The organism is Mesorhizobium sp. WSM4829, from assembly GCF_055811475.1.
The window spans coordinates 55900-112081 of sequence record NZ_JBVVQJ010000021.1 but is presented as its reverse complement, the minus strand read 5'-3'; the positions used below and the strand labels follow the sequence as shown (position 1 = coordinate 112081).

The window sequence follows — 56182 nt, the reverse complement described above, 5'->3', positions numbered from 1 at the left end:
GCCTGCCCGGGCCGGCGACATTTCCAGTGCCTACACCGATCTCGACTGGAAGAAGGACTGCGTGACCTACGCGCAGGCGGAGGAAGGCGACGGCGAGTGGGCCAGTCTCGCCTGTTCGGGCTATCGCGGCTACCCGGTGCTGATCGCCTACGACGACGCCCGCGATTCGCTGTTTTATGGTTTTCCGCCCAGCGACATGAGCCCAGTCTGGGAAAGTTTTGTCGCCTTCAACTCGGCGGCATCCAAACTCGAGTGGCGCATCGAGACGAACGGCGATCGCGCCGTCCCGTTTGCGGTCATTCATCGGCGCTCGATCAGCAATCCCGAGGTGGAGAACAAACCGACCGACGTGCTGATCGTCGCCAAGGTCGGCCAACCGGAGACCTATGAAGGCTGCACCGTCGGCCTGGTGCTGGCCACCGGCAACCCCGGCGCCAACGACCAGGCACGCAAGCTCGCCGACGAGAAGGCGCGGACCTTTGCCTGCGGCAAGGACAAGCGCGTGGTTATCGGCAACGCACCCGCTTTCGGCCGCGTCGATAATTAGGAGCGCGTCGCATTGAAAAGTAAACGTCGGTCAGCGCTGCCCCTCATTGCCCTGCCGGGCAGACGGGGAGAAAGACGCAGCCATCAATGGTTTCGCCAATTACCACCGTTGCTGAATGGGCGCCAAGGTCGAGGTCAGCGGGCTTCTCCCCGTTCACGGGGAGAAGGTGCCGGCAGGCGGATGAGGGGCGGCGCTACGCCAGCAGTTTGCTCGCAACTTCAGGCGTTCGGCTACTTGCTCGCCTTGGCCCGTTCGATCGCCTCGACGATCATCTTCTTGGCGTAGGCGGCATCGTGCCAGCCCTCGATCTTGACCCATTTGCCGGGTTCGAGATCCTTGTAGTGCTCGAAGAAGTGCTGCACCTGCTGGCGGGTGATGTCGGGCAGGTGCGTGTATTCGGTGACGTTCTCGTAGCGCAGCGTCAGCTTGGGCGACGGCACCGCGATGATCTTTTCGTCCAGGCCGGAATTGTCCTCCATCACCAGCACGCCGATCGGCCGCACATTGATGACGCAGCCCGGCACCAGCGCCCGCGTGTTGCAGACCAGCACGTCGATCGGGTCGCCGTCACCCGACAGCGTGTGCGGCACGAAGCCGTAATTGCCGGGGTAGCGCATCGAGGTGTGCAGGAAGCGGTCGACGAACAGCGTGCCGGCCTCCTTGTCCATCTCGTACTTGATCGGCTCGCCGCCGATCGGCACCTCGATGATGACGTTGATGTCCTCCGGCGGGTTCTTTCCGATGGCGATGGCTTCGATACGCATGGCTTTTGTCCCTCTTTCGATTGGAGACCGATAGCGGGCGGCGGCGCATGGTGCAATGCGGCGAATGGTACTGAAATCGGCTGAGGGTGCTGGCGAGAGGCGTGTCGAGCCGTCATTCCCAGACGAAGGCGACCTTCTTCAGAGCCTTCTGCTCAAAAACCTCGACGCCCTCGGCGACGTCGCGGCCGCCGGCGCCGGCATAGAAGGTGAGCGCGTTCTGGTTGTCCTCCAGCGCCCACACCACCATGCCTTTCAGCCCGTGGTCTGCCAGTCGCGCCCGTGCGGCCGAGAATAGCCGACTGCCGAGCCCGATGCCCTGATATTCCGGGCGCACGTAGAGTTCGTAGATCTCGCCCTGCTGCTTGAGCTCGCGGGCGCGGTTCTTGCCGATCGTGGCGTAGCCGGCGACCTTGCCGCCGATCTCGACAACCAGGACGGTGGCGGCGCGGCGGATGGCGTTCGCCCACCAGTCGGCGCCGCGGCGGTTGATCATCGATGTCAGCGTGCGATGCGGGATGATGCCGGAGTAGGCGCCGCGCCAGGCCAGCAGGTGCACGTCGGCGATCGCGCCTGCGTCGCGCGGCTCGGCTTTCCTGATGTCGATGCTCAGCGTCTTCATGATTGGTTAACCATAAACCCGCATCGCCCGATTGCAAGAGTCCGGTCAGCGGCTCCCAAGCTTTCGCACAGTCGATAGACGTGCCGTTGAGTGCTGAAAAAACCGTTCGTAGCGACTCAGATTTCGACCAGATGGTCGTCGAGTTCGTTGCTGTCGCCGGAAGAAACCGGGAAATGCTCGGCCAGCACCGCAGCCGTCGCTTCGATCGCCTTGATGAAGCCGTCAGCGAGACGATCGTCGCGGGCATGCGCGGTAAGGTCGCGGACGACGCCGTCCCAGACATGCTGGCCGACGCGGCTGTCGATGCCGCTGTCGGCGATCACTTCGGCGTAGTGCTCGGCAATCGAAACGAACACCAGCACGCCGGTGCGCGCCGTGGTGCGGTGGACGTTGCGGGCGAGGAACTGCTTTATCGCATTGGCGTGCGCGGCCTGGTAACGCAGCCGTCTCGGCACCAGGTGGATGCGCAAGCCGGGCGGCGCCCACAACAGCACAAGCATCGAGGCCATCGCCAGAAGCTGGGCGATGACGAAATGCGGCACGCGGATCGACAGCCACCACGCTTCCAGCCCGTAGCTGACGGCGAGGCTGATGACGAGCATCGCCAGCGTCGCCATGAAGGCCGCCGGAAAGAAATAGCCGTCGCTGGCATAGGCGACCACGCAGTAGATTTCGCCGTCGGTCTTCGATTCGGCGACGCGGATCGCTTTGGCGATGCGGTCATGATCCTCGGGGCTGATCGGTCGAGTTGCCATGTCGTGTCTCACCAGCTTCCTGAAGATCCGCCGCCACCGGACGAGCCGCCGCCGCCCGAAAAGCCGCCACCGCCTGAGCCTCCTCCGCCCGACGACCAGCCTCCCCCGCCGGACGACCAGCCGCCAGATGATTGCCGGCCCGGCTCGAACGTCATGCCCAGCCAGCGATAACGGCTAGGGCCGATCTTCCGGCCGAAGATCGGCGGCAGGATGGCGGCGGCGATGCTGCCGAAGAAGATGATCGCCCAGATGCTTATGAAGATCGCAAAGAACAGATCGTCGGTGTTGAACGGCGGCTGCTGGTTGCGGGTCCCGCGCGCTTCCAGCTCTTCCGGATTGCCTTCCAACACCATGACCATGTCGTCGACGGCCTTCATTATGCCGCCGGAGAAATCGCCGGCGCGGAAGGCCGGCACCATGTCGTTTTCGATGATCAGCCTGGTGTGCAGGTCGGTCAGCGTGCCTTCCAGCCCGTAGCCGACCTCGATGCGCATCTTGCGGTCGTCCCTGGCGACCAGCAAAAGCACGCCATTGTCCTCGCCGGCCTGGCCGAGCTTCCAGGCGCGGAACAGCCGGTTGGCGAAGGGCTCGATCTCCTCGCCATCGAGGCCAGGAAGCGTCGCGACGACGATCTGGTCAGAGCTCTTGGCCTCGAAATCCGCAAGCTTGCGGGTCAGCGCCGCCTCGGTTGCGGCGTCGATGATGCCGGCATTGTCGACGACCCGCCCGGTCAGGGCAGGCAATTCGGCGGCAAGGGTGGCGAGGGGGAGGAAGAGGGCTAAGTAGAGAAGGGCTAGAGCAACCGGCAGGAATGCAAGGCTTGCGTTCCGTCCCACCCCCCTTGAGGGGGAGATGTCCGGCAGGACAGAGGGGGGTGGGACGGAGTACAAGGTCAATGGAACTGCGCTCGCTAAGCGCTGATCACCCACCCTGCTGCGTGCCGAAATCGACCTTCGGCGTCTGCATCTTGTCTTCCTCGATGGTGAAATTGGCGAATGGCTGATTGTCGCGGAACCACAGGGTCGCCCAAATCACCGACGGGAAGGTCCTCAGCGTCAGATTATACTCCCGCACCGCCTCGATATAGTCGCGTCGGGCGACCGAGATGCGGTTCTCGGTGCCTTCGAGCTGCGCCTGCAGCGCCAGAAAATTCTGGTTGGCCTTGAGGTCGGGATAATTCTCCACCACTGCCAGCAACCGCGACAGCGCGCTGGTCAGGCCGGCTTGACTGTCCTGGAATCTCTTGACCGCTTCCGGATCGCTCAGCGTGTCGGGCGTCACCGTCACCTGCGTCGCCTTGGCGCGCGCCTCGACCACGGCATCGAGCGTATCCTTCTCATGCGCCGCATAGCCCTTGACCGTCTCGACCAGGTTGGGAATGAGATCGGCGCGGCGCTGGTACTGGTTCAGCACCTGGCTCCATGCGGCCTTGGCGTTTTCCTCTGCCGTCGGAATTGTGTTGTAGCCGCAGCCGGCCAGCAGCGGCAGCACGATCGCCATCATCAGCAAGGCTGGCAGGTTGCGGAAGACGAAAGGGGAGGAAAGGGCAGGCATGGAAAATCCCTCAACAAGACTGACGGGCGAAGCATTACCACAATCTGCGCGCAAGAACATGACCTCAACCTGGGGCGCTGCTGGTGCTTTGGCATTCACTGTCAGGCCCTGTAACTGGCCGGGCGAACAGGTTAAAGTCGCTGCGAAAACAGGGCATAGCCATGGCGGGACGCCAGGACAGCGACGACGAATCGCGCCGCATCATCGAGCGCGTGGCAAGTGAAACCGACCCGGCCTCGTCCGTTGCGCGGACCGCGAAGGGCGCGCGCGATGACGTCACTGCAGCAGACGCCGACCGGGCGGACCCGATCGAATATTGGGGCACGCGCATTGGCCGGGCGCTGGGGCTCATTGTCGGTATTGGCCTGTTGATCTGGCTCGTGCTTTTCATCATCCAGGGTTAGGAACCTCGTGAGCAACGAAGAACACGACGCGCCGCGCGCGGTTATCGTCATTTCCAGCCATGTCGCGCGCGGCTCGGTCGGCAACCGCGCCGCGGTCTTTGCGCTGGAGACGCTGGGATTTCCGGTGTGGGCGGTGCCGACCGTCATCCTGCCCTGGCATCCGGGCCATGGACGGGCCACGCGCATCGTGCCGCCGCTCGATCAATTCAGGGCGCTGATGGCCGATCTCGAGCGCGCGCCATGGCTGGGCGAGGTCGGCGCGGTGCTGTCCGGCTATCTCGGCGAAGGCGGCCAGGCCGACGCCGTCGCCTCGCTGGTCGGCGCGGTCAAGGCGAAGACGCCGGACGCCGTCTACATCTGCGACCCGGTGATGGGCGATTCGGGCGGGCTTTATGTGCCGGAGACGACCGCCATCGCGATGCGCGACCGGCTGATGCCGATCGCCGACATCGCCACGCCCAACCGCTACGAGCTGGAATGGATGGCGGGAGCGCCGCTGCCCGACCTCCAAGCGGTGATGGCGGCCGCCCTTCAGGCCGGGCCGTCGACCATGCTGGTCACGTCGGCGCCGGCGATGATGGCCGGCGGCACCGGCAATCTGCTGCTCAACGGCAACCAGGCGCTGCTCGCCGAGCATCGCCTCATCGACAAGCCGCCCAATGGCCTCGGCGACCTGACGGCGGCCGTCTATCTGGCGCGCACCCTGTCCGGCCAGCCGGCGATCAAGGCACTGCAGTCGACCACGGCGGCGGTCTACGAGATCCTGGCGCGCACCGCCAAGCGCGGCGGCGACGAATTGCAGCTCGAAACCGATGCACAGAGCCTGTCGCACCCGATGGCGATGGTGCAGCTTCGCCATCTCCTGCATCCGGGGCGGGACAAAAGAGCGTGACTGTCGTCGGCGTCGATGGCTGCAAGGCCGGCTGGATCGCCGTTCGCCGCGATCCCGGTTCGACACCTCGTAACCCGGGCGCAGCCCCCTCGGTAGCCGTTTTTCCAAGCTTCGCAGCACTGCTCGACGCATTGCCAGCCGAGGCGACAGTCGCCGTCGACATGCCGATCGGCCTGCCCGATGTTTCACAAAAGGGCGGCCGCGGGCCCGAATCGCTGGTGCGGCCGCTGCTCGGCAACAGGCAATCGAGTGTCTTCGCCATCCCCTCGCGTGCGGCGCTTTATGCGCATACGGACGGCTTCACCACGATCGAGGCCTGGCATGCCGCGCATCGCCAAGCAAGCGAAGTGGCCAAGGCGACCTCCAATCCGCCGCGCGGCGTCTCGATCCAGGCTTTTGGCATCTTTGCCAAGATCCGCGAGGTCGATGCGGTTCTGATCGCGCGTCCCGAACTGCGCCGCCGCGTCTTCGAATCGCATCCGGAAGTCGCCTTCTGCCGGCTGAACGACGACCAGGCGATGCGCCTGCCGAAGAAGATCAAGGGCGCCGTCAACCCGGCCGGCATGGCGGAACGCAAGGCGCTGCTTTGCCGGCACGGTTATGTCAGTGGCTTTCTCGACCGGACGCCGCCGCGAGGCGCCGCTGCCGACGACTTTCTCGACGCCGCAGCGATGATGCTGATCGCCGGTCGCATCGCCAGCGGCGAGGCAAGGCCGTTTCCGGATCCGCCGCTCGCCGACCGTTTTGGTATCCCTGTCGCCATTTGGGCGTGAATCTCCTCGGCCCATCTATCGGCGAGGCAATCGCATTGGCGAATGGCAACCACGTCCTTCGCGATTCGGCATTGCTCGCGACCGGCTTTTGCCGCTAGAGCCTTCCTGACCTACAGAGCTGCCGCCTAACCCCGAAAGGCTCCAGACGCCGCCAATGCCTCATCTCCCAGACCATCTGCTCACCGGCTACCGCAATTTCATGAGTGGCCGCTATCTCGCCGAAAGCGGACGCTATCGCTCGCTTGCTCGCGAGGGCCAGGCCCCCGAAACGATGATCATTGCTTGCTGCGACTCCCGCGCGGCTCCCGAGGCGATTTTTGACGCTGGCCCCGGCGAACTCTTCGTGCTGCGCAATGTCGGCAATCTGGTGCCGCCCTATGCGCCCGACGACCAGTTCCACTCGACCTCGGCCGCGCTCGAGTTCGCCGTGCAGAGCCTCAAGGTCAAGAACATCGTGGTGATGGGCCATGGCCGCTGCGGCGGCATCCGCGCAGCACTCGACAGTACCGCAGCGCCCTTGTCGCCCGGCGACTTCATCGGCAAGTGGATGAGCCTGATTGCGCCGGCGGCCGAGACCGTGTCGTCCAGCACCTTCATGACGGCGACCGAGCGCCAGACCGCGCTCGAGCGCATTTCGATCCGCTATTCGATCGCCAATCTCAGGACCTTTCCCTGCGTCTCGATCCTGGAAGGCAAGGGACGGCTGTCGCTGCACGGCGCCTGGTTCGACATCTCGACCGGCGAACTCTGGGTGATGAACAAGGACACCGGCGACTTCGAGCGGCCGGAGATGACGTAGGAGGGTTGCATGGCATGCCGTTCGATCGCTTTGGCCGCAGCGGCGCTGCTGTTTTCAGTCATATCCGCCGGCGCCGACGACGGCGCGCTCATCGGCCGCTGGTATGCGGCGCTGCTGGTCGCCGATCGCACGGAACTGTCGGACCTGCTTGCCGACGACGTCCGGATAAAACTCGACGATCTCGGCGTCGTCCAGACCAAGCAGGAATTCATCGCCTCCATCGACGACTGGGAGGGCGCAGTCGCCGGGGCTGAAATCCGGCATCGAATCGAGAAGACCGAGGGCGGCGTCACCACGGTGATCGCCTGTTATGATTTCCCCAACAACGACGTGCTGATGCAGGAAACCTTCGCGATCGCCGACAACCGCATCACTGCCAGCTCGCAGGCGGCGATCGCCGAAAACTGCGACAGCTACTGACCAGCCGCGATATTGCGTGCGGCAAGCCAGCGCCTTACATCGGTGACGATCGCCCCATCCCGCCACTCAGCGAAAGCCCCTCACTTACGAAAGATTGCCCATGCCGTCCGCCGTCGACCTCGCCGCCCATCCGCTGACCACCTGGCAAGGGCCGCTCGGCCTGCCCGATTTCACCCGCATCGGCGACGGCGATTTTTCCGGGGTTTTCGATGCGGCATTGACGGCGCATGAGGCCGAGATCGAGGCGATAGCGGGCAATGCCGAGACCCCGACCATCGAGAATACGCTTGCGGCGCTCGAGCTTGGCGGCGAGGCGCTCGACCATGTCTCGTCGATCTTCTGGTGCCGGGCCGGCGCCCACACCAACGAGGCGATCCAGGCGCTTGAGCGCGAGATCTCGCCAAAGATGTCGCGGCATTTCTCGGCGATCTCGATGAACGAGAGGCTGTTTGCCCGCATCGACGATCTCTACCAGCGCCGCGACGCGCTGAAGCTCGATGCCGAAACGCTGCAGGTGCTGGAAAAGACCTGGAAAAATTTCGTCCGCTCCGGCGCCAGGCTCGACGCCGAGGGCAAGAAACGGCTGGCGGCGATCAATGAGGAGCTGTCGTCGCTCGGCACGAATTTCGGCCAGAATCTGCTTGCCGACGAGCGCGACTGGGCGCTGTTCCTCGATGAAGCCGACCTTGCCGACCTGCCGGAATTCCTGAAAAGCGCGATGGCCGAGGCCGCCGAGATGCGCGGCCAGAAGGGCCGCTATGCCGTCACCCTGTCGCGCTCGATCTACGAGCCGTTCTCGACCTTCTCCGAGCGCCGCGACCTGCGCGAGATTGCCTTCCGCGCCTTCACCATGCGCGGCCAGAACGGCGGCGCCACCGACAACACCGCCGTGGTGCGCGATATGCTACGCCTGCGCGCCGAAAAGGCGAAGCTGCTCGGCTACGCTTCCTACGCCGCGCTGAAGCTCGACGACACCATGGCAAAGACGCCCGAGGCGGTGCATACGCTGCTCGACCCGGTCTGGGGAAAGGCGGTGGAAAAGGCCGCAAGCGATCAGATCGAATTGCAGCGGCTGGCGGCCGAGGCCGGCAGCAACGAAGAATTCGCCGCCTGGGACTGGCGCTTCTATCAGGAGAAGCTGCGCGCCGAGAAATTCGCCTTCGACGAGGCCGAGCTGAAGCCCTATCTGCAGCTCGACCGTATCATCGACGCCTGTTTCGACGTGGCGACAAAATTGTTCGGCATCAGCTTCGAGGAGAAGCAAGGCATTGCCACCTGGCACCCGGACGCGCGCGTTTTCGTCGTCAGGAATGCCGACGGCAGCGAGCGCGGGCTGTTCCTGGCCGACTATTTCGCGCGGCCCTCAAAGCGCTCCGGCGCCTGGATGAGCGCGCTGAAGTCCGGCTACAAGCTCGGCGATGGCTCCAGGCCGGTCATCTACAACATCATGAATTTCGCCAAGCCGCCGGAGGGCGAGGCAGCGCTTTTGTCGGTCGATGAAGCCAAAACCCTGTTCCACGAATTCGGTCATGCGCTGCATGGCATGCTGACCGAAGTCACCTGGCCGTCGGTCGCGGGCACCTCGGTCAGCCGCGATTTCGTCGAGCTGCCCTCGCAACTCTACGAGCACTGGCTGACGGTGCCGGCGGTGCTGGAAAAGCATGCGCTGCACGTGACGACCGGCAAACCGATGCCGAAGGCGCTGGTCGACAAGATGCTGGCGGCGCGCACTTTTGGCGCCGGCTTCGCCACGGTCGAGTTCACCGCCTCGGCGCTGGTCGATATGGCCTACCACGCGCGGCCGGATGCGCCGAACGAGCCGCTTCGTTTCGAAGCCGAAACGCTCGAGAAGCTCAACATGCCCGACACCATCGCCATGCGCCACCGCACCCCGCATTTCGGCCACATCTTTGCCGGCGACGGCTATTCGGCCGGCTACTATTCCTACATGTGGTCGGAGGTGCTCGACGCCGACGCCTTCGCCGCCTTCGAGGAGACGGGTGACCCGTTCAATCCGGCGCTGGCCGAGCGGCTCAGGAAAAACATCTATGCCGCCGGCGGCTCGAAAGACCCGGAAGAGCTCTACACCGCCTTCCGCGGCAAGATGCCGTCGCCCGAAGCGATGATGATCAAGCGCGGGCTGGTCTAGAGCGAGGGCCAACGGAGGACCAATCGCCAACCTCGGCGGACCGGCGATGTCCGATCAAAGCATCTCGCAGCAGGCCATCTTAACGCGGCGCGCTTGGGGCGCCACTGAGCGCCGCAATGCATCTCCCCAGCGCCGCCGGGTCGCCGAGGACGCGCAGCGTCTTTAGCCGGGCGGTGCCGCCGGCGGCGACCGAGACGGCCGACCGCGGCACTCCCAGCGCCTCGGCGACCAGCCGTTCGAGCGCCTGGTTGGCGGCGCCGTTTTCCGGCACGGCACGGACGCGGGCCTTCAGATGGCTTCGCCCGTCTGCCGAGATCTCGATGCCTTCGAGCCTGTCCATCGCCGCTTTCGGCGTCAGCCGGACGAACAGGTCGACGCCGTCGTTACGCGGGCGAAACGGCCCGGTCATGGAACCGCCGTCAGACGACCAGCGGCGCCACTGTGGTGAGCAGGAACTGCCGCAGGAAGAACAGGATCAGAAGCAGGATGATCGGCGAGATGTCGATGCCGCCGAGGTCGGGCAGGAAGCGGCGGATCGGCCGCAGCGCCGGCTCGGTCAGCCGGAACAGCATGTTGCTGACGCTATCGACGAACTGGTTGCGCGAGTTGACGACGTTGAAGGCGTAGAGCCAGGAGAAAATCGCCGAAGCGATGATGATCCACCAATAAATGTCAAGCGCCAGGACAATGGTCTGAATGAGGGCTATCATGCCGGTCTCCGATTGTTGCCGACATGTAGCCATTGCAGGCGGAGGCGGCAAGAGCCAGCTTCCGCCGCATGCCCAGCCGGTGACTGGCCGTGCGGTTTTGGGCAAAACGCCGTCTTGACAGGAAACCGCAGCGCCCGATAAATGCGCCCATTCCGCTGGACGGGGCTGTAGCTCAGCTGGGAGAGCGCGTCGTTCGCAATGACGAGGTCAGGAGTTCGATCCTCCTCAGCTCCACCAGCGGAAATTTATCCCAGAAAAATCAAGAAGATAGCTGTATCGGCGCACCCCGAACGCGCTCTGGCGGGCTTTGAGCTTGGGGCTTTAGACCTGGCCCTCAAGCCATTCCCGCAGATCGGGGTCCTCGTGACCTTCAGGGACAGGCGGTCTCGTTCTGACGTACCAGATCACCCCAAATCCAACTGCCGCCCACGCGCCAGCAACCACGAATGTGATGATGTCAGTCACTTCAAACCCCTAAGCCCGATACACCATTAGCTCGACCGAAATCGCCCCACAAGAGCAAAATCAGGTCGTTGCGGGAGTGGGCTGGCGCCCAGCCAAGGGAAGTCCTGCTGTTGTCAGACGCCTAACTAAATCCAGCCGTTCCGCACGGCTGTCACGGCCGCTCACGATGGCCTGCTCTGCGACGATCCGGTGGCATTCGTCAGACAGGTTTGCGCATTGCCGGCGGCGACACGGTTGAAGCGGCCTGCACAATCGGCATAGTAGGCCGGTCGTGAACCACGGGAGGGCCACATGAAGCTCGGATTGCTCACCGCACCGTTTGCCGACACCCCGCTTGGCGAGGTCGCCAACTGGGCAAGTTCTGCCGGCTTCGAGGCGCTGGAGATCGCCTGCTGGCCGAAATCCTCAAGTGCGGCCCGGCGCTATGCCGGCACCAGCCATATCGACGCCGCCTCGACCTCGGCCTCGCAGGCCAAGGAGATCACCGCCGCACTGGCGGAAGAGAACCTGTCGATCTCGGGCCTCGGCTTTTATCCCAATCCGCTGCATCCCGATGCCGCCCACCGCAAAACCGTCATCGATCATTTGAGGAAGGTGATTGTGCTGGCGAGCCATATGGGCGTGCCGGTGGTCAACACCTTCTGCGGCGGCGACGCTGCAAAAACCGTCGACGCCAACTGGCAAGAGGCACTCAAACTGTGGCCCGCCATCATCGCCCATGCGCGCGACAACGGCGTCAAGCTGGCTTTTGAGAACTGCCCGATGATCTTCAGCTATGACGAATGGCCGGGCGGCCACAACATCGCCTATTCGCCCTATATCTGGCGCCGCATCCTCGATGCCTGGGGCGGCGATGTCGGCATGAATTTCGATCCGTCGCATCTGGTCTGGCAGATGATCGACCAGGCCCGCTTCATCAGGGAATTCGGCCCGTACATGCTGCATGTCCATGCCAAGGACCTGATGATCGATCATGATGGGCTTTACGAGCGCGGTATCCTCTCGGCCGGCATGGGCTGGCAGGTGCCGCGCATGCCGGGGCTTGGCGATGTCGATTGGAATGTGATCTTCTCCGGCCTCTACCGCGCCGGCTACGACGGAGCCATCATCATCGAACACGAGGACCGGCGCTTTGAGGGCAGCGACGAAGAGGTCAAGCGCGGCTTTCTGCTCGCCCGCGACGTGCTGCGCCCCTTCGTGAAATGAGCCCCTTTTCGAACTGAACTGACAACCCACTTTTCGAACTGAACTGAAAACAATGTGGAGGAAGACTGAAATGAAAAAATATCTGGCAATGGTCCCGCTGCTTGCCGGCGCGGCGTTTCTGGCTTCGGCGGGCGTCTCGTCCGCTGAAGCCAAATACACGATCGGCGTCTCCAACACGGTGCAGGGCAATGGCTGGCGCGAGGAGATGATCTGCGCCATCAAGGCGCAGGCGCTTGCCTCCGGCGAGGTCACCAAGCTCAACATCGCCCATCGCAACACCGACGCCGCCGGCCAGCTCGAGGACATCCGCAACCTGATCAGCGCCAAGGTCAACGCCATCGTCGTCAACCCGGCCGATCCCGCCGGCATCAAGTCAGCGCTCGAGGAAGCCACCAAGGCCGGCATCGTCGTCGTCGCCGTCGACCAGGCGGTCACCGAGCCTTCGGCCTACATCATCTCCAACAACCAGGAACAGTACGCCTATCTCGGCGCCAAATGGCTGTTCCAGCAGATCGGCGGCAAGGGCGACGTCGTCTATATGCGTGGTGCCGCCGGCGCCTCGGCCGACAGCGACCGCGACAAGGGTTTTAAGAAGGCGCTCGCCGAATTCCCCGACGTCAAGGTCGTGCATGAGGTCTTCACCGGCTGGCAGCAGGACCAGGGCAAGCAGCAGATCCTCGATTTCATCGCCACCGGATCGCCGTTCAACGGCATCTGGACCTCGGGCATCGACAATGTGATCGTCGACGCGCTGGTCGAGTCGCAGACGCCGCTGGTGCCGGTGGTCGGCGCCGACAATGCCGGCTTCGTCGGCCAGCTGAACTCGGTCGAAGGCCTCGTCGGCGCGGCGGTGACCAATCCCGGCTCGATCGGCGGCGCCGGCGTGACGCTGGCCCTGCAGATCCTGAACGGCAAGAAGCCGGCGGAGCAGACCGTGCTCGTCGAGCCGCAGCTGTGGGAGAACGCCACCGCGGAGGGCAAGGCCAAGCTGAAAAGCGTCGCCGATCCGTCGCTGAGCCCGGAATGGCCGGTCTCGATCTCCATTCCGGAGTGGACCACCTACACCAAGGAGCAGATCATCGCCTGCAAGGGCCCTGGCGAGTAATGATCACTGCCGCGCTTCCTCCTTCTCGCCTTGTGGGAGAAGGTGGATCGGCGCGCAGCGCCGAGACGGATGAGGGGTGTTGGACGAATGAGACGTTGGTGTTCCCTGGAACACCCCTCATCCGACCTCGCTTCGCGAGGCCACCTTCTCCCACAAGGGGAGAAGGCAAGATCGCCGTTTTAGACAACTTTGAACGAGAGCAACGCGATTTTGACCACCAACCCGCTCCTGGACGCCACCGGCGTCGTAAAAACCTACGGCGCCGTGGTGGCGTTGCGCAACGCGTCGCTGTCGGTCCTGCCGGGCGAGGTTCACGCCCTGATGGGCGCCAATGGCGCCGGCAAATCGACGCTGGTCAAAATCCTGACCGGCGCCATCCGCGCCGATACCGGGCATATCCTGATCCGCGGCGAGACGCGCGACGTGCGCTCGCCTGCCGATGCGCGCCGCGCCGGCCTGCTTCCGGTCTACCAGGAACCATCGCTGATCCCCGATCTCGACGTCGCCTCCAACCTTCGCCTGACCGACACGCCGGTCGAGCCGTTCCGCGCCTGGGTGCGCGAACTCGGCATTCCCGACCTCGACATACGCGACACCGCGCGCGACATCCCGCTGGCCGTGCTGCGCGTGCTCGACCTGGCGCGGGCGCTGGCGGTCGAGCCCGACGTTTTGCTGCTCGACGAGATGACCGCAGCATTGCCGGCTAACCTTGCCGAAAAGGTGCTTGAGGTCGTTCGCCGCCAGGGCAGCAGCGGCCGTTCTGTGATCTTCATTTCCCACCGCTTTGTCGAGATATCGGCGCTTTGCGACCGTGCCACCGTGCTTCGCGACGGCGAGACTGTCGGCGTCGTCGACATCGAGCCGGGCGTCGAGGAGCGCATCGTCGAGATGATGCTCGGCGCCAAGGTCGAGAAGACGCGCGTGACGGCGCGCCAGGCGAGCCAGGCCGCTTCGCCTGGGGATAGCCGCGCGCGCCTCGGCGTGGCGAACCTTCGTGTGGGCACCAAGCTTAACGACGTCTCGTTCGACCTGGCGAATGGCGAGGTCGCTGGCGTCGTCGCGCTCGAGGGCCAAGGCCAGGACGAGCTGTTCGCCGCGCTCGCCGGCTCGATCCGCCCGTCCGGCGGCACGATCGAGGTGGACGGGCAGCCGGTGAAATTCGCGCATCCGGCCGATGCGATCCGCGCCGGCATCGCCTATGTGCCCGGCGACCGCACCGAAGCGCTGACCATGCAGCGCTCGGTGCGCGAAAACATCGCGCTCCCGTTCAGCGCCGCCTTGCGCAACTGGGGGCCGATCAACATGGCGCAGGAACGCTCAAGGGTCGTCAGCGCGATCGAGCGTCTGCAGATCGACACCCGCGCCCAGCGCGAGGTGCAGCGGCTGTCCGGCGGCAACCAGCAGAAGGTGACGATCGCCCGCTGGATCGCCGCCGAGGCACAGACCATCCTCTGCTTCGACCCGACGCGCGGCATCGATGTCGGCACCAAGCAGGAGATTTACAAGCTGCTGCGCGAACTCGCCGACCAGGGCAAGTCGGTGCTGTTCTATACATCCGAACTCGAGGAGGTGCAGCGTGTCTGCGATCGCGTCATCGTCATCTTTGGGGGACGCGTCGTCGATGTCTTCCCCGTCGAACTCGCCGACGAGCCGGCACTGATGCGCGCCGCTTACGGCTTGCCGCGCGGCGCCAAGGTGGACGTCGGCATTCTTGCCGATATCCACTCGAGCCCGGTGGCGAAACCTTGACCCGCCTCGTCCGTCGTCAGGGCTGGGTCGCCGGCCTGCTCGTCCTGTTCGTGGTCCTGCTGGTGATCACCAGGCTCATCCAGCCGGGCTACGGCAGCGGCGATTTCGGCTCGCTGGTGCGCGCGGTGCTGCCTTACGCCTTTGCCGTGGCCGCCCAGACGATTGTCGTCATCGCCGGCGGCATCGACCTTTCCGTCGGCGCGATGATGGCGCTGACCAGCGTCACCGCCGCCACGATGATGGACGGCGCCAGCGAGGAATACGCGCTTTTTGTCGTTCCGTTCGTGCTGGCGATGGGGCTGGTGCTGGGCGCCGTCAACGGCATGCTGATCGTCGTCACCCGCGTGCCCGATATCGTCGTCACGCTGGCGACCCTGTTCGTCCTGCAGGGCGCGGCGCTGTTGGTCCTCGGCGCGCCCGGCGGCGCGGTGGCCGAATGGCTGCGGGCGACCATCGTCGGCACCGTCTCGATCCCGGGCTTGCCAGAAATCTCTGCCTGGATACCGAAGGCGCTGGTGCTTCTTGTCGTCTGCCTGTGCATCATCTGGATACCGCTCAAGCGCTCAAAACTCGGCCTGTCGATCTACGCCATCGGCAGCAGCGAGCTCGCCGCGTTTCGCAGCGGCGTGCCGGTCGCGCGCACCAAAATCATCGCCTATGCCCTGTCGGGGCTTTTCGCTGCTATGGGCGGGCTGGCCCTGACCATGAGCACAGGCATCGGCGCCCCTATTCCCGGCCCCTATCTTCTCGCCAGCGTGGCGGCGGTGGTGCTCGGCGGCGTAGCGCTTGGCGGCGGCAAGGGCGGCCTGCTCGGCCCGATCGTCGCCGTCTTCGTGCTGCGGCTGGTGCGCACCGACCTGACGCTCTTGGCCATCGATCCCAACGTCACCGCAATCATCGAGGGCGCGATCATGGTCGCCGTCGTCATGTTCGGCGCCTTTATTACGATGAGGGGGCGGCAATGATGAGCAATGGCGTAAGGCTGGTTTACGGAGTCGGCGATCCACGGCGCCCCCCTCTGTCCTGCCGGACATCTCCCCCACTTGGGGGGAGATCGGAGGGCGCGACGGCTTTCGCCAATTGTCGACGTTGCAAGAATGAGCGAGGCGCCGAAGCTGCCAATCTCCCCACCTGTGGGGGAGATGTCCGGCAGGACAGAGGGGGGCGCCGTAGAGCGCCATCTCCCGGCAAGCGCACCAACATCGCGCCACCCCAATCGCGAGCAACCTCATGAGCACAACCGCGATCCAACCCGTCCCCTTCGGCCGCCGCCTCAAGCGCTTCATGGCCGACCGGCCGCTGATCCCGCTGATCATCCTGCTGGTCATCCTGGTGGTGGTCCTGCAGATCCTGCGCCCCGGCATCGTCAACGAGCGGTGGCTCGCCAACACGGTCAAATTCGCCATTCCGCTGGCAATTCTGGCCGGATGCCAGACCATGACCATGCTGACCGGCGGCATCGATCTGTCGGTCGGAACCGTGGCGACGATGAGCGCCTTCATCATGGCGACGCAGGTCGTCAACCATGACCCGGCGGTGGCGATCCTGATCGCCTTGGTGCCGGCGGTGCTGATCGGCCTGGTCAACGGCATCGGCGTCGGCGTCTTTCGCGTGCACCCGCTGATCATGACGCTTGGCACCAGCCTGATCGGCACCGGCTGCCTGCAGGTCTATCAGCGCACCGTCATCGCTTCGGGCGCCAAGATTCCGCCCTTCCTGGCCTGGTTGGGCACTGGCCTCACCTATGGCGTGCCCAACGCGCTGCTGCTGTTCGTGCCCATCGCCGTCCTCATCGTCTTCACCTTGAACCGCACCGGCTTTGGCCGCCTGCTTTACGCAGTCGGCGACAATGAAGGCGCAGCGCGCCTGTCCGGCGTCCGCTACTGGCAGGTCATCACAGCGCTCTACGTCATCTCCAGCGTGCTCGCCGGCATCACCGGCCTGCTCTACATCGGCCTGATCAAGGCTCCGTCGCTGTCGCTGGCCGAGCCGCTGGTGCTGCCTTCGGTGGCCGCCGCGGTGATCGGCGGCACCTCGATCTTCGGCGGCCGCGGCGGCTACACCGGCACCATCATCGGCGCGCTGATCCTCACCGTGCTGACGACGCTGCTGACCATCCTGCAAATGCCGGAAGGCGCGCGGCGGATACTGTTCGGCCTGATCGTGCTGTTTGTCACGGCGGCTTATTTGCGGATTATTGAGGATCGGTAGGGGTGGAGGCTGTAGCCGGGGGCTGCTTTTGACCGAAGCAGACTCTCGCAAACGGAGCCGTGCATGACAGCTTTGCGCGATGAAGCCGTTCAACACGCATCATTGGAACGTCTGCGCTTGGCGCTACCTATGCATTCCGGGAACGAGAAATTCGAAGGCTGGCCACTGACATCCACTGAGCGACTCGTGGCCGGAAAGTCGCATTAGATGGAGTGTCGAACCTTACGAAAGTCGGCACGGTTTTGGCGTTCGCCTAAGCGCGGAAAGCAGGGCGGCAGGTGGCACAAACCGCCGAAACCTCCGGCGGAAGTCCGCCACCCGAAATCATAGCCACCACGGCCTTGGCCGCATGGATACCCTACGCCGCCTGAACGATCTCGACCAGTTCAACGTCGAACACCAGATCCTTTCCGGCCAACGGATGATTGCCGTCGAGCTTGACGCTGGCGTCGTCGACGCCGACGACCGTCACCTGCATGGGGCGCCCTTCGGGGGTTCTGGCCTGCAATCGAGTACCGATATCGAGGTTGAGGTTGTCCGGCACCCTGGCGCGGTCGACGGTCATGACCGCTTCGGGGCGGTGGGGACCATAGGCGGCGTCGGCGGGAACGGTGACGGTGCTTTTCGCGCCTTCCTCCATGCCCTCGACATGGGTCTCAAGGCCCGGGATCACTTGCCCTTCACCGAGCTTGAATTGCAGCGGTTCGCTGCCGGAAGAATCGAATTGAGTGCCATCGGCTAGACGTCCAGTATAATTGATGCGCACGGTGTCGCCATTCTTGGCCTGTGTCATGGCAGTCATCCTTTGGGAGTTTTTGAGGGACCGGCCAGAGTTCACGGTCCCGTTTTCGATCATCCACGCACTAAGGTGCGCGGCGCGAAACTCTAAAACTAGGGGCTTGGCTGCCGATGTAAACCCACAATGCCGATTGAGCCCCCTGCGTAAAGACAGGTCGCGGAGGCGGACTGGGATCTGTTCGCCAGGGATCTGGGGCGCGCATTTTTCGAGCATGCCGTGGCGACAGAGATTGCGAAGACTCTGATCGGCCACCCACCCCGCGGTTTTTGGCGTTTGCTGATGTTGAGCGACGTCAGCTTTCGCCCAAGCGCATCAACCTTCAACAGCCAAGCTCCCCTGCTCCGCCTCCCCCGCATTAGGATCGCCCGGCGCCGTCGCCGATCACCTGGCTCGTGTTCCAGCCGCGCAAGCCATGGCGAGTCGCTATGGCATCGTGCACGGAAGACGCCACCGCCTTTACGGCAAGTTCGTGATCAATTGAATGACGCTCTGCCATTGCGGCCCTCATCCTGAAACGCAACTTGCCTTAGGCAAAACCACGGCCGCAATTCTTTTGCAACTACAGCTTGAGATATGCTTGGTCGATTGATGATCGAGGAGGGGAGCCACTACACTACTTGATCCTGCAGGAAACTGATCGACTATGGAGTAAGATCACTTCCGCCAGAGGCAGCTCTTCTGGGTGCTTTCGAGTTTGCTTCTATGCAACTTTGAACCGCGAAGGCCCGCCCTCAGCCGGCTCCCAGATATGTTTCGGCAATGCCGATGCTAGTCGACGTCGCGTCGGCACGCTCCTAGCTGGCCCAGGCGTAGAAGACGGCGAACAGCAGAAGCCACACCGCATCGACAAAATGCCAGTACCAGGATGCCGCCGTCGGGATGAAGCCGGCGCCGCCGGCTGAGCGCGCGCGGATCACCCGATATGCGGCGATCGACAGCAACAAGATGCCGATAACGACGTGCAGGCCGTGGAAGCCAGTCGTAAGGAAGAAGATCGAGGGATAGACACCATCGCGGAATCCCACCGAGGCGAGGCTGAATTCCCGAAGCTGAAGGCCGACGAACACGCCGCCGAGCGCGATCGCCACGGTAAGCCCGATAGCCGAAAGCTGCCATCGCTCTTTCAGAAGCCAGTCGTGCGCCGCTGCGACGCAGACCCCCGACGCGACGAGGATCACTGTGTTGAGAAGCGGGCCGCCCCAAGGGTCGTCGGGGCGCATCGGCGTAGGTGGCCATGAGCTGAACCCCGCGACCTCCGGATAGATCGCGTATCGTAGGTAGGCGGCGAACAAGGCGGCGAAGAACGCTACCTCGGACGCGATTAAGGCGATGATCGCGATCCTCGGGCCAAAGGTGTTTTGCGGACCATTCGCACGCTCACCACTCGTCGCCCGCGACCACGCTGTCAGAGCGATGAACAATGGCAGAAGCCCCACCGCGATCACGAGCGGACCGAGTACCGCGATGCTGCCTGCCAGCGTGCCGAACAGCGACGGGTGGAAGAGCGCGAGACCGGCGCACGCTAGCAGGAACAGCGAGACGGCAATCGCGACAGGCCATCGGCCATCCGTGCCGCCGACCTCGGTGACAGTCTTGCTCACGCGCCTGCCTCCGCGCCCGCCGTGCCGCGCGGACGCGCCATCTCGGGATCGTCATCCCATTCATGCGTGAAAGCCGGACCCCACACATCGCGCGGGGCCAGCGCGCCACGCCGCAGCGAGACCGCAAGCATCACCAGGAACAGCAGCGTGGAGGCGAGCGCGAGCACAGCGCCGAGCGACGCAATCATATTCCAGCCCAAGAAACCGTCCGGATAATCCGCGATGCGCCGTGGCATTCCTGCCAGTCCGAGGAAATGCATCGGGAAAAACAGAACGTTGGTGCCGATGAAGAAGCACCAGAAATGCAGCCGTCCAACCCACTCCGGGAACATGCGTCCAGTCATGCGCGGAAACCAGTAATAGAAGCCGGCGAAGATCGCATAGGTCGCGCCGAGGCTCAGCACATAGTGGAAATGCGCGACGACGTAGTAGGTGTTGTGCAGCACTTGATCCGCGCCGGCATTGGCAAGCACGATCCCCGTCGTGCCGCCGACCGTGAACATGATGATGAAGCCCAGCGCCCACAGCATCGGCACGGTGAGGCGGATCGAACCGCCCCACATAGTGGCAATCCAGGCGAACACCTTGATGCCGGTCGGCACCGCGATCACCATCGAGGCCAGCGTGAAGAAGGCACGCGGCGCGAAGCCGCCACCGACGGTGAACATATGGTGCGCCCAGACGATGAAACCCAGCGCCGCAATTGATGCCATCGCCAGCACCATGCCGGGATAACCGAAAATCGGGCGACCTGAGAACCGCGAGACGATCTGACTGATGATGCCGAAGGCCGGCAGGATCATGATGTAGACCTCCGGATGGCCGAAGAACCAGAAGAGGTTCATGAACAGCATCGGGTCTCCGCCGCCGGCTGGATCGAAAAAGGCGCCGCCGAAATTGCGGTCGGCAAGCAGCATCGCCAGCGCGGCAGCCAGCACCGGCATGGCGAGAAGCAGCATGAGCGACGAAATCAGGATCGACCAAACGAACAGCGGCATGCCGAACAGCGGCAAGCGATCCTCGCGCATGTTGAGGATGGTAGTGACGAAATTGATCGCGCTGATCACGGAAGAAATGCCGGCCAAGTGCAGCGCGAGGATCGTCATGTCGACCGATGGTCCGGGCTGGCCGTCTATGCCCGACAGCGGCGGATAGAGGCTCCAGCCGGTACCCGTTCCGTCGCCGACCAGCAGCGACCCGATCAGCATGATCAAGGACAGCGGCAGCAACCAGAAGCCGAGACTGTTCAGTCCCGGAAAGGCCATGTCGCGCGCACCGATCATCAGCGGGACGAACCAGTTGCCGAAGCCGCCGATCAACGCCGGCATCACCATGTAGAAGATCATGATCAGGCCATGCGCGGTGATCAGCGCGTTCCAGGACTGGCCGTTGACGACATAGTCCATGCCCGGCTGCGCCAGTTCGAGCCGCATGTAGCCCGAGATCGCGCCGCCCAGCGTCCCCGCCATGATCGCGAATCCGAGATAAAGCGTGCCGATCGCCTTATGGTCGGTGGTGAACAGCCAAGCCGCAATCGACCGGCACTCGCGCCTATGTTCGGTGGCGCTCATTTCGCCACCTGCGCTGATACAGTCGCGGCGCTGACCACCGGATATCGCGTTGCAGCGTCCCGCACCCAGGCGTCGAAATCAGGCTGCGCCATGGCCTCGATCGCGATCGGCATGAAGGAGTGATTCAGACCGCAGATCTGGTTGCACTGCCCGTAATAGACGCCCGGCTTCTCGACGCGTGTCCAGGTTTCGTTGAGGCGCCCGGGCATGGCGTAAATCTGTAGGCCCAGTGCCGGCATGAAGAAGGAGTGCACGACGTCCGACGATGTCACCTGTATGCGCACGACAGCGCCGACCGGGACAACCATGCGATTGTCGACCGCTAGCAGACGCGGTTCACCGGCCGGAACGGAGGCCGGCGGCAACATGATGGAATCGTATGCGAAGCCGCCATTGTCGGGATAGGAATAACGCCAGAACCACTGATGGCCGCTGGCCTTTATCGTCAACTGTGCGTCGGGAATATCGCTCTCATAGGCGAGCAGCTGGAGCGACGGCGCGGCGATCGCGCCCAGCACCAGCACCGGCGCGATCGTCCAGCCGAATTCCAGCCAGGGCATGCGCGTGACTTTTGACGCCGTGGGGTGCCGGCTCGCCCGGAAGCGCAAGAGCGCGAAACCGATCAGCATGGCGACGAGCGCGACGATGCAGATGCCGATCAGCAATATGTGGTCGTGCAGCGCAACGATCCGCTCCTTCGTCTCCGAGGCCGAGACGCCGAAACTTGTCTGCCAGTTCGCCGGCGCCTGCGCCAAGCCGTGCCGTGCGTCGAGCATCATTGCGGAGACAAAACCGAGGAAAACAGTGCCCCGCCCGCGCATGACATCTACGCCTTCAGCAGGGAGATGAGATGCGCGCCGAGGCGCGCACTGAGCGCCGCAATGGTGAGCGTGGGCGCATTCGCCGTGATGGACGGGAAGACGGACGAGCCAACGATGTAGAGGTTTGGATGGTCGTGGCTCTTCAGGTCCCTGTCGACGACCGAGGTGAGCGGGTCATCTCCCATGCGTGTCGTGCCGCCCATGATCGCGCTGTCAGCGATCGGGCCGAGCTGCTTGATCTGCGTGGCGCCGAGTGCAGCCATGAGCTTGTTCTGCACATCGCGCGCGACCGCCAGCCCGCGCGCCGTGTAGTCGTCAGACTTGAAGGCGATGTTCGGCCGCGGAATGCCGATCCCGTCCATCTGATTGCTCAGCGTCACGCGATTGTCCGGATTGGGAAGCATTTCGGCAGAGCTGCCAATGATCAGCTCCCGCGCGACGTGCGAACGGACTGCCGCCTTCAGCGCATCGCCGCGCAGGCCCTGTTTGATGAAGGTCGTCGCAGCCTGGAACGGACCGACCGCCCGCGCCCAGCCCTCGTTGGAAGGCGAGATGCCGATGGCCGCACGCTCGTTGCGGAAATCGCCGTCCCGAAGCTCGGCAATGCCACCGGTCGAGACCGGTCCGCGATAGGTGAACACGGGGTCCCTGGTCAGTCCCTGAATGCCGACATCGATCTGCGACAGCAGATTGCGGCCGACCTGGTCGGAACTGTTCGCCACGCCCGTCGGCGCATTGTCTCCCGTCGAAAGCAGTAGCAGCTTTGGCGTCTCAATGGTATGCGCCGCGATGACCACAATTTTTCCGGTCGCGCTGCCCTCGCTGCGATCTGGGCGACGGTAACGCACTTCGGCAATGCGTTTGTCCGGACCGACGACTAGCTCGTGCACCACGGCCTGCGGCTCGACATGCGCGCTGGCGCGCTCCGCGATGGCGAGATGATGCGTCGCGTCGTACTTCGCCTGGATGGGGCAGATCGGCACGCAACTCGCATTGCCGCAGCATTGCGGGCGGCCATCCCGCCACACCGAATTGCGCGCCTGTGGAAATGGCAACACCGAGTAGCCGAGCGCCTTGGCAGCGATGCCGACCTGCTTGTCGGCATAGGTCATGGGGATCGGTGGCATCGGAAACGACCTTGAGCGCGGCGCGCCGAAATCGGCGGTGTCGTCGCCCGCGACGCCGATCTCTTCCTCGGCGGCCTGATACCACGGCTCCATGTCGCCATAGGCGATAGGCCAATCGACGCCGACGCCGAACTTCGAGCGCATCTTGAAATCGTTTGGCCGGAACCGCGCGGCGAGCCCGCCCCAGTGCCACGTGGTGCCGCCGACGATCCTCGCCTGCTGTCCCCTAAAGGTGTCCGGCCCAGCCTCGACATAGTAGGCGGAGAAGTCGGATTCTTCCGGCTGCGGCGCATAGGGCTGGTCGGGGTAAGGCGAGTTCTGGCCCTTCGCGGACGAGTACTGGAATCGTGTCACAGCGGTGCCGCGATCGACGCGCGGTCCCGCCTCGAGGAACAGCACGCTGAAGCCTGCTTTCGCGATAGCCGCGCCGGCAAGCGCCGCGGCTACGCCTGAACCGACAAACACGACATCGGCGGACGCCGGCGCGGTCATTCGGAAAACCGTCCGGGCGGCGGTGCGTTCGCCCACGCGCCAAAATTCGTGTCGCATCGCGTCGGCGGCTTGGTGTAACCGCAGGCATGCCAGACGAACGCATCGAGATAGGTAAGGACGCGTTCTTCCGAGCCGTGCATGATGCTACCCGTATACCAGGCTTGGATGAGCGATTCCGACAGCGGTTTCAGCCCCGCCGACGCAACCGCGCTGTCCCATTCTGTCTCGGGCTGTTCCGTCACGATCGCATGCAGTTTTCCGAGATCGGCGGCGTCAGCCGAGAATGCCTGCAGGAACAATTCCGGCAGCGTGGCGTCGCTCGGCGACATGCCCGTCAGTATGCCTGTCAATTCGCGAAACGCGCCGAGGTCGATCGCGCTGCTCAACGCGACCTGGCTACGGGCCGCGGCGGGCAATCCGAAGAATGCGGCGAGCGTCGAGACGGCAATCAGAAGCTCCCGTCGCCGCACTGTTGCCGGCGCAGAATGATGCGGCGCCGGCTGACCTACCTGCTTGGGCAGACGCGCATCGTCACTGCCAGCCATCGGTACCCTCAAGGCGAGCCTCTGCTGAAACAACGAGGCCGCACGCTTATCTGAAGCTACGGCTCAATCTGAGATTGGTCAATCGACCCTTTCAAGCTCAGAACAGTCGAGCCAGAGAGCTCCACATTTGAGATCAAAAGCGCCGCTTGGGCCCGACCTTGCACGCGAATCCATGCGGTGGTCGTCCTCAGGAGGGGATAGCTAAGCCGTCGGCCGGAAATAGCCGATGTCGAGCTTGCCTTGCCACCAAACATGCGGTCCGTCAGGCCCTCCACAGCGTTAATCATCGCGCACGTTCCCCGATCAGTGCGAAAATCAGCGTGGAGCGATCTCTGCGACGAGATCGTTCGTCGTCTTGACCCCCGCCATGAAGCCGGCGGCATTGAATTGGTTCATGACGAAGAAAGCGCCGACGCCGCGTGTCGGTGCAATCGCAACATAGAGAAACATCCCTTGCAGGCCGCCGCTCTTCTGGAGGATGAGCGGGCTATGCTCGGTGGGGAGCATGATGACCCATCCGAGACCCATGGCGTCCATCGGGCCGCCGTCATCCAGCCCCACCACCGACGCGAGCCCGTCCCGGTACAAAAAAGCCGCGTGGTTCAAAAGCCGCAACTCGGCATCGGCCGCAGAAGGCTTGTTCTCGACATGCCAGTTCATCCAGCGCAGCAGATCGTCCGCGGTCGAGTACAATCCACCGGCGCACTCCATGGCTGTGCTCGTCGGCACGATGGGCATGGCGCTGCCGTCGAAGTTATGGCCCTGCATCAGGCGCGGCTCGTCCTCCGGCCTTGCGTTGAAAACCGTGTCTTTCATGCCGAGAGGATCGAGGACACGCTCCCGAAGGAGCTCGACATAAGGCTTTCCAGAGACATTCGCGAGCGCCGCTCCAAGGAGGTCGTATCCGAAGTTCGAATAGAGAACGGCGGTGCCCGGCGCGAACAGCAGCGGATTGTCCTTGAGGGCGGCAATCTGCGCCTCTTTGGTGTTCGTAGAGAAGGGGTCGGAGGGGGGCGCATCGGCCACTGGCACCTCCCGCGGAAGGCCGGAAGCTTGCGCGACGAGATCGATCAGCCGGAGGGCGCGGCCATCCTTCTCAGGGAGCGTGACGTCCCAGCCGAGGCGATCCTGCAGCCGGTCGGTGAGCTGTACCTTGCCGTCGATCGCCAGCGAGGAAAGCACACTGCCGCAGAACACCTTGCTCACGGATGCGATGCGGAACATTGTGTCGCCGTCGGGCACTTTTTCACTCCCGTCGGCAATCTTGCCGAAACCAGCCAAGGCCGTCTCGCCGTTGCGCACGGCGCCGAAGATCAGGCCAGGCACTTCGGTGGAGAGATACAGGATCGTACCGTTGAACTGCACCGCTTCCGTCAGCAGCTTGTCCTCGGCATGTCCAGAAGAGGGAACGGCTGCGATTGCCGTCAAAGCGATGGCCATAAGTCGGCGCGATCGAGACAAACGCATTGCCGAAATCCTTTGATGAAGCTGCAGAATAAAATCTTCGGAAAAAGGGCCGCCGCGTAGTATCTTACCATCTCTCCAGAAGCAGGGGATGTCAACAGAATGAACCGAAGGGGGTAATCGGCGGCGGTAGCGTAGTTTCGGCGGCTATTTGCGCTACAGTCATGCCGTATTTCTTGTCATTCGTCAGTTGATCGGGGCTGATCTCTTCATTAGCAAACCGACCCGCGGGTAATTTAGAAGATATGTGAAGCGCCGTCGGCAGGAGGGAGTGCTGTAGCGTCGAGCAATTTACAATAGGCGGATCTGCGTCGCGCCAGTCGTCGTATGATGAAGACCGGGCAGAAGAGCTGTGGCGGGCCAAGGCCCTATCTCCGCAAAAAAGACTCGCCGCTGTACCTGCCGCTTGGCGATACATCGCCTTGATGCGTGGCATTTCCCTTGCGCGCTCGGCCGCCGCCTCACACAGCCAAACGCCCCTGCTCCACCTCCGCAGCACCGGGATCCCCTGGCGCCGTCGCCCAGGCCAATTCCACCAGCGTCACCGTCCGCCTTCCAACCCCGTCGAGCTGGCAGACGATCAGCCCCTGCTCTTCGATATAGGTCAGCAGGCGCCGGGCGCGGCGCAGCGAGTGCGAGCCGTAGGCGCGGGCGATCGCCGCGTCGCTCGGGCAGGGCCAGCCCTCCTTCGCCGCGCGGGCGATCATCATGAACACGCCTTGCATATCCTCGGGCAGCAGCGAGGCGCGCGCCGAGACGTCCTGCCAGGCGTCATCCCCTGCCATGTCGGAGCCGAGGCCGGCGCGGGCGCGCGTCAGCATGCGGCGAAAGGCGGGCAGGTCCGGCACCACCGAGGCGAGGCCTTCTATCCGGCAGCGGACCACGAACTCCTGATAAAGCACGCCGATGACCCGGAAGCCCGCGTCGGGCTGCGCCAGAACGGCGCGCAGGACACGGTCGACGCGCTCACGCCGCTCCGCCAAATCCTCGGCGCTGATCGGCGGCTCCGCCGGTTCGGGGCGGATTTCCAGCGCCGCCGACTTCGCCGCCATCAGCTGATCGAGAAGGTCCGGCGACGACCGGCGCTGCGGCCGGACAGTTTCCGGCGGCGGGGCTGCCAGGATGATGGCGCGTGCGTCCTCAAGGGCTGCTTCCGGCAGCGGCATCAGCCGCGGCGTGCCATTGCGCGGACTTGTGTCGGTCGGGCCGATGCGCAAGCCGAGCGGACGGCGCGACAGCGCCGGGCCGAGCGCCATGAATTGCCCGCGCTCCAGGTCGCGAAAAGCCTCCGCCTGGCGCCGCTCCATGCCCAAAAGGTCGGCGGCGCGCGCCATGTCGATATCGAGAAAAGTCCGGCCCATGAGGAAATTGGAAGCCTCGGCGGCGACATTCTTGGCCAGCTTGGCCAGCCGCTGAGTGGCGATGATGCCGGCAAGCCCGCGTTTGCGGCCTCGGCACATCAGGTTCGTCATGGCGCCAAGCGAGAGCTTGCGCGCCTCGTCCGAAACCTCGCCGGCCACAGCCGGCGCGAACAGCTGCGCCTCGTCCACCACCACCAGCATCGGGTACCAGTGGTCGCGGGCGACCTCAAAAAGCCCGCCAAGGAAGGCGGCGGCGCGGCGCATCTGGTTCTCGGCGTCGAGCCCCTCGAGATTGAGCACCGTGGAGACGCGGTGGATGCGCGCCCGCTCGCCGGCGCTCTGCAGGCCGCGCTCGGTATGCTCCTCGGCATCGATCACCAAATGGCCGAACCGGTCGCCCAGCGAGACGAAGTCGCCTTCGGGGTCGATGATGGTCTGCTGCACCCAAGGGGCACTCTGCTCCAGCAGCCGGCGCAGCAGATGGGATTTGCCGGAGCCCGAATTGCCCTGCACCAAAAGGCGCGTCGCCAGCAGCTCCTCAAGATCCAGCGCCGCCGGGGCGCCTGCGGTCGTGTGGCCCATCTCGATCGCAACGGTCATGTCTCGACTCTCCTTAGGGAGAGGGCTTATCAACCGCATCACAGCCCGTCGAGCGCCGATGGCCGGCGGTTTCGGGTTGCGCACAGCTCGACGCTGCTGTCTGCCTGGATGGAGCGCAACCATCAGACGCATATCGACCGGCTCACGACGATGTTTCTGGCGCCAGCGCTCAAGCGAGGCTGGGACGGGCGATCACGGCGAATGAAGATCGGCGTCATCGCCTCGCATGCTGGACATCGTTTGCACGGCCGGCCGCCGAGCATGGTACGCGATTAAGGAACAGACTCTATTCCCGGCGCTCGAGGCCGGAAAAGCAGCAACGCGAGCGCGCCGACCAACACCGCATTGACCAGGGCAAGTGCCGACAGGACGGCAAGCATGCCATGCGCACCGAGCTGTTCGACCAGCAGCGCGCCCACGGAAGGGGCGGCGGCTTGAGCAATCAGGCTTGGCATGGCCAGACGACCCATAAGCCTGGCGTAGCCGGAGGCACCGAACAGGGCCAGCGGCAATGTTCCTCGGGCAATTGATTCCAGGCCGATGCCGGCACCGTAAAACGCCAAGGCCAGCGGGATGATCGGCATTCCCATCCAGAGAGCCGACAATCGATCGCCACGCATCCGACTGATACGACCTTGGTCCATATCGGATGGTGGTAGCGGGCAACGACCATCTCGATTGCGCGAGCGCCGACCTGCGACGGACCGACAAGCGCGCCCAGTCCCACCGCCGCGGCCAGCGCCATGCCAGTCGACTGAAGGACAGTTAGAAGATGGACGGAGAGGGTCGAGGATATGACCGCCGCGAGCGTTATAGTCGTCGCCAGGATGACCATAACCGGCGTCGACCTCGTCACAGGCACAGAAGCCACGACTGTCTTCTGATCAGACTGGCTGGCGGGCCGGGCGACGCCACGCGGCAGGATAAGGAGATACAGCGGCAGAGCGACCAGCAATTGCACGGCGGCATAGACCAGACATGCCCCTCGCCATCCGATCTCTCCCATTAAAAAAGCAGAAAGCGGCCAGCAAACCGTGCTTGCGAAGCCGCCGAACAGAGTGAGCGTGGTGATGGCGGAGCGCGCGCCATGGCCATATAGTCGGCCCAGGGTCGCAAAGGCGGCATCGTAGAGCCCAGCCCCCATCCCAAGGCCGATAACAAGCCAGGCAACGATGTAGGCCGCTAAACTTGGAGCAATTGCCAATCCGATCTGACCAATCCCGATGCATGCGGCGCTGAAGGCCAGCACATTCCGGCCGCCATGCCGTTCGATCGAGCTACCCACGCGTGGAGAAATCAGCCCGCCGACGAAAAGGCCGAGGGACAGGCCTCCGACAACCCATGCCAGAGGCCAACCCGTGTCGGCCACAACGGCCGGCGCAATCACCGCCGGGAGATAATAGGAAGACCCCCACGCCATGATCTGCATCATGCCGAGCGCGGCGATGATCGTGCCGCGACTGCGCGTAGGCTGTGAAAGACTCATGCCGCGACGCCGCAGCCGCAGCCCGACTTGCCGCTCGCCTTTGCCTTGGCATCGTCGGCACAACAGGCATCGACAGCTGCCGGCGCTGGTCCGCCACAGCAACCCTGGGACGACGAGCCTGAAAGTGACACCGGCACCGTGCAGACGCCGGTTTTGGGCAACACCAGCTGCACGGCATCGGCGGCAGCCATGTCGCCGGCGATCGCCGCGGCGACCGAGCGGACCTGCTCATAGCCGGTCAGCAGCAGGAATGTCGGCGCCCGGCCATAGCTTTTGACGCCGACCGTGTAGAAATCGGGCTCGGGGTGGCTGAGTTCGCGATGGCCATGCGGTGGGACATCGCCGCATGAGTGCTCGTTGGGATCGATGAGCGGCCCGAGCGCCTTGACGCCTTCGAGCCACGGATCGAGGTCCAGCCGAAGCTCCCGGGTCAAGGCAAGATCGGGGCGCTGCCCCGTCGCGGCAATGATCCTGTCGACGGGGTCGAGCGTGCGCAACCCGTCCTTTGCCTGGCCTTCGACAGCGAGGCGGCCGTCGACCTCACGGATAGCAACAATCGCAAAGCCGGTCACCAGCCGCACCCGGCCACTCTCGGCGAGCTCCCGGACATCCGAACCAAGCTCGCCGCGCGCCGGCAGGGCGTCGGCATCGCCGCCGCCATAGATGCGGACAAGGTCGGTGCCGCGTGTCACCCATAGTGCCGAAGTGCCCGGTTCGGTTTGCGCAAGCTCCGCCAATTCCAGCAAGGCATTGGCAGCGGAATGGCCGGCGCCGACCACCAATGTCGTGCGACCTGCATAGAGATGACAGTCGCGGCCGAGAACATTTGGGATGCCGTAGGCGATGCGGTCGCCAAATTCCCTCTCACCTTCGGCCGGCAAGCCACCCGCACCGAGCGGGTTCGGCGTCTGCCAGGTGCCGGATGCATCGATCACGGCACGGGCGCTGTCCCGGCGCGTGCCTTCCGCGGTTTCGACCACAAGCATGAACGGCCGCGTCTCCCGCGCCTTGCTCAACACCTTGTCGGCTCCCCAGCGGGAAATGGCGACAACACAGGCATTGGTCTCAATCGACGGCGCCAGTTCGGCAAGCTTGGCCAGCGGCGCGAGATACTGGTCGACGATCTCATCCGCGGTGGGGAACGCCTCCGGCTCCGGCATTTGCCAGCCATGGCTCTCGAGAAGTTTTCGGGCGACCGCATCGACACAATAACGCCATGGCGTGAAAACCCGGACATGACCCCAATCCCGAAGGTTCGAGCCGACAGAAGAACCAGCCTCGTAAACCCTAACCGGAAGGCCACGGCTGACCAGTTGGGCGGCCGCCGCCACGCCAACAGGTCCGCCGCCGATGATAGCGATCGGGAGATCGTTTTCAGAAACCATGACACCCCTTCTATGTTTCTAGGATTATAGAAATACCAGTCAAAAAAGAGTTATGCAGCCGCCTCCCCGACAGCCGGGCCGCATGCGGCATCGGCACAACATTCGTCGGCAAGAAAGCCAAGGAGATCGTTCATGACAGGGTAATTGGCCCGGCAGATCAGCGTCGTTGCTTGGCGTTCCTGGGAGACCAGGCCGGTCAGGATGAGCCGGTGCAGATGATGCGACAGCGTCGACGCAGCGATGCCAAGGCTTTCCTGCAGATAACCGACCGGTCGCCCGGTTTCGCCTGCCCGCACCAGCGTGCGATAAAGCTTGAGCCGCGTCGGATTGCCGAGCGCCTCGAGCTGTTTTGCTGCTTGTTCGAGTTTCATGGAAATAAGGTAGCGCCGAGACGACGTCCCGTCAATACTATTTCGAACATCATCGAATTAATCGTATACCGGTATCGCACACCCGCCTCACATCGACCGCTGGTTGACCCGCTTGGCGACTTCTTCGGCGCTTTCGACCCGCTCGGAATAACGGTCCGTGAGATAGGCGGACCGATCCCGCAAGAGCAGCGTGAACTTCATCAGCTCCTCCATCACGTCGACGATCCTGTTATAGTACGGCGACGGCTTCATGCGGCCGTCCTCATCGAACTCGTTGAAAGCCTTGGCTACCGACGACTGATTGGGGATGGTGACCATCCGCATCCAGCGGGCTAGGAGACGAAGCTGGTTGACGGCGTTGAAACTCTGCGAGCCGCCAGACACCTGCATCACCGCCAGCGTGCGGCCCTGCGTCGTCCTGACGCCGCCGGCCGAGAGCGGCAGCCAGTCGATCTGCGCCTTCATCACTCCCGTCATCGAGCCATGCCGCTCCGGCGAGCACCAGACCTGCGCTTCCGACCAGATCGACAGGTCTCGCAGCTCCTGGACTCTGGCGTGGTCGGCCGACGTCGAATCCGGCAGCGGCAGGCCGGCGGGATTGTAGATGCGCACCTCGGCGCCGAGGCGGCGCAAAATGCGAGCCGCCTCCTCCGTCGCAAGCCGCGAATAGGACCGCTCGCGCAGCGAGCCGTAGAGCATCAGCACGCGAGGTTTTTGGATCGACCGCGGCATGTCGAGCAGCGCCTGCAGGTCGATCGGCCGGAACAGGTCTTCGTCGACGTTCGGCAACGAGTCTTCAGGCATTTGGTCAGGCAACGCGCTTGCCCTGCGCGTCGATGACAACGTCGCCGTCTTCCTTGGTGAACGGCCCGATCTCAGGATTGGGCAGGATGTCGAGAACCGCTTCGGACGGCCGCGCAAGCATGGTGCCAAGCGGTGTGACGACAATCGGCCGGTTGATCAGGATCGGATGCGCCAGCATGAAATCGACGATCTCGTCGTCGGTCCATTTGGGGTCACCGAGGTTGAGCTCGGCGTACGGCGTGCCCTTCTCGCGCAGCAATTGCCGCGGCGTCATCCCCATCGCCGCGATCAGATCGACCAGCCGTTCGCGCGACGGCGGGTTTTTCAGATACTCGATCACCTCAGGCTCTTCGCCGGACTGCCGGATGATGGCGAGCGTGTTGCGCGAGGTGCCGCAGTTGGGATTGTGGTAGATGGTGATGGTCATTTCGCGGCTCTCATCTGTCTGATTGGCTTGGGTTCAGCGAGCAGCCATCCTGCCAACGCCATCGCAAGCAGCGCGCCCAGCAGCTCGGCGACAATAAACCCCGACAGATCTATCGGCCGGATGCCCGCGAAGGTGTTGGAAACCGCCCGGGCAATGGCGACTGCCGGATTGGCAAACGAGGTCGAGGCCGTGAACCAATAGGCCGCGGTGATGTAGAGGCCGACCAGCCATGGAATGGCATCCGAACGGAAGCGAAGACCGGCGAGAATGGTGAAGACCAGGCCGAAGGCGGCCACCAGTTCCGCAATCCATTGTCCGTTTCCGGTCCGCACGGTTTGCGAGATCTGGAGAATTGGCAGTTCGAACATGGCGTGCGCCAGCAGCGTTCCGGCGATGCCGCCGGAAATCTGGGCGATCACATAGGCCAGTGCAGCGTTCGCTTCGATTTCCCGCCTGAGGGCAAAAACCAGCGTCACCGCCGGATTGAAATGCGCTCCGGAAATCGGTCCGAGTATGGTGATCAGCACCACCAAAATCGCTCCAGTCGGCAGCGTGTTGCCGAGCAGGGAGAGACCCACATCGTCCGTCAGACGATCCGCCATGATGCCGGAGCCGACGACCGTCGCGACCAGCATTGCCGTGCCGAGCGCTTCCGCGACGATGCGGCGGGACAGGTCAGCCGCCATGATGTCAGCCGGCCTTCGGCAGATCGCGGCCGATTTCATCGAGCCGTTTCTGCAGGGCGAGCTTGTCGATCGTGTTCATCGGCAGGCTGACGAAGATCGAGATCCGGTTGTTGAGCATGCGATAGGCTTCGGCAAAGGCCAGATGCTTTTCGGCGTCGGTGCCGTCCACGGCGGCCGGGTCGGGCACGCCCCAATGCGCGGTCATCGGCTGTCCCGGCCAGACCGGGCAGGCTTCATTGGCCGCGTTGTCGCAGACGGTGAAAACGAAATTCATCTCGGGGGCGCCAGGAGCCGCGAATTCCTGCCAGTCTTTTGAGCGGGCGAAGGACGTGTCGTGGTTGAGGGTTTTCAACAGCTGGAGCGCGTAGGGATGGACCTCTCCCTTCGGGTGCGATCCGGCCGAATAGGCCCTGAACTTGCCGGCGCCGACACGGTTGAGGATCGCTTCGGCAAGGATCGACCGTGCCGAATTGCCGGTGCACAGGAAAAGCACGTTGTAAGGGTCATTCATGGGGTGGTCCTCCCTTCTAGCAGTTGCAAGTCACGGCCTGAATGACCGGCTGGCAGAGCTCCGGCGCGCCGTTGCAGCAATCCTCCATGAGATAGGCAAGCAGATCGCGAAAGCCGGTCATGTCGGCGACGTAGCGGATCGTCCGGCCGTCGCGCTCGGCGCGGACCAGGCCGGCATGGTCGAGGACCTTCAGATGCGCCGACATGGTGTTCTGCACCGCACCGAGGCGCGCGGCGATCTCGCCGGCTGGCACACCGTCCGCGCCCGCCCGCACCAGCAGGCGAAACACTTCGAGCCTGGTGTCCTGACCAAGCGCTGCCAATGCGAGAAGAGCGGTGTTCTTATCCATGTATCCTAAAATCCGGAATTATCGATGTATATGGCGGGTGTGTGACAGTCAGATGACAATTGGCACTCGAAAATCGTCGCCGAATGCACAGTACAATAGCGCGCAATCTGCAAACACGACGTAGAAATTGGAAAGCGGCAAATGGCTCTCGGCCGGCGGGCGAATCACCGCAGGTCGAACCTCAACGGCACATTGACACGCGAGCTAACGCCTTCTGGCGGCGCCGGCACTGTAGCGCCCTGCAGCAGGTCGAGTACACTGCGGTCGAGATCAGGGTCGCCGGACGAACCGGTGATGCGAACGGACGTCACTCGGCCGGAGCCGGCCACCATGAAGGAGACGGTCACAGTTCCTTCCGAACGGCGGGCTTTCGCGGCCTTCGGATAGCGCTTGTGCCGATTGAGCCACCTTGTCAGTTGCGAGTTCCACTTCTTGGCGTCCCCGCGTCTCGCAGCCGTTGCCTTGGTCGATTTCGGGGCGGCCGCCCTGGCTGCGGATGTCGCAGCGACACTGGCCGTCGTCCGCGGCGGTGCGGCCTTTTCCTTTTTCGGACGCTTTTTGGCTTCTTTGACAGGCTTCTTCGCCTTGACCTCAGCCGGCTCCTTTACCTCAGTCTTTGCTTGTTTCTTTGGCTTGGCCTCGACGGGTTTGTCGACCGGTTTCGGCTGCGGCAGCGGAACGACCACTTCCGGCGTGACGGCCTCGGCAATTTCGGGCACGACTTCCTCCAGCGGCGGCTGGTCGACCCGTTCCGCCACGGTCGGCGGGGTCGGCTCGACCGTGTCGACCGGAGCGACTTCCGACGGCTCGGTGACCGGCTCGGCCTGCTTGACGGGCGGTTCGGGCGGAGGCTCCGTTTCGGTTATCTCGGGCTCCTCGGCCGGGTCCGGCTGATCGGGCGCTATCTCATCCGATATCGGCGCCGGCTCGGCCGGCGTGAGCGCCATTGGCGACAGCTCGATCACCTGCGCCTGCGGCGGCCCGCCATCGGGCTCGGCCGGGCGCCAGCTCTGCATCGCATAGCCGACCGCGGCATGCGCCATCAGGACCAGCGCAGCCGCGCCCGCCCACCAGGCGATCTCGCGCGCGCCGAACCGCCGCTGATCGGCCATCGGCAGGGCGGCCGCCGGCGACATTATTGGCCGGTTCCGACTTGCGGCGCCGCGGCATCGCTGGGCGCGGTCTCGAGGCCAACCAGCGCGATCTTCAGATAGCCGGCGCCGCGCAAAAGGTTCATCACCTCCATCAGCTCGCCATAGCCGACCGCCTTGTCGGCGCGCAGGAAGATGCGCGTCTGCCTGTCGCCTTTTGTCCTGCCGACCAGCGCAGCGGCGAAGGCTGCGCGCGGCACGCTGTCGTTGCCGATCGCCAGGCTGAGATCGTTCTTCAGCGTCAGGAACAGCGGCGTCTCCGGTCGAGGCGCAGGCGTTGCGGTCGAGCCCGGCAGGTCGACATTGACATCCACGGTCGCCAGCGGCGCCGCGACCATGAAGATGATCAGCAGGACCAGGATCACGTCGATGAACGGCGTGACGTTGATCTCGTGATTTTCCTCGAGATCGCCGTCGATGTTCTCTCGAATTCTAGCCGCCATGGCGTCGCTCCGTGTTCATTCCGCGGCGAGCTGCTTTGCCGGCGCGGCCGTGCGGAAATCCAGATCCCGGCTGACCAGCCGCTCGACCCCTGCCGACGCATCGGCAAGGATCTGCCTGTAGCCGGCTATCGATCGCGCGAAGACGTTGTAGATGACCACCGCCGGGATCGCCGCGACAAGGCCCATCGCCGTGGCCAGCAAGGCTTCCGCAATGCCCGGGGCAACGACGGCGAGGTTGGTGGTCTGCGCCTGCGAGATGCCGATGAAGGCGTTCATGATGCCCCAGACGGTGCCGAACAGGCCGACGAAGGGCGCGGTCGAGCCGATTGTCGCCAGCACGCCGGTGCCGCGCGACATGCGCCGCGCCGCCGCCGCCTCGATGCGCGACAGGCGCGAGGTGACCCGTTCCTTCAGCCCGTCGCCGGACACATGGTCGAGCGAGCCGGCCGAAAGCGCGGTCTCTTCCTCGGCTGCCCGCACCAGCAGGGCGCCGGGACCGTTATTGTGGCCAAGCGCGCGCCCGGCCTGGTTCAACGTCGCGGCATTGCCGATCGCTTGTGCCGCGCGGCGGGCGCGCAGCTTGCCGCCAAGGATCTCCAGCGATTTGGCCAGCCATATCGTCCAGGTGACGAAGGACGCAAAAGCCAACCCGATCATCACCGCTTTCACGACGATGTCGGCCGCCATGAACATGCCCCATGGCGAGAGGTCACGCGGCAGGGTCAGGGACGTTGCCGTCGAAGGGCCAGTCTCGGTAGGCGTTGTCTCGATAGGTGTTGTCACGCCGGGCTGCGTCGCCGGTGGCGCGGCGGCGTCTGGCGCAGGCTGCCCAGGCACTGGAGCCGGCGCCTCGATCGCCGGGGCCGCGCCCGGTTGCTCCTGGGCGGCTGCCTCCGGTTGCTCCTGGGCGGCTGCGTCGCCGGCCGACAGGATGGCGGATGCGAGCAACGCCGCGAACAAACCATGTCTGGACAAGGGCTTCTTCCTTATTCTCAAGAGTGGCCTCATTGCACATAGCCGATGGGCTGGCCGGTGACGGGGTGCGCAAACACGCCCATCTCGACACCGAAAATTCCTTTGAGCACGTCGCCCTGCATGATCTGGTCCGGCGTGCCGCGCGTCAGCAGCCTGCCGTCCTTCAGCGCGATCAATTCGTCGCAGTAGCGCGCCGCCATGTTGGGATCGTGCAGCACGACGACGACGCACAGGTCGCGCTTGCGGCTGAGGTCCCTGACCAGCCCCAGCACCTCGACCTGATGGGCGATGTCGAGCGCCGAGATCGGCTCGTCGAGCAGCATGACGCCGGCATTCTGCGCCACCAGCATGGCCAGCCATGCGCGCTGGCGCTCGCCGCCGGACAATTCGTCGACCAGCCGCTCGGTGAAGTCAGCCATGTCGGTCAAAACTAGCGCCTCATCGACATGGCGCCTGTCCTCATGCCCGAAACGGCCGAGCGCGCCGTGCCAGGGATAGCGGCCGAGCGTCGCCAGTTCGCGCACCGTCAGGCCGGTCGCCGCCGGCATCGTCTGCGGCAGATAGGCGAGCGCGCGCGCCAGTTCACGCGCGCCCCACTGCACCAGCGGCCGCTGCGCGAAGGTTATGCCGCCCGAGCTTGCCGGCTGCTGGCGCGCCAGGAGCTTGATCAGCGTCGACTTGCCCGAGCCGTTGTGCCCGATCAGCCCATAGACGCGCGAGCGTTGCAACTCGAGTGTAACCGGACCGAGCAGCGTCCGCTCGCCGACAGCGAACCGCACCGCTTCGACATGAAAGGCAGTCTGGGCATGAATTCCTGCCACGGTCTCGGCCTTCCTCCAGCTTTGCGCGCGCATTTCGAAATCCGGTTTTCGGCAATCCGGTTTGCGGGCGCCGATGTCCGGTTGACTATGAAACATGAGTTTACTAGTCAACAATGAAGATGACTTTTTGAGTCAACAAAATGTCGTGACGCGCCGGATTTTGCGTCGAAACACGAAATGTGGAGCGCGCCGAGATGATCGTTGGTTCAGGTCGCGGAAGAACTCAAAGCGAAGTGACTGCGCGCCGAAACCTGCTGATCGCGGCGATGTCGCTGCCGGTGCTGCTTGGCGGTGGTCACGCCGTCGCGCAGGAGGCGACCACCACCCTCGACCCGATCAATATTCAGGAACGCGTCGAAAGCGCCTTTGGGACGGTCGACGGCTATGTCGCCACCCAGGGCTCCACCGCTACCAAGACCGAAACACCGCTGATCGAGACGCCGCAGTCGATATCGGTCATCACCAAAGACCAGATGGAAGCGCAGGCGGTGGACAGCCTGAACAGCGCGCTGCGGTATACGCCAGGCGCAACCGGCAATCTCTACGGCACCGACAATCGTGGCCACGGCTTGCAGATGCGCGGCATTTCGAACTCCAGCGGCGTCTTCTACAAGGACGGGCTGCAGCTCAAGGAAAGTAATTTCACGCTGTTCACGGCGCTCGATTCCTACGGCGCCGAACGCTACGAAATCCTGCGCGGGCCGGCATCGGTTCTTTACGGCCAGGCAAGTCCTGGCGGCATCATCAACTATGTTAGCAAGCGTCCGACCGAGGAGACCCTCCGCAAGGTTGAGCTCGGCGCCGGAAGCTTCGACCGCTATGAAGGAAAGTTCGACTTCAGCGGGGCTGTCAACGCCGACAAGTCGCTGCTGTTCCGCCTCACCGGCGCCGCCCACACCGGCGATACGCAGACAGACTTCGTCGAGGACGACCGCATCTTCATCGCGCCGGCGCTGACCTGGCAGCCCGATGCCGATACCAGCCTGACCATCCTCGCCAACTATCAGCGCGACCGGTCCGGCTGGGCGATGCAGTATCTGCCGGCATACGGCACGATCAGGCCGGGCAGGGACGGAAAATACCTGCCGAACAGCATGTTCGTCGGCGAACCGGGCTTCGACACCTACGACAACGACCAGGCGTCGATCGGTTACGAGTTGGATCACCGCCTCAACGAGACATGGCAGGTTCGCCAGCATGCCCGCTACGTCTATCTGAAGCACTATGAGGAAGGCGTCTTCGGCGGTGGGCTTCTGAATGATGAGGGCGACTATTCCCGCTATGCCGATGCCGGCGGCAGCAGGCTCAGCGGCGTGACCATCGACAATCAGGCGCAGGCCGATTTCGACACCGGGCCGCTCGCCCACACGCTGCTTCTCGGCCTCGACTACAAGCGCTACACCTACCGCGACTATGCCGCCAGCAACGATATGATCGACGATCATTTCAATATTTTCGACCCGGCCTATGGCTATCCGGTCGGCGAAATGACGCCCTATACAGATACCGACACCACCCAATCGCAGGTCGGCCTCTACGCGCAGGACCAGATCAAGCTGGGCAACTGGCGGCTGACGCTGGGCGGCCGCCAGGACTGGGCCGACGCGAAAGTCCACGACAATCTGGCCGGCGCTTTCAATCCTCGCCAGAAGGACGACGCCTTCACCAGCCGCGCCGGTCTGCTTTATCTCGCCGACAATGGCCTTGCCCCTTATGTCAGCTATTCCGAATCGTTCCAGCCGGTGTCCGGCCCCGACAGCAACGGCAATCCGCTCGTGCCCGAAACCGGCAAGCAGTACGAGGTCGGGCTGAAATACCAGCCGGTCGGCTGGAACGCCTTCGTCACCGTTTCGGCGTTCGACCTAGCCCGGCAGAATGTCGTACGTTATGGCGGTGTTGGCGCGCCCAACGACATCTTCCAGACCGGCGAGATCAGGTCGCGCGGCATCGAGCTGGAAGCTGTTGCCAGCCTCGATTCAGGCTTCGATTTCCGGGCGGCCTATACATATCTCGACACCGAGATCACCAGGGCCACCTCGATCACCGTCGATGACGATAGTGGCGAGACAATCAGCGATGAGGGCAACACCCCATTCGGCGTGCCGGAGCATGCGGCCTCGCTGTGGGCGAATTACACCGTCGGCAGCGGCAAATTGGAAGGCTTCGGGCTCGGCGCCGGCATCCGCTATGTCGGCTCGACTTTCGGCGACGACGCCAACACTTTCAAAGTGCCGGCAGTCACGCTTGTCGATGCCGCACTCCACTACGAATGGAGGAACGCCGAGCTGAACCTCAATGTCAGCAATCTGTTCGACAAGCGCTATGTCGCCTCCTGCTACGCGGAAAGCTTCGGCTGCTTTTATGGCGAGGGTCGCCGGATCAACGGCTCGGTGAAGTACACATGGTGACCCGCGCGTGCAGGCCCGGACCCAATTGGCGCCACTGACGCGGCGCCGGTGCCTGGCCGGCCTGGCCGCGACGAGCCTCGGCCTGCGCGGCGACCCGGCGCATGCGGCGCGGCAGCCGCGGATCGCCTGCCTTGAGTGGACCTCGGCCGAGATGGTCGTCTCGCTCGGGATCGGCCCGGTGGCGGTCGCCGATACCAAGGGCTACCGCGACTGGGTCGCGGGTCCGGCTCTTCCCGCCAGCTGCCTCGATCTCGGCTCGCGCGGCGAGCCCAATCTCGAACTGCTCCTCGAACTCAAGCCCGACCTTATCACCGGCGCCTATGGCTATGGGTTGGACGAAGCTCCGTTCAGGCGGATCGCGCCACTGCACACCGTGCCCTTCTACGATGGCACCGAAGCGCCTTATCGCCAGGCCGAGATTGAAACGCTGAAACTTGGCTCAAAGCTCGGCCGCGAGGCTGAGGCTCAGCGCCTCATCCAGGAAACGGCGGCGGCAATCGCCCAGATCAGGGCACAGTTTTCAGGGCGGGCAGACCAGCCGCTCGCGGTGGTCAGCATGTTCGACGATCGTCACGTCCGTGTCTACGGCAAGGGCAGTCTGTTCCAGGACGTGCTCGACAGGTTGAGCCTCACCAACGCCTGGACGGCGCCGACCGATAGCTGGGGCTTTTCCATGCTGGGCATCGAAGAGCTGGTTGCGATCGGCGAGGCCCGCGTGATTTCGCTCGATCCGATCCCGCCGCATGTGAAGATCAGGATCGACCAGAGCAGCCTCTGGGCGAACCTTCCCTGCGTCAAGGCCGGCAACGTCAGGACAATCCCGCCGGTATGGCCGTTCGGCGGGCTAGCAGCCGCTGCCCGTTTTGCGACGTTTTTGGCCCGGGCATGACCATCATGCAGTCCACGGCCGGCCATCGTGCTCGTTTCAAGGCAGGGATGCTCGTCGCCCTCGTCGGCGTGCCGGCGGTGCTCGCCGCCTATCTCACCGCTGCCGGGCTTTTGCGCCTGTTGCCCGCCGACATGTGGTGGCAGTCGCTCGGGGCGACCGACTTTGCCGATCCGCGGCAGCTGCTTTACCGGCATGCCTTCCTGCCGCGTTTGGCGATCAGTCTGCTGGCCGGCGCGGCGCTCGGCCTGACCGGCACGCTGCTCCAGCAACTGCTGCGCAATCCGCTCGCCGAGCCGACGACCATCGGCACCAATGCAGGCGCCACCATCGCCCTGACGATCGCCACGCTCTACGCGCCGTGGCTGCTGGAGCAAGGTCGCGAATGGGTGGCGCTCGCCGGCGGCGCCCTGTCGACGCTGGCGGTTTTGGCTCTGGCCCGGGGCCGGAGTTTCTCGCCGGTCGCGATCATCATTTCCGGCCTGGTGGTCAGCCTCACATGCAGTTCGGCGAGCGCCCTGCTGATGGCGGCCAACCGCGAATATTCCGAGGAACTCTTCATCTGGCAGAGCGGTTCGCTGATCCAGAACGGCGATGCCGTGGTGCTCGGGTTCGCGCAATGGCTGGCGACGGCCGGCATTGCTGCCTTCCTTCTGCTCCGGCCACTGCGGCTTCTCGACCTGAGCGACGAGGGAGCCGAAAGCCTCGGCACGAAACCCGTAGTGACACGGCTGGCCGGGATGACCGTCGCCGTCGGGCTGAGCAGCATGGTGGTCGCAGCCGTCGGCGTCATCAGCTTCGTGGCGCTTGCGGCGCCGGCGCTGGTCAGGCTCGCCGGCGCACGGACCCTGCGCCAGCGCATGATCTGGGCGCCGCTTGCGGGCGCCATGCTGTTGTGGCTGACCGACCGGCTGGTGCAGGTCCTGCCGTTTACCTCCGAAATCCCGGCAGGCGTGGCGACTGCTTTCCTCGGTGCGCCGCTGCTGTTTCTTCTCCTGCCGAAATTGCGCACCAGCCCGGACCGGGACGGCACCATGCTGGCTTCCGTGCGCAGGCGCAGCGGGTGGGCCTATCTGCTGCTCGGGCTCATCGCGATGGCGCTTCTTCTCTGCGCCGCGCTTGTTGTCGGGCGAGGCGCGGCCGGCTGGCACGTCGCCTCGGCCGCCGAACTTGCCGACCTGCTGCCGCTCAGGGCGCCTCGCATCGCCGTCGCGGTTTGCGCGGGTATGATGCTGGGCGTGGTCGGCACGCTGATGCAGCGGATGACCGGCAATCCGATGGCGGCGCCCGAGGTGCTGGGTATCTCAGGCGGCGCCTCGCTAGGCATACTGCTGCTCTTCGTCGCGACTTCTGGTGTCAACCGTCCGGCGATGATCGCGGCCGGTCTCGTCGGGGCGCTGGTCAGCCTGGCGATGGTTTCGCCGACCGGCCGCCAGCAGCCCCTCGCGCCTGATCGGTTGCTGCTTTCCGGCGTCGCCGTGGCGACGATGGCGTCGGCATTCTCGGCGGTGATGCTCGCCAGCGGCGATCCTCGGCTCGATACGCTGATCGGCTGGCTGTCCGGCTCCACCTACCGGGCCACCGCCGCCGATGCCACAATCGCCGCCGTGGCGGCGACTGCTCTGCTCGCCATCGTGCCCCTCACCAGCCGCTGGCTGGAAATCCTGCCGCTTGGAGAAGCCGCCTCGCGCGGGCTCGGGCTTGGCCTGTTTCGCGTGCGGGTCGTGCTCCTGGTGCTTATCTCGGTGCCGACGACAATAGCCACGCTGGTCATCGGGCCGCTGAGCTTCGTCGGATTGATGGCGCCGCACCTGGCCCGCATGCTCGGCTTTCGACGCGCCTTGCCGCAGCTTTTCGCATCGGCGATGCTTGGCGGCATGATGCTTGTTTCCGCCGACTGGGCCGGCCGGATGCTGATTTTCCCGTGGCAGATTCCTGCGGGTTTGCTAGCTGCCCTGGTTGGCGGGCCTTACTTCATGGTGCTGATGTGGAAAGGCCGGCAATGAGCGGCCCCGCCACGCGCTTCGGGTTGGCGGCCACAAAGCGCATAGCACGCGCTCAGCCGGCGCGTGCTTCGCGGATCACGCGAGGCGCAAACGCCCCGGGCGGTGGAGCCTCGCGGCGCGCCAGAGTGTTGCGCAGCAGCGCGATCGTTTCACGGCCAGCCATTGCGATCTCGCGTGGCCTGTCGACGCCGACGATCATGAATTCCTCGATTCCCAGGGCAGCATAAGGAAGCAGGGAAAGCGCGACTTGTGCCGGCGGTCCGACAAATTCGACCGCCTTCTGGCCGGAAGCGTTGCCCTCCGAACGGATCCGGACGGGAAGCGCGAAACGCAGCTTGCCGGCCCGACCGTGTTCGGCGGCGGCATTGCGCACCCGCTCCATCAGTTGCCGGATCTCGTCGAGCGAACCCGGCGTCAGCTCGAAGACATCGGCATGCCGCCCGGCGACCCTGAGCGCCGTTCCGGACCGTCCCCCCATGCGGACGCTCACGCCGGCGCTACGCGGCCCCTTGCGCGGCACATAGCCGCCGCTGACGCTGTAGAAGGCGCCTTCATGGTCGAACGGCCTGTCGTTCGACCACAACCGTTTCAGCAGCACCAGATATTCATCGACGCGCTGCCAGACGACCGTATGACCGACCGGACGCGTTTCGGCATCATCGTCGTTCAGCGGCTCGCTGAGCATCCTGAGCGACAGCCGACCGCCGCTTTTCGCGTCGAGGGCCGCCAATTGCCGTGCCGCCACCGTCGGGTCGATCACACCAGCCCAATGCGTGAGAACGATCTCGAGCGAAGAAGTGCGGTCCAGCGCCCGGGCGGCAATATCCATATTGGTCAGCAGCCCAGCCGGATCGTCGACGACGATTTTCTGGAAACCGATGTCCTCGATCAGCGACAGCTTTGTCGCGGTTTCCGCGAAATCGTAGAAAAACGGCGCGGTTGGGTCGGCCGGGTGAGTTTTACCGGGAACATGCGTGAACTCGAACGGCATTGCCATCTCCTCCATCACGTTGGGGTCAAGCGCGCGAAAGCGCACCGGGACTCGGTTCATTCAACTCCGATATCGCGAAACGGCAGACAGCTATCCCTTTAGTCAGGCCCGATGACTCGCGGGCTCCATAGTCAGGGAACAAAACCCAGAACGACCGCCCCGGTGAACACGAACGCAAGGGCAAAGACGAGATAGGCAAAGGCGCCCTCATAGGCTGGCCGCCAAGTCTGGTCAGAACCGAGCCTTTGGCCTTTGCGGGCAGTGTGGGCGTTCTGGAAATAGGACATATCGACCTCCGTCTCGGCGGTTAATCTATTAAATCAGTAGACTTTGTCGAGTGCTATTTTCCAGCGATCCTTAGAATGTTTTTCTCCAACCTGAGGACAATTTGGTTTGTTTGCTGCTTAGCGCGGCACTTTCCGAGGCCGATCGGCCCGGTGGCAAAACGCCCGGTCGTGCGGGCGGGCAGGGATGGGCGGAGCGGCCGCCTAGTTGGCGGGCGGCCTGTAAGCTTCCAGGCCGAACAGCATCAGCACGAGCGACACAAGGAAGAACCCGACCGCGACGCCGAGCGCGATCCGGGCGTAGAGTCTATAAACGTCGCCCATGATGGTGCCGAACACCCGTCGTGCCGAGGCATCGGCTGGGCGCGATTTCTCATCGAGGTAGAGCCAGACTTCGGTGTGCTTGGGATTTTTGAACGCTGCGGTCGTGGCTTTCCACATCAGCGCCAGAACCATGGTCAGCGTGAGGAACGCGCCGGAGCGAAATGCAGACACCGGGTTGAAGGAGAATCCGACCATGACACAGCCAATGGCAAGCGAGCCGAACATGACGGCGCGCCCGATGCACCCCACAGCAACCCGCCTGATCTCATCCATCGGCGCCCTCGGCAGCAAGCTCGCCGACAATGTGCGAGCGCTGCGACCGTATCAAATCACTTTAAGGCGAATGTGCCGCCTGGACGTGCAGGCGCGCAACTCCCCAGCGCAACTTTGCGAACCCAACAGCCTGAAATACGGCCATCGACACGGCCCGCCCGGCGCGCTCTATGTTGCATGGCAAAGCAGAATCGAACCTTTCCGGCATCGACAGGCGCTGTCTAGGACAGGCGTTGTCTGGGCAAGACATCCGGCAGAGGAAGGCTATCGGCTATGCCGAAGGAGACGGAATTGAAGCCGGCGAGCGGCGCGACACCGCTGATAGCAATTGCGGCTGCCGCCGTCGACACCGAAACAACCGGGCCCGACGCCACCAAGGCGCGCGTGGTCCAGATTGGCGCGATCGGCATCGCGCATGGCAAGGTCGTCCGGGAAACTCAGCTCGATCTCCTCATCGATCCCGGTGAAGCAATCCCGTCCGAGGCTTCGCTCGTCCACGGCATCACCGATGCCGATGTTGACGGAGCCGGCAGCTTCCCGGATGCATGGGCACAATTCCAGGAGTTCGTCGGCGACCGCATCCTCGTCGGCCATTCGATCGGCTTCGACCTGGCGGTATTGGAGCGCGAATGCCGACGCGCCCAATTGCCCTGGAAAAAGCCTCGGGCGCTGTGCGTCCGGCTTCTTGCAACCATAGCAAATCCCAATCTGGCAGACCATTCGCTGGAAACGATCGCCGGATGGCTTCGCCTGGAGATAACCGGCCGGCATTCGGCTCTGGGCGATGCGATTGCGGCCGGAGACATCTATGCCGCGTTGATTCCGGAGTTGCGCAAACGCAACATCCGAACACTTGGAGAGGCCGAGGTTGCCTGCCTTGTCCTTTCGGACGCTCTCGAAGCCGGCCATCGCGCCGGCTGGGCCGAGCCGGTGTCGCGACCCCAGGCTCCGGCGTTTCAGCCGGTTGATCCCTATGCCTATCGCCATCGCGTCGGCAGCCTCATGAGCAGCCCGCCAGTCGTGGTGAAGTCGACCAAACCGACAAGGCAGGTCATCGACCTCATGGTCAAGCGCAAGATCAGCTCGGTCCTCGTGTCGGAGCGTGGAACGCCGGATCAAGCGATCGAGAACTATGGTATCGTTACCGAGCGCGACCTGCTGCGCCGCATGTCGTCCGACGCCGAGCGGGCTTTTGACATGCCGGTCGCAAGCCTCGCAACGCGACCGCTGATAAGCATCCGCGCCGCCGCCTTCGCTTACCGGGCGATCGGCCGCATGGATCGGCTGAAAGTCCGCCACCTCGTCGTCCGCGACGACGGCGGCATGCTGGTCGGCGTGCTTTCGGCGCGTGACCTGCTGAGGCTCCGCGCCGCCGCTGCCATCGATCTCGACGACACGATCGAACATGCCAGGGATGGCGCCGAACTGGCGGCCAGCTGGTCGATGCTGCCGGGCGTGGTACGTTCGCTCCTCGGCGAAGCAATCGACCCGCGCGTGGTGGCGGAAATCATCAGCGACGAACTTTGCTCGCTTACCCGCCGCGCCGCCGTGCTTGCCGAACAGCAGATGCAGATCGAAGGTCACGGCCCGCCGCCCTGCGCCTATGCCGTGCTCGTGCTCGGCTCAGGCGGCCGTGGCGAAAGCCTGATGGCCCCCGACCAGGACAACGCAATCGTCTTCGCAGATGGCGAGCCGGATGGACCCGAAGACAGCTGGTTCCAGAATCTCGGCGCCAGGCTCGCCGACATGCTCGACATCTCGGGCGTGCCGTATTGCAAAGGCGGGGTAATGGCCTCGAATGCCGCCTTCCGCGGTAGCCTCTCCACCTGGAAGCGGCGCGTCGAGGATTGGGTTCGTCGCCTGCGGCCTCAGGACCTGCTCAACGTCGATATCGTCTACGACCTGCGGCCGGTGCATGGCGACACCACGCTGGCCGCGCAGTTCATCGAATATGCCTATGACCGTGCCCACGCCGAGCCGGTGTTCGCGAAGCTGCTCGGCGAGCAGATGACGACCGGCAGTCCCTTCACTGTCTTTGGCGGCTTTCAGCTTGAAAATGGCCGGCTGGACATCAAGAAGCATGGCCTTTTTCCAATCGTCGCGACCGCACGCACGCTTGCAATTCGCCACGGCATCCGCGAGCGGAGCACGCGTGCCCGGCTCGAGCAACTGATCGCCCTGGATATTGGCGGCGAGCCCGACATGAAGGCGATGCTGGCCGGCCACGCCATGCTGGTCGGCTTGCTGCTCGCTCAGCAGACGCGTGACATCTACGCCGGTATACCGGCATCCAACCGCGTCGAGATCAATGCGCTGGCGCGCGATCAGCAGGCACAGCTCAAGAGCCTCATCAAGCGCCTTCAGTCGGCACCCGACCTGGTGCGGGACCTGATGTTCGCATCGCCGGCGACGCTCGGACAGTAAACAAACTCAGCTGCGCGCGGCGCCAAGCAGTTGGTCGACGAGGGCGCTGCGGTCGGCCTGCACCAGGAAATCCTCATGCGCGCGCAGCAGATTCATTCTCAGGAAGTTGAAGATATAGTCGTAATCGTTGGTCAGCAGATTGGGGTGGATCGGGACCATCTCGAAAACCGTTCGCGCCAGCGGCTCGGGGATCTCGCGCACCGGCCGCGGCGGGCCGATCTGGGTGGCGGCGAGGCGCTGACGTGTAAGCTCGGCGGCGTCCTCCCAGAAAGTGGCGGGCGAGCCCGCCGGAACGGCATATTTGGAGAAGCTTGCCAGGGCGACTTTTTCCAGCGCCGCCGGCAGGCCTCGCTGGCGCAAGCCGGCGGGTTGGCGCAGCGCACCCTCCACCATTTCCGCCATCATGGCGTAACACGCAGGGTAGGCGCGCCAGCGTGAATGGTTGAGCGCCGCCTGGAACTCCTTCTCGCTGAACAGCTTCTGCCAGTAGACTCCTGCCCTGACGCGGCAGAACTCGACGATGCTTTTCTGGGCCAGGAAGGCGGCGCGAGAATCCATGAAGTCAGCCAGTTCGCCGACGCTGACGATCGGCTGCGGCTTGCGCAGGAACTCGGGCAACAAATTGTTCAGCAGGCCCATGGCGCTCTCCCTTCGGTCTTGTTCCAACCGATATTGACCGTTTAGCCCTCGCGACGCCGCACCGCCAGCCCTCTTACCGAATCAAGTCCTCCCACCGATTCTCCAGTCCTCTCACCGATTCTAAAGTCGTATGAACAGGCGCGACAAGAAGTGATACTCATACAAAGTTACGGTCGGCTGATTCTATACCTGGCCGCGACCTATGCCGGAGGGCTTCCGCGTCAGCGGAAGAGGCAAGCTTTAAACGGCGCCTTGCGGTCGAGACGGTTCGCAAGCTGCCAACCAAGGGAGGGTTCAAGCTATGGCGACGCCAGACCGCGTAAGTTATTGGAACAAGACCAAGGGCCTCATGTTCACCATGCTGGGCCTGTGGGTATTCTTCGGTTACGTCATCCACATGTTCGTGGAGCAACTCAACAGCATCGTCATTTTTGGTTTTCCGCTCGGCTTCTACATGGCCGCTCAGGGTTCGCTCATCGCCTTCGTCGTCATGCTGTTCTGGTTCGCACGGCGCCAGAACGCGATCGACGAAGAGCATGGCGTCCATGAAGATTGATCGGGGGAACGTCAATGGCTAACACGACATCTACCACCGCAGGCGGAGGCGACTTCACCTCCAATCTCGGCCGCATCTACGGCATCTACACCGGCGGCTTCATAGCCTTCATCATCCTGATGGCCATCTTGAGCGCCATGGGCGTCGAAAATGTTGTCATCGGCTACCTGTTCATGGGCTTTACCATCGTCATCTACGCGGTGATCGGCATCCTGAGCCGCACCATGCACGTCGGTGAATATTACGTCGCCGGGCGCCGCGTACCGGCGCTCTACAACGGCATGGCGACCGGCGCCGACTGGATGTCAGCGGCCTCCTTCATCGGCATGGCCGGCTCACTCTATCTGCTCGGCTATGACGGCCTCGGTTTCGTGCTCGGCTGGACCGGCGGCTACGTGCTCGTGGCCATCCTCGTTGCGCCCTATCTGCGCAAGTTCGGCGCCTACACGGTTCCCGACTTCCTGTCGGCGCGCTACGGCGGCAATCTTGCCCGCTTCATCGGCGTGATCGTTCTGTTCTCCTGCTCGTTCACCTATGTCGTCGCGCAGATTTTCGGCACCGGGCTGATCTCGGCCCGCTTCCTTGGCATCGACTTCAATGTCGCGGTCTATGTCGGTCTGGCCGGCATCCTGGTGTGCTCCATGTTGGGCGGCATGCGCGCCGTCACCTGGACGCAGGTCGCCCAGTACATCGTGCTGATCATCGCCTATCTCATCCCTGTCATCTGGATGTCGACGGTTAAAACCGGCGTGCCGATCCCACAATTGATGCAAGGCCAGGCGCTGGCGAACATCACCGCGCTTGAGACGGCGCAGGGCATCACCGTGCATCACATCACCCCATTCGTGCATGGCGGCTACGATGCCAAGAACTACTTCCTGCTCATCCTCTGCCTGATGGTCGGAACGGCGTCATTGCCGCATGTCCTGATGCGCTACTTCACCACCCCGTCGGTGCGTGAAGCGCGTGTCTCGGTCGCCTGGTCGCTGCTGTTCATCTTCATCCTCTACTTCACCGCGCCTGCCTATGCGGCGTTCGCCAAGTGGACGATGCTCGACCTGGTGGCGTCGGGTCTGACGCCCGAGAACATCGCCGAGAAAGCCGGATGGATGATGCGCTGGGCCGCTGCCGACAATACGCTCGTGCAGATCTGCGGCAAGGCGGCGACAGACTCCGCGGCGATCGTCGCGGCCTGCGCCGAAAAGGGCGTGACGGCACTTTCGTTTGCCGACATCAACCTCAACGCCGACATGATCGTGCTGGCGACGCCGGAAATGGCCGGCATGCCTTACGTCATCTCGGGCCTCGTCGCCGCCGGCGGTCTTGCCGCCGCGCTGTCGACGGCGGACGGCCTGCTGCTGGCCATCGCCAACGCGCTCAGCCACGACATCTACTACAGGATGATCGACCAGAATGCGCCGACGTCGCGGCGCCTGATCGTGTCCCGCATCCTGCTGGTTATGGTCGCCGTGCTGGCCGCCTACGTCGCGTCGACCAAGCCGTCGGACATCCTGTCGATGGTGTCGTGGGCGTTTTCGCTTGCCGCCGGCGGGCTGTTCCCGGCGCTGGTGCTCGGCGTCTGGTGGAAGCGGGCGAACTCGGCCGGTGCGGTCGCCGGCATGATCGCGGGCTTCAGCATCACCATCTTCTACCTTGTCATGACCCAGTACGGCGCCGACTTCGACAAGGCGACGCCGAATATGGAACTGTGGTGGGGCGTGAAGAACATTTCGTCGGCGGCCTTCGGACTGCCGGTTGGCTTCGCCGTGATGATCATCGTCAGCCTTCTCACCAGGGCGCCGTCCCGGGATATGCAGGATTTCATCGAGGAAATCCGCGTGCCGCGCGGCAAGCAGATGATGGAAGAAAAGACTGCCTGATCGCGCATAGCGATCGGCGCTCAAGGCGGGGTCCGGTGACGGACCCCGCTTTCATTTCGGGGGCGTCGCTGGCATAACGCGGCGCCGCCGCTGCTTGGAACCCCCCCATGAACGATTTCTGGTCCTATTGGTATTTCCACATCCCGAATTTCGTCCTTGCCGCGCTGATGTACACGCTGATCGGTCGCCTCGTGCTCGGTTTTTTCGTGCCCGAAAGCTGGGACAACTACATCTGGCGCTTCTTCAAGACTGTCACGGACCCGTTCCTGCGGGTCGTGCGGACCATTACGCCGTCGATCCTGACCCAGCCGGTGGTGATCGCCTTCAGCGTGCTCTGGCTTATGGCCTTGCGCGTGTTCTATCTCGTCTTGCTGATCAATTTCGGCATTGCGCCGATGGCTTCGCAGGGGGGTTGAGGCAATGGACAAAAACGCTCTTGTGCCGGTCATGGCGGTCGCCATCGTCAACGGCATCTTTTCACCGTGGGTGCTGATGGTGTTCCTGTTCTATCCGGTCTGGTATCCGGGCTGGGCGCCTCCCCTGAGTCAGATCGTCTACATGGCAAGTGCGCTGATCCTGTCGACGATGACCATCATGCTCGCCGGCATCCCGGCCGCTCTCTATGAACGCTGGTCGGCGCGCCCCAGAAGCATCGTTGTCGCGTCGATCTGGCTTGCCGGCACGGTTTTGCTGACGCTGCCGGCGCTGCCGAATGTGATGCGGGCGCTAAGCGGTGGCTGAGAATTCCCTTCCCCGCCCTGTCAGCGTTCTTCGCGGCGGAACGGCTTGAGCAGCGCCGAAGGCGCGACGGCGTTGCGTGACATCACCGCCATGGCGACGATTGTGAAGATGAAGGGCAGCATCAGGAACGCCTCATAGGGGATATGGCCGAGCCCGCTCGCCTGCATGCGCAGTTGCAGGGCGTCGACGAAGGCGAACAGCAGGGCGGCCCCTGCCGAACGCCAGGGATCCCAGCGGCCGAAGACGACGAGCGCGATCGCCACCCAGCCACGCCCGGAAACGAGGCCGAAGGTGAAGGCGTTGAACTGCACCATCGACAGGAAAGCCCCGGCCAGCCCCATCAGGGCACCGCCAAGGATCACCGCCTGGAAGCGAGTGGCGATGACGCCGACGCCGGCCGAATCGGCGGCGCGCGGATTTTCGCCGACCATGCGCACCGACAGGCCCCATGGAGTCCGATAGAGCACGAAGGCGGCAAGGGGAACGGCTGCCATCGCCATGTAGACCAGCGAAAACTGGTTGAACACGGCTGGTCCGAGCACCGGGATGTCGGAGAGAACAGGGATCGGCAGCGTTTCGAAACTCTTGATGCTGGGCGGCACCGATTGCTGGCCGAAGATCAGCCGGTAAAGGAAATAGGCGAGGCCCGACGAGAACAGCGTCACGCCGATGCCGCAGACATGCTGGCTGAGGCCGAGAGCCACCGTGAACAGCGCATGCACGGCACCCATCAGCGCACCGGTCAGCACCGCCGCAAGCACGCCGAGCCACAGGCTGCCGCTGAGGCTGGTCGCGGTGAAGCCGGTCATCGCCGACAACAGCATGATGCCTTCGATGCCGAGATTGAGCACGCCGGCCCGCTCCGAAAACATCTCGCCCAGCGTCGCGAAAGCCAAAGGCGTGGCGATGCGGATGATCGCGGCGAGGAAGCCGACCTGAAAAATCTGTTCGAGCACGACGCTCATCATGCGGCTCCGACGCGGCGGATGCGATAGACCGTGAACAGCAGCGCCACCAGCATGGCGAGCAGCGCGGTGCCCTGGATGACGTCGCTGAGGAAGGCCGGAACGCCGGTGGCCCGCGACATCGCCTCGGCGCCGGTCATGACGGCGGCGAGGAACAGCGCCGCCGGCATCACACCAAGCGGGTTGAGCCTCGCCAGCATGGCGACGACGATGCCGGAATAGCCATAGCCCGGCGAGATGTCGCTCATCACCTGGAAATGCACGCCGCCGACTTCGCTGACGCCGGCAAGCCCGGCGAGCGCCCCGGACAGCAGCGCCGTCGAGATCAGCACCCGCTCGACATGGATGCCGCCATAGCGCGCGGCCTCGGGATTTTCGCCGATCACCCTGATCCTGAAGCCGAGCGTCGTGCGCATGATCAGGAACCAGATGACCGGTGCGGCCAGGAACGCCGCCACGACGCCGAGGTGCAGCCGCGTGCCTTCGAGCAGCACCGGGAAATTGGCTGAATCCTCGATCGGCGGCGAGATCGGGTACCCGCTGAAACTGTCTTTCCACGGGCCTTCGATCAGCGCCATCAACGCGTAGAAGATGACCGAGTTGAGCAGCAGTGAACTAACGACATCATCGACTTTGAATTTCACCCGCAGCGTTGCCGGGACCAGGGCGACCGTAGCGCCGGCGGCGGCGCCGGCGAGCGCCATCAGCAGCATGGCGAGCGGCCCCGGCATCGGGATGGCGCCGACGGCACAGCTCGCCACCGCGCCGGCAAGCAGCTGCCCCTCGGCGCCGATATTCCAGAATTTGGCGCGGAAGGCGACCGCCACGGCAAGGCCGGTGAAGATCATCGGTGTTGCACGCACCAGCGTTTCGGTGATCGCGTAGCTGTCGCCCAGCGACGCCGAGAACATCACGCCATAGGCCTCGATCACCCCGGCGCCGGCCAGGGCGATGAGGCCGCTGCACAGCACCAATGTCGCGCCGATGGCCAGCAACGGCAGAGCCAGGTTGAACCAGGCGGGCGTTGAGGTGCGGGCTTCGAGGCGGAACATCAACTATCGCCCCCCGCTCCGGTCATCATCAGTCCGAGCCGCGCGATGGTGGCGTCGGCGCTGTCCAGCGTGCCGACAATGCGCCCCTCATACATCACCGCAATACGGTCGCAGAGCATCAGCAGCTCTTCGAGATCTTCGCCGATGACGACGATGCCGCAGCCCCTGGCGCGCATGTCGAGGAACTTTTCGTGGATGAAGCGCGCCGCACCAATGTCGAGGCCGCGCGTCGGCTGCGACACGATCAGCACCTTTGGGTCGAAGGCGAGTTCGCGCGCCAGCAGCGCCTTTTGCAGATTACCGCCGGACAGCGCTCCGGCACGCGTCATCGGCCCGGGGCAGCGTATGTCATAGGCCTTGATCTGCGCCTCGGCGAAGGCGCGGATCGCATCGGGCCTGAGCAGACCGTTGCGGCTGAACGCCCCGGTGCCGATGCGCGGCAGCACCATCGAATCGGCAAGCGGCAGGTTGGTGACCAGTCCCGTCGTCATGCGGTCTTCCGGGATGCGCCCGAGACCGAGCGCCTGCACCTCGCGCGGCGAGAACCGCGAGACAGCTTTGCCGGCTATCGTCATCCGCCCGGCATCGGGCGCGCGAACGCCGGAGATCACCTCGGCAAGCGCCCGCTGGCCGTTGCCCGAGACACCGGCAATGCCGAGGATCTCGCCGGCGCGCACCGAAAGCGAGACATTGCGCAGCGCCATGCCGGAATGGCGCGACGTCGAGATGCCGTCCAGGGTCAGCACCGCGGCACCCGGTGTCGACGGTCCCCTGGCCGGCGGAACGATCTCGTGGCCGCACATCAGCCGCGCCATCTCCGAGGATGTCGTGCTGGCAGGTGCATCGACGCGCCCGGTTACGCGGCCGTGCCGCAGCACGACGCAGCGATGGGTCAACGCCCTGACCTCGTTGAGCTTGTGCGAGATGAAGATGATGCCGAGACCCTGGGCCGTCATCGACCGCAGCGCCGAAAACAGCCCGTCGACCTCTGTCGGCGCCAGCACCGCCGTCGGCTCGTCGAGGATCAGCAGCCTTGCACCGCGAAACAGCGCCTTGACGATTTCGAGCCGCTGCTGCTCGCCGATCGACAGCGCCGAGACGGGACGATCCGGATCGAGCGTGAGGCTATGCTGGCGGCCGATATCCGCCAGTCGCGCCAGCCCGCCGGCGCGGTCGATCCGGCCCGATTTGCCGGGAATGCCGATCAGCAGGTTTTCCAGCACCGAAAGCCGCGGCGCCAGGTGAAAATGCTGGTGCACCATGCCGATGCCGGCGGCGAGCGCATCGGCCGAGCTGTTGATCGTCACCGGCCGGCCCTGAACCAGGATCTCGCCGGCGTCGGACGCATAGGCGCCGAACAGCACGTTCATCAGCGTCGTCTTGCCGGCGCCGTTTTCACCGAGCAGCCCGAGAATCTCGCCCGGCGCGACGCTGAGATCGACGGCTTCGTTCGCCATGACGGCGCCGAAGCTCTTGGAGATGCCGCGCATTTCGATGAGAGGGGCAGGCAAAGGCGAGGGTGCTCCTGATTTGGAATTGGGTCTACGATTCAGCTTTTGATCGACGGGAGGCGCTGCACCCCCTCTGGCCTGCCGGCCATCTCCCCCTCAAGGGGGGAGATTGGACGTCACCTCAGCTTTCGCAAATCGTCAACGCTGAAAAAGAAGCGCTGTCGGCGAAGCTGCCAATCTCCCCCCTTGAGGGGGAGATGGCCGGCAGGCCAGAGGGGGGTGCAGCGCCAACCCCAAAAGACCGCTCAATCCGAAACCGGCGTGTTCTCGTCGACGACGACACGGAAATTGCCGTCGAGGATTTCGGCCTTTTTCTTCTCGACCAGTTCCTTGACGTCGGCGGGCAGCGTCTTGTCGAATTTGTGATAGGGCGCCAGAAAGGAGCCGCCCTTGGCCATGCGCGAGAAATCGCCGTAATCCTGCGCGGTGAAGACGCCGGCCTTGACCAGTTTGATCGCATGCTCGACCGTCGGATACATATCCCAGACCGGACCCGTGATCACCGTGTCCGGGCCGAGGTTGGACTGGTCGGACATATTGGAGATGGCGAGGATCTTCCTCTCGACCGCCGCTTCGATGACGCCGAAACGTTCGGCATAGATCACGTCGACGCCGGCGTCGATCTGGGCGATAGCCGCTTCCTTGGCCTTGGGCGGGTCGAAGAAGGAGCCGATGAATGCGACCTTCCTCTTGATGTCAGGATTGACCTCGCGGGCGCCGGCAAAGAAGGCATTGACCAGCCGGTTCACTTCCGGAATGCCCATCGCCGCAACGGCGCCGATCGTGCCTGATTTCGACATCTTTCCGGCGATCAGGCCGGAGAGATAGGCGGGCTCGTGGATCCAGTTGTCGAAGACAGCGAAATTCGGCTCGGCCGGCCCGGCGCCGGAGCCGAACAGGAAGGCGACCTTCGGAAATTGCTTAGCGGTGCGGCGGGATTCGCGTTCGGCAGCGAACGCGTCGCCCAGCACCAGCTCATAGCCGCCTTGCGCATATTCGCGCATCACACGGCTGAAATCGGCCGTCTGCACCTTCTCCGACCATTTGTACTCGATGCCGAGTTCCTTTTCGGCCCTCTGCAGGGCGACATGGATCTGGTGGACCCATGGCTCCTCGGTCGGCGTGGCGAAGATCGCCGCCACCTTCAGCTTCTTGTCCTGCGCCAAGGCACTGCCCGGCAGCATGGCTGCCGCCAGGCCGAGCGCGCCGAGTTCCAGCAAATTGCGTCGCGAAAGTCCTTCGCGTTTCGACTGGATTTTGCTCTTCCCGTTTTCCATTGCATGCCCCTCTGATTGGCGCCGTGTCGAGCCGGCTGTTTCTTTGGATGTCAGGCGAGGGAACTATGGAACGGCGTCCGACCTTTGTCCACATGGTCAAATTTGTCGCGAAGCTGCGTTGCCGCCCTCCGTCGCAAGACCACGGCGGCAGTGGATCGCTTGCTCAATGCTTGATGCGGTCGCGCATGGCGTACCAGAGCATGCCGAGGACATAGAGCGGGCCGCGCAGTGCGGTACCGCCGGGAAACGGCATTGGCCTCAGCGTCGAAAACAGATCGAGCCGCGACGCATCGCCGGTGATCGCCTCGGCAAGCAGCTTTCCCGACAGCGTCGACAGGATCACGCCCTTGCCTGAATAGCCATGCGCAAAATAGACCTCGCCATAGTGGCCGACATCCGGCAGGCGCGATGTCGTCACCGAGACCAGCCCGCCCCAGGCATGCTCGATGCGGCGGCCGCGCAATTGCGGAAAGGTCTTTTCCATATGCGGCCGCACGAAGCCGGCAATGTCGGCGGGCGGCGACGGCGTGTAGCGCTCGCCACCGCCGAACAGCAGGCGGCCGTCGGCCGACAGCCGGTAGTAGTTGACGACGAAGCGTGTGTCGGAAACGGCGGCATTGCTTGGGATGACGTCGCTGGTGTCGTCAAGCGGCTCGGTGGCGATGATGTAGTTGCCGACCGGCATGATGCGGCTGTTGACGCGCGGTTCGAGCCCCTGAAGCAGGGCGTCGCCGGCCAACACGACATGCCGGGCCCGGACCGTGCCCTTGGCCGTGGAAACCCGGATGGAAGGTTCCCGCTCCAGCCGCAGCGCCACCGAATTCTCGTGGATGGTGACGCCTGCCGCTGCCGTGGCGCGGGCAAGACCCAGCGTGTAGTTCAGCGGATGCATATGGCCGCCGAGTTTCTCGTACATGGCGCCGTGATAGGGCGTGTTCACCATTTCACGCGCCTGCGCTGCAGACAGCATCTCGACGTCATGAAAGTTCATCACGACGGCAAGGCACTCGGCCTCTTCCTCGAGGTCGCGGAGGTCGGAGCCGTTTATCGCAC

General features: G+C 64.1%; 56 protein-coding genes, 1 tRNA gene and 1 pseudogene (2 of these 58 running past the window's edge). 21 read left to right on the top strand and 37 right to left on the bottom strand.

The genetic code is table 11. The annotated features are described in order from the left end of the window. Nucleotides 1–547, top strand: the 3' portion of a protein-coding gene (locus AC0L17_RS20555; protein WP_473517170.1) for a hypothetical protein. 44 nt of this gene lie to the left of the window's left edge; the window shows 547 of its 591 coding nt (coding positions 45–591); its start codon lies beyond the left edge, outside the window; its stop codon occupies nucleotides 545–547. Between the two features lie 230 nt (nucleotides 548–777). Here the strand turns inward: AC0L17_RS20555 and ppa are convergent, their stop codons facing one another. The 5 genes from ppa to AC0L17_RS20530 all read right to left on the bottom strand — a co-directional run bounded on the left by ppa (nucleotide 778) and on the right by AC0L17_RS20530 (nucleotide 4239). Further along, entirely contained in the window at nucleotides 778–1311 is a 534-nt protein-coding gene (ppa, locus tag AC0L17_RS20550) for an inorganic diphosphatase (protein ID WP_023800478.1), read from the bottom strand. A gap of 112 nt (nucleotides 1312–1423) precedes the next feature. Continuing rightward, nucleotides 1424–1930 (bottom strand): GNAT family N-acetyltransferase, encoded by a 507-nt coding sequence (locus tag AC0L17_RS20545; RefSeq protein ID WP_128168610.1) that lies wholly within the window; start codon nucleotides 1928–1930, stop codon nucleotides 1424–1426. A gap of 116 nt (nucleotides 1931–2046) precedes the next feature. Continuing rightward, nucleotides 2047–2685, bottom strand: a complete 639-nt coding sequence (locus AC0L17_RS20540) for a TPM domain-containing protein (RefSeq protein WP_473517169.1) — start codon at nucleotides 2683–2685, stop codon at nucleotides 2047–2049. An 8-nt stretch (nucleotides 2686–2693) separates the two neighbouring features. Next, nucleotides 2694–3521: a TPM domain-containing protein gene (locus AC0L17_RS20535; RefSeq protein ID WP_473517168.1), complete on the bottom strand. Its 828-nt coding sequence runs from the start codon at nucleotides 3519–3521 to the stop codon at nucleotides 2694–2696. Nucleotides 3522–3606: 85 nt separating this feature from the next. Then, nucleotides 3607–4239, bottom strand: a complete 633-nt coding sequence (locus AC0L17_RS20530; protein WP_023800481.1) for a LemA family protein — start codon at nucleotides 4237–4239, stop codon at nucleotides 3607–3609. Between the two features lie 161 nt (nucleotides 4240–4400). On the opposite strand from AC0L17_RS20530, the gene AC0L17_RS20525 reads away from it, so the two are divergent. From AC0L17_RS20525 to AC0L17_RS20500, 6 genes are all read left to right on the top strand, one after another. Further along, on the top strand, nucleotides 4401–4643 hold the full coding sequence (locus AC0L17_RS20525; RefSeq protein WP_128248090.1) for a hypothetical protein: 243 nt from the start codon (nucleotides 4401–4403) through the stop codon (nucleotides 4641–4643). A gap of 7 nt (nucleotides 4644–4650) precedes the next feature. Then, on the top strand, nucleotides 4651–5535 hold the full coding sequence (gene pdxY / locus AC0L17_RS20520) for a pyridoxal kinase PdxY (RefSeq protein ID WP_473517167.1): 885 nt from the start codon (nucleotides 4651–4653) through the stop codon (nucleotides 5533–5535). Continuing rightward, entirely contained in the window at nucleotides 5532–6308 is a 777-nt protein-coding gene (locus AC0L17_RS20515) for a DUF429 domain-containing protein (RefSeq protein WP_473517166.1), read from the top strand. Before pdxY ends, AC0L17_RS20515 begins: the two co-directional genes overlap by 4 nt. A gap of 154 nt (nucleotides 6309–6462) precedes the next feature. After that, complete coding sequence (locus AC0L17_RS20510) at nucleotides 6463–7107, top strand: carbonic anhydrase (RefSeq protein WP_023800486.1); 645 nt, start codon at nucleotides 6463–6465, stop codon at nucleotides 7105–7107. A 9-nt stretch (nucleotides 7108–7116) separates the two neighbouring features. Further along, the gene (locus AC0L17_RS20505) at nucleotides 7117–7527 is read left to right on the top strand and encodes a nuclear transport factor 2 family protein (protein WP_128181364.1); all 411 of its coding nucleotides are present in this window, start codon (nucleotides 7117–7119) and stop codon (nucleotides 7525–7527) included. Between the two features lie 94 nt (nucleotides 7528–7621). After that, entirely contained in the window at nucleotides 7622–9676 is a 2055-nt protein-coding gene (locus AC0L17_RS20500; protein WP_473517165.1) for a M3 family metallopeptidase, read from the top strand. A gap of 79 nt (nucleotides 9677–9755) precedes the next feature. Here AC0L17_RS20500 and AC0L17_RS20495 read toward each other — a convergent pair whose 3' ends face one another. Beyond that, on the bottom strand, nucleotides 9756–10085 hold the full coding sequence (locus tag AC0L17_RS20495; protein ID WP_473517164.1) for a DUF167 family protein: 330 nt from the start codon (nucleotides 10083–10085) through the stop codon (nucleotides 9756–9758). Nucleotides 10086–10095: 10 nt separating this feature from the next. Next, nucleotides 10096–10386 (bottom strand): YggT family protein, encoded by a 291-nt coding sequence (locus tag AC0L17_RS20490; protein WP_023800489.1) that lies wholly within the window; start codon nucleotides 10384–10386, stop codon nucleotides 10096–10098. A gap of 161 nt (nucleotides 10387–10547) precedes the next feature. On the opposite strand from AC0L17_RS20490, the gene AC0L17_RS20485 reads away from it, so the two are divergent. From AC0L17_RS20485 to AC0L17_RS20460, 6 genes are all read left to right on the top strand, one after another. Beyond that, nucleotides 10548–10623 (top strand) — tRNA-Ala (locus AC0L17_RS20485). Between the two features lie 519 nt (nucleotides 10624–11142). Continuing rightward, nucleotides 11143–12057, top strand: coding sequence for a sugar phosphate isomerase/epimerase family protein (locus AC0L17_RS20480; RefSeq protein WP_473517163.1), 915 nt, complete (start codon nucleotides 11143–11145; stop codon nucleotides 12055–12057). 70 nt (nucleotides 12058–12127) lie between these two features. After that, entirely contained in the window at nucleotides 12128–13162 is a 1035-nt protein-coding gene (locus AC0L17_RS20475; RefSeq protein WP_473517162.1) for an ABC transporter substrate-binding protein, read from the top strand. Between the two features lie 210 nt (nucleotides 13163–13372). Then, entirely contained in the window at nucleotides 13373–14911 is a 1539-nt protein-coding gene (locus AC0L17_RS20470) for a sugar ABC transporter ATP-binding protein (RefSeq protein ID WP_473517161.1), read from the top strand. Then, nucleotides 14908–15876, top strand: a complete 969-nt coding sequence (locus AC0L17_RS20465) for an ABC transporter permease (RefSeq protein WP_473517160.1) — start codon at nucleotides 14908–14910, stop codon at nucleotides 15874–15876. Before AC0L17_RS20470 ends, AC0L17_RS20465 begins: the two co-directional genes overlap by 4 nt. 265 nt (nucleotides 15877–16141) lie before the next feature. Continuing rightward, the gene (locus tag AC0L17_RS20460) at nucleotides 16142–17122 is read left to right on the top strand and encodes an ABC transporter permease (protein WP_023800493.1); all 981 of its coding nucleotides are present in this window, start codon (nucleotides 16142–16144) and stop codon (nucleotides 17120–17122) included. Nucleotides 17123–17480: 358 nt separating this feature from the next. Here AC0L17_RS20460 and AC0L17_RS20455 read toward each other — a convergent pair whose 3' ends face one another. The 21 genes and pseudogenes from AC0L17_RS20455 to AC0L17_RS20355 all read right to left on the bottom strand — a co-directional run bounded on the left by AC0L17_RS20455 (nucleotide 17481) and on the right by AC0L17_RS20355 (nucleotide 36945). Further along, the gene (locus AC0L17_RS20455) at nucleotides 17481–17915 is read right to left on the bottom strand and encodes an FKBP-type peptidyl-prolyl cis-trans isomerase (protein WP_473512366.1); all 435 of its coding nucleotides are present in this window, start codon (nucleotides 17913–17915) and stop codon (nucleotides 17481–17483) included. Nucleotides 17916–18276: 361 nt separating this feature from the next. After that, nucleotides 18277–18417, bottom strand: coding sequence for a hypothetical protein (locus AC0L17_RS20450; protein ID WP_473517159.1), 141 nt, complete (start codon nucleotides 18415–18417; stop codon nucleotides 18277–18279). 298 nt (nucleotides 18418–18715) lie between these two features. Further along, entirely contained in the window at nucleotides 18716–19522 is an 807-nt protein-coding gene (locus AC0L17_RS20445; protein WP_091592351.1) for a cytochrome c oxidase subunit 3, read from the bottom strand. Beyond that, nucleotides 19519–21093, bottom strand: a complete 1575-nt coding sequence (locus tag AC0L17_RS20440; protein ID WP_091592349.1) for a cytochrome c oxidase subunit I — start codon at nucleotides 21091–21093, stop codon at nucleotides 19519–19521. The genes AC0L17_RS20445 and AC0L17_RS20440 overlap by 4 nt, the downstream gene beginning before the upstream one ends. Continuing rightward, nucleotides 21090–21914 (bottom strand): cytochrome c oxidase subunit II, encoded by an 825-nt coding sequence (coxB, locus tag AC0L17_RS20435; RefSeq protein ID WP_473517158.1) that lies wholly within the window; start codon nucleotides 21912–21914, stop codon nucleotides 21090–21092. Before coxB ends, AC0L17_RS20440 begins: the two co-directional genes overlap by 4 nt. A 5-nt stretch (nucleotides 21915–21919) precedes the next feature. Beyond that, nucleotides 21920–23533 carry a GMC family oxidoreductase gene (locus AC0L17_RS20430; RefSeq protein ID WP_091592497.1) on the bottom strand — a complete coding sequence of 538 codons (1614 nt, stop codon included), beginning with the start codon at nucleotides 23531–23533 and terminating at the stop codon, nucleotides 21920–21922. After that, a complete protein-coding gene (locus AC0L17_RS20425; protein WP_091592345.1) occupies nucleotides 23530–24078 on the bottom strand; it encodes a sugar dehydrogenase complex small subunit in 549 nt (182 codons plus the stop codon). Before AC0L17_RS20425 ends, AC0L17_RS20430 begins: the two co-directional genes overlap by 4 nt. A gap of 315 nt (nucleotides 24079–24393) precedes the next feature. Continuing rightward, on the bottom strand, nucleotides 24394–25518 hold the full coding sequence (ampH, locus tag AC0L17_RS20420) for a D-alanyl-D-alanine-carboxypeptidase/endopeptidase AmpH (RefSeq protein ID WP_473517157.1): 1125 nt from the start codon (nucleotides 25516–25518) through the stop codon (nucleotides 24394–24396). A 485-nt stretch (nucleotides 25519–26003) separates the two neighbouring features. Beyond that, on the bottom strand, nucleotides 26004–27503 hold the full coding sequence (locus AC0L17_RS20415) for a helicase HerA domain-containing protein (RefSeq protein WP_473512357.1): 1500 nt from the start codon (nucleotides 27501–27503) through the stop codon (nucleotides 26004–26006). A 272-nt stretch (nucleotides 27504–27775) separates the two neighbouring features. Next, nucleotides 27776–28989 (bottom strand): annotated as a pseudogene (locus AC0L17_RS20410) (MFS transporter). Further along, nucleotides 28986–30374 carry an NAD(P)-binding domain-containing protein gene (locus AC0L17_RS20405; protein WP_473517156.1) on the bottom strand — a complete coding sequence of 463 codons (1389 nt, stop codon included), beginning with the start codon at nucleotides 30372–30374 and terminating at the stop codon, nucleotides 28986–28988. The pseudogene AC0L17_RS20410 and the gene AC0L17_RS20405 overlap by 4 nt, the downstream one beginning before the upstream one ends. A 50-nt stretch (nucleotides 30375–30424) precedes the next feature. Next, a complete protein-coding gene (locus AC0L17_RS20400; RefSeq protein WP_473517155.1) occupies nucleotides 30425–30745 on the bottom strand; it encodes an ArsR/SmtB family transcription factor in 321 nt (106 codons plus the stop codon). An 87-nt stretch (nucleotides 30746–30832) separates the two neighbouring features. After that, nucleotides 30833–31549 carry an arsenical resistance protein ArsH gene (gene arsH, locus AC0L17_RS20395; protein WP_473517154.1) on the bottom strand — a complete coding sequence of 239 codons (717 nt, stop codon included), beginning with the start codon at nucleotides 31547–31549 and terminating at the stop codon, nucleotides 30833–30835. Nucleotides 31550–31553: 4 nt separating this feature from the next. Beyond that, on the bottom strand, nucleotides 31554–31976 hold the full coding sequence (gene arsC / locus AC0L17_RS20390; protein ID WP_473517153.1) for an arsenate reductase (glutaredoxin): 423 nt from the start codon (nucleotides 31974–31976) through the stop codon (nucleotides 31554–31556). Further along, entirely contained in the window at nucleotides 31973–32662 is a 690-nt protein-coding gene (locus AC0L17_RS20385; protein WP_473517152.1) for an aquaporin, read from the bottom strand. The genes arsC and AC0L17_RS20385 overlap by 4 nt, the downstream gene beginning before the upstream one ends. A 4-nt stretch (nucleotides 32663–32666) precedes the next feature. Continuing rightward, a complete protein-coding gene (locus tag AC0L17_RS20380) occupies nucleotides 32667–33173 on the bottom strand; it encodes an arsenate reductase ArsC (RefSeq protein WP_287122344.1) in 507 nt (168 codons plus the stop codon). A gap of 16 nt (nucleotides 33174–33189) precedes the next feature. Further along, entirely contained in the window at nucleotides 33190–33522 is a 333-nt protein-coding gene (locus AC0L17_RS20375) for an ArsR/SmtB family transcription factor (RefSeq protein ID WP_077380823.1), read from the bottom strand. Nucleotides 33523–33686: 164 nt separating this feature from the next. After that, nucleotides 33687–34658 (bottom strand): energy transducer TonB, encoded by a 972-nt coding sequence (locus AC0L17_RS20370; protein ID WP_473517151.1) that lies wholly within the window; start codon nucleotides 34656–34658, stop codon nucleotides 33687–33689. Next, a complete protein-coding gene (exbD, locus tag AC0L17_RS20365) occupies nucleotides 34658–35116 on the bottom strand; it encodes a TonB system transport protein ExbD (RefSeq protein ID WP_091592320.1) in 459 nt (152 codons plus the stop codon). Before exbD ends, AC0L17_RS20370 begins: the two co-directional genes overlap by 1 nt. A gap of 15 nt (nucleotides 35117–35131) precedes the next feature. Further along, complete coding sequence (gene exbB, locus AC0L17_RS20360; RefSeq protein WP_473517150.1) at nucleotides 35132–36091, bottom strand: tonB-system energizer ExbB; 960 nt, start codon at nucleotides 36089–36091, stop codon at nucleotides 35132–35134. 29 nt (nucleotides 36092–36120) lie between these two features. Continuing rightward, a complete protein-coding gene (locus tag AC0L17_RS20355) occupies nucleotides 36121–36945 on the bottom strand; it encodes an ATP-binding cassette domain-containing protein (RefSeq protein WP_473517149.1) in 825 nt (274 codons plus the stop codon). Nucleotides 36946–37145: 200 nt separating this feature from the next. Between AC0L17_RS20355 and AC0L17_RS20350 the strand changes: the two genes are divergently transcribed. From AC0L17_RS20350 to fhuB, 3 genes are read left to right on the top strand one after another with little or no spacing between them, the layout of a single operon-like run. Then, nucleotides 37146–39320 carry a TonB-dependent siderophore receptor gene (locus AC0L17_RS20350; RefSeq protein WP_473517148.1) on the top strand — a complete coding sequence of 725 codons (2175 nt, stop codon included), beginning with the start codon at nucleotides 37146–37148 and terminating at the stop codon, nucleotides 39318–39320. A gap of 7 nt (nucleotides 39321–39327) precedes the next feature. Then, nucleotides 39328–40209 carry an ABC transporter substrate-binding protein gene (locus AC0L17_RS20345; protein WP_473517147.1) on the top strand — a complete coding sequence of 294 codons (882 nt, stop codon included), beginning with the start codon at nucleotides 39328–39330 and terminating at the stop codon, nucleotides 40207–40209. After that, nucleotides 40206–42212: a Fe(3+)-hydroxamate ABC transporter permease FhuB gene (gene fhuB / locus AC0L17_RS20340; RefSeq protein WP_473517146.1), complete on the top strand. Its 2007-nt coding sequence runs from the start codon at nucleotides 40206–40208 to the stop codon at nucleotides 42210–42212. Before AC0L17_RS20345 ends, fhuB begins: the two co-directional genes overlap by 4 nt. Before the next feature lie 52 nt (nucleotides 42213–42264). On the opposite strand, the gene AC0L17_RS20335 is transcribed toward fhuB, so the two are convergent. From AC0L17_RS20335 to AC0L17_RS20325, 3 genes are all read right to left on the bottom strand, one after another. Beyond that, nucleotides 42265–43203, bottom strand: coding sequence for an LLM class flavin-dependent oxidoreductase (locus AC0L17_RS20335; protein ID WP_473517180.1), 939 nt, complete (start codon nucleotides 43201–43203; stop codon nucleotides 42265–42267). Nucleotides 43204–43334: 131 nt separating this feature from the next. Then, the gene (locus tag AC0L17_RS20330) at nucleotides 43335–43490 is read right to left on the bottom strand and encodes a hypothetical protein (protein WP_473517145.1); all 156 of its coding nucleotides are present in this window, start codon (nucleotides 43488–43490) and stop codon (nucleotides 43335–43337) included. Between the two features lie 201 nt (nucleotides 43491–43691). Beyond that, on the bottom strand, nucleotides 43692–44084 hold the full coding sequence (locus tag AC0L17_RS20325; RefSeq protein WP_023800517.1) for a hypothetical protein: 393 nt from the start codon (nucleotides 44082–44084) through the stop codon (nucleotides 43692–43694). 273 nt (nucleotides 44085–44357) lie between these two features. Here AC0L17_RS20325 and AC0L17_RS20320 point away from each other — a divergent pair, with 273 nt between their 5' ends. Further along, nucleotides 44358–46508: a DUF294 nucleotidyltransferase-like domain-containing protein gene (locus AC0L17_RS20320; protein ID WP_473517144.1), complete on the top strand. Its 2151-nt coding sequence runs from the start codon at nucleotides 44358–44360 to the stop codon at nucleotides 46506–46508. A gap of 6 nt (nucleotides 46509–46514) precedes the next feature. On the opposite strand, the gene AC0L17_RS20315 is transcribed toward AC0L17_RS20320, so the two are convergent. Beyond that, nucleotides 46515–47147, bottom strand: coding sequence for a hypothetical protein (locus AC0L17_RS20315; RefSeq protein ID WP_473517143.1), 633 nt, complete (start codon nucleotides 47145–47147; stop codon nucleotides 46515–46517). Nucleotides 47148–47448: 301 nt separating this feature from the next. Between AC0L17_RS20315 and AC0L17_RS20310 the strand changes: the two genes are divergently transcribed. The 4 genes from AC0L17_RS20310 to AC0L17_RS20295 all read left to right on the top strand — a co-directional run bounded on the left by AC0L17_RS20310 (nucleotide 47449) and on the right by AC0L17_RS20295 (nucleotide 50324). After that, entirely contained in the window at nucleotides 47449–47703 is a 255-nt protein-coding gene (locus AC0L17_RS20310; protein WP_473517142.1) for a DUF4212 domain-containing protein, read from the top strand. Between the two features lie 14 nt (nucleotides 47704–47717). Further along, nucleotides 47718–49583: a sodium:solute symporter family protein gene (locus tag AC0L17_RS20305; protein ID WP_473517141.1), complete on the top strand. Its 1866-nt coding sequence runs from the start codon at nucleotides 47718–47720 to the stop codon at nucleotides 49581–49583. Between the two features lie 107 nt (nucleotides 49584–49690). Beyond that, the gene (locus AC0L17_RS20300; RefSeq protein WP_473517140.1) at nucleotides 49691–49999 is read left to right on the top strand and encodes a YggT family protein; all 309 of its coding nucleotides are present in this window, start codon (nucleotides 49691–49693) and stop codon (nucleotides 49997–49999) included. A 4-nt stretch (nucleotides 50000–50003) separates the two neighbouring features. Next, nucleotides 50004–50324, top strand: coding sequence for a hypothetical protein (locus AC0L17_RS20295; protein WP_473517139.1), 321 nt, complete (start codon nucleotides 50004–50006; stop codon nucleotides 50322–50324). Between the two features lie 20 nt (nucleotides 50325–50344). Here AC0L17_RS20295 and AC0L17_RS20290 read toward each other — a convergent pair whose 3' ends face one another. The 5 genes from AC0L17_RS20290 to AC0L17_RS20270 form a co-directional block, all read right to left on the bottom strand. Then, nucleotides 50345–51289, bottom strand: coding sequence for an ABC transporter permease (locus AC0L17_RS20290; RefSeq protein WP_023800524.1), 945 nt, complete (start codon nucleotides 51287–51289; stop codon nucleotides 50345–50347). Beyond that, nucleotides 51289–52341, bottom strand: a complete 1053-nt coding sequence (locus AC0L17_RS20285) for an ABC transporter permease (protein ID WP_473517138.1) — start codon at nucleotides 52339–52341, stop codon at nucleotides 51289–51291. The genes AC0L17_RS20290 and AC0L17_RS20285 overlap by 1 nt, the downstream gene beginning before the upstream one ends. Beyond that, nucleotides 52341–53852: an ABC transporter ATP-binding protein gene (locus AC0L17_RS20280; protein WP_473517137.1), complete on the bottom strand. Its 1512-nt coding sequence runs from the start codon at nucleotides 53850–53852 to the stop codon at nucleotides 52341–52343. The genes AC0L17_RS20285 and AC0L17_RS20280 overlap by 1 nt, the downstream gene beginning before the upstream one ends. A gap of 245 nt (nucleotides 53853–54097) precedes the next feature. Further along, nucleotides 54098–55129, bottom strand: a complete 1032-nt coding sequence (locus tag AC0L17_RS20275) for a BMP family protein (protein ID WP_473517136.1) — start codon at nucleotides 55127–55129, stop codon at nucleotides 54098–54100. A 163-nt stretch (nucleotides 55130–55292) separates the two neighbouring features. Continuing rightward, on the bottom strand, nucleotides 55293–56182 hold the 3' portion of the coding sequence (locus tag AC0L17_RS20270) for an NAD(P)/FAD-dependent oxidoreductase (RefSeq protein ID WP_473517135.1). Its footprint extends 412 nt past the window's final position; 890 of the gene's 1302 nt are visible here — the last part of the coding sequence; its start codon lies beyond the right edge, outside the window; it ends in the stop codon at nucleotides 55293–55295.

Coding starts and splice junctions, on each gene's coding strand:
- ppa (WP_023800478.1), bottom strand. CDS start 1,311: ATGCGTATCGAAGCCATCGCCATCGGAAAGAACCCGCCGGAGGACATC.
- AC0L17_RS20545 (WP_128168610.1), bottom strand. CDS start 1,930: ATGAAGACGCTGAGCATCGACATCAGGAAAGCCGAGCCGCGCGACGCA.
- AC0L17_RS20540 (WP_473517169.1), bottom strand. CDS start 2,685: ATGGCAACTCGACCGATCAGCCCCGAGGATCATGACCGCATCGCCAAA.
- AC0L17_RS20530 (WP_023800481.1), bottom strand. CDS start 4,239: ATGCCTGCCCTTTCCTCCCCTTTCGTCTTCCGCAACCTGCCAGCCTTG.
- AC0L17_RS20525 (WP_128248090.1), top strand. CDS start 4,401: ATGGCGGGACGCCAGGACAGCGACGACGAATCGCGCCGCATCATCGAG.
- AC0L17_RS20510 (WP_023800486.1), top strand. CDS start 6,463: ATGCCTCATCTCCCAGACCATCTGCTCACCGGCTACCGCAATTTCATG.
- AC0L17_RS20505 (WP_128181364.1), top strand. CDS start 7,117: ATGGCATGCCGTTCGATCGCTTTGGCCGCAGCGGCGCTGCTGTTTTCA.
- AC0L17_RS20495 (WP_473517164.1), bottom strand. CDS start 10,085: ATGACCGGGCCGTTTCGCCCGCGTAACGACGGCGTCGACCTGTTCGTC.
- AC0L17_RS20490 (WP_023800489.1), bottom strand. CDS start 10,386: ATGATAGCCCTCATTCAGACCATTGTCCTGGCGCTTGACATTTATTGG.
- AC0L17_RS20480 (WP_473517163.1), top strand. CDS start 11,143: ATGAAGCTCGGATTGCTCACCGCACCGTTTGCCGACACCCCGCTTGGC.
- AC0L17_RS20475 (WP_473517162.1), top strand. CDS start 12,128: ATGAAAAAATATCTGGCAATGGTCCCGCTGCTTGCCGGCGCGGCGTTT.
- AC0L17_RS20460 (WP_023800493.1), top strand. CDS start 16,142: ATGAGCACAACCGCGATCCAACCCGTCCCCTTCGGCCGCCGCCTCAAG.
- AC0L17_RS20455 (WP_473512366.1), bottom strand. CDS start 17,915: ATGACACAGGCCAAGAATGGCGACACCGTGCGCATCAATTATACTGGA.
- AC0L17_RS20450 (WP_473517159.1), bottom strand. CDS start 18,417: ATGGCAGAGCGTCATTCAATTGATCACGAACTTGCCGTAAAGGCGGTG.
- AC0L17_RS20440 (WP_091592349.1), bottom strand. CDS start 21,093: ATGAGCGCCACCGAACATAGGCGCGAGTGCCGGTCGATTGCGGCTTGG.
- coxB (WP_473517158.1), bottom strand. CDS start 21,914: ATGCGCGGGCGGGGCACTGTTTTCCTCGGTTTTGTCTCCGCAATGATG.
- AC0L17_RS20430 (WP_091592497.1), bottom strand. CDS start 23,533: ATGACCGCGCCGGCGTCCGCCGATGTCGTGTTTGTCGGTTCAGGCGTA.
- AC0L17_RS20425 (WP_091592345.1), bottom strand. CDS start 24,078: ATGGCTGGCAGTGACGATGCGCGTCTGCCCAAGCAGGTAGGTCAGCCG.
- ampH (WP_473517157.1), bottom strand. CDS start 25,518: ATGGCCATCGCTTTGACGGCAATCGCAGCCGTTCCCTCTTCTGGACAT.
- AC0L17_RS20415 (WP_473512357.1), bottom strand. CDS start 27,503: ATGACCGTTGCGATCGAGATGGGCCACACGACCGCAGGCGCCCCGGCG.
- AC0L17_RS20405 (WP_473517156.1), bottom strand. CDS start 30,374: ATGGTTTCTGAAAACGATCTCCCGATCGCTATCATCGGCGGCGGACCT.
- AC0L17_RS20400 (WP_473517155.1), bottom strand. CDS start 30,745: ATGAAACTCGAACAAGCAGCAAAACAGCTCGAGGCGCTCGGCAATCCG.
- arsH (WP_473517154.1), bottom strand. CDS start 31,549: ATGCCTGAAGACTCGTTGCCGAACGTCGACGAAGACCTGTTCCGGCCG.
- arsC (WP_473517153.1), bottom strand. CDS start 31,976: ATGACCATCACCATCTACCACAATCCCAACTGCGGCACCTCGCGCAAC.
- AC0L17_RS20385 (WP_473517152.1), bottom strand. CDS start 32,662: ATGGCGGCTGACCTGTCCCGCCGCATCGTCGCGGAAGCGCTCGGCACG.
- AC0L17_RS20380 (WP_287122344.1), bottom strand. CDS start 33,173: ATGAATGACCCTTACAACGTGCTTTTCCTGTGCACCGGCAATTCGGCA.
- AC0L17_RS20375 (WP_077380823.1), bottom strand. CDS start 33,522: ATGGATAAGAACACCGCTCTTCTCGCATTGGCAGCGCTTGGTCAGGAC.
- AC0L17_RS20370 (WP_473517151.1), bottom strand. CDS start 34,658: ATGTCGCCGGCGGCCGCCCTGCCGATGGCCGATCAGCGGCGGTTCGGC.
- exbD (WP_091592320.1), bottom strand. CDS start 35,116: ATGGCGGCTAGAATTCGAGAGAACATCGACGGCGATCTCGAGGAAAAT.
- AC0L17_RS20355 (WP_473517149.1), bottom strand. CDS start 36,945: ATGCGCGCGCAAAGCTGGAGGAAGGCCGAGACCGTGGCAGGAATTCAT.
- fhuB (WP_473517146.1), top strand. CDS start 40,206: ATGACCATCATGCAGTCCACGGCCGGCCATCGTGCTCGTTTCAAGGCA.
- AC0L17_RS20335 (WP_473517180.1), bottom strand. CDS start 43,203: ATGCCGTTCGAGTTCACGCATGTTCCCGGTAAAACTCACCCGGCCGAC.
- AC0L17_RS20330 (WP_473517145.1), bottom strand. CDS start 43,490: ATGTCCTATTTCCAGAACGCCCACACTGCCCGCAAAGGCCAAAGGCTC.
- AC0L17_RS20325 (WP_023800517.1), bottom strand. CDS start 44,084: ATGGATGAGATCAGGCGGGTTGCTGTGGGGTGCATCGGGCGCGCCGTC.
- AC0L17_RS20320 (WP_473517144.1), top strand. CDS start 44,358: ATGCCGAAGGAGACGGAATTGAAGCCGGCGAGCGGCGCGACACCGCTG.
- AC0L17_RS20315 (WP_473517143.1), bottom strand. CDS start 47,147: ATGGGCCTGCTGAACAATTTGTTGCCCGAGTTCCTGCGCAAGCCGCAG.
- AC0L17_RS20310 (WP_473517142.1), top strand. CDS start 47,449: ATGGCGACGCCAGACCGCGTAAGTTATTGGAACAAGACCAAGGGCCTC.
- AC0L17_RS20305 (WP_473517141.1), top strand. CDS start 47,718: ATGGCTAACACGACATCTACCACCGCAGGCGGAGGCGACTTCACCTCC.
- AC0L17_RS20300 (WP_473517140.1), top strand. CDS start 49,691: ATGAACGATTTCTGGTCCTATTGGTATTTCCACATCCCGAATTTCGTC.
- AC0L17_RS20295 (WP_473517139.1), top strand. CDS start 50,004: ATGGACAAAAACGCTCTTGTGCCGGTCATGGCGGTCGCCATCGTCAAC.
- AC0L17_RS20290 (WP_023800524.1), bottom strand. CDS start 51,289: ATGAGCGTCGTGCTCGAACAGATTTTTCAGGTCGGCTTCCTCGCCGCG.
- AC0L17_RS20285 (WP_473517138.1), bottom strand. CDS start 52,341: ATGTTCCGCCTCGAAGCCCGCACCTCAACGCCCGCCTGGTTCAACCTG.
- AC0L17_RS20275 (WP_473517136.1), bottom strand. CDS start 55,129: ATGGAAAACGGGAAGAGCAAAATCCAGTCGAAACGCGAAGGACTTTCG.